The 46,717-nt window shown below is 53.6% G+C and carries 47 protein-coding genes; 20 read left to right on the top strand and 27 right to left on the bottom strand.

The window, feature by feature from the left end; genetic code table 11:
• On the top strand, positions 1-1,428 hold a 1,428-nt coding region (locus OES20_14580), incomplete at its 5' end, for a GMC family oxidoreductase N-terminal domain-containing protein (GenBank protein MDH3635924.1).
• Positions 1,429-1,489: 61 nt separating this feature from the next.
• Here the strand turns inward: OES20_14580 and OES20_14575 are convergent.
• The 3 genes from OES20_14575 to OES20_14565 all read right to left on the bottom strand — a co-directional run bounded on the left by OES20_14575 (position 1,490) and on the right by OES20_14565 (position 4,327).
• Positions 1,490-2,464, bottom strand: a complete 975-nt coding sequence (locus OES20_14575; GenBank protein ID MDH3635923.1) for a TauD/TfdA family dioxygenase — start codon at positions 2,462-2,464, stop codon at positions 1,490-1,492.
• 288 nt (positions 2,465-2,752) lie between these two features.
• A complete protein-coding gene (locus OES20_14570) occupies positions 2,753-3,574 on the bottom strand; it encodes a hypothetical protein (GenBank protein ID MDH3635922.1) in 822 nt (273 codons plus the stop codon).
• A 423-nt stretch (positions 3,575-3,997) separates the two neighbouring features.
• On the bottom strand, positions 3,998-4,327 hold the full coding sequence (locus OES20_14565; protein ID MDH3635921.1) for a hypothetical protein: 330 nt from the start codon (positions 4,325-4,327) through the stop codon (positions 3,998-4,000).
• A 153-nt stretch (positions 4,328-4,480) separates the two neighbouring features.
• Here OES20_14565 and OES20_14560 point away from each other — a divergent pair, with 153 nt between their 5' ends.
• Both OES20_14560 and OES20_14555 read left to right on the top strand, forming a co-directional pair.
• On the top strand, positions 4,481-4,933 hold the full coding sequence (locus OES20_14560; GenBank protein MDH3635920.1) for a hypothetical protein: 453 nt from the start codon (positions 4,481-4,483) through the stop codon (positions 4,931-4,933).
• Between the two features lie 52 nt (positions 4,934-4,985).
• Entirely contained in the window at positions 4,986-5,279 is a 294-nt protein-coding gene (locus tag OES20_14555) for a hypothetical protein (protein ID MDH3635919.1), read from the top strand.
• A 103-nt stretch (positions 5,280-5,382) separates the two neighbouring features.
• Here the strand turns inward: OES20_14555 and OES20_14550 are convergent, their stop codons facing one another.
• Complete coding sequence (locus OES20_14550; GenBank protein MDH3635918.1) at positions 5,383-6,252, bottom strand: phytanoyl-CoA dioxygenase family protein; 870 nt, start codon at positions 6,250-6,252, stop codon at positions 5,383-5,385.
• A gap of 420 nt (positions 6,253-6,672) precedes the next feature.
• Between OES20_14550 and OES20_14545 the strand changes: the two genes are divergently transcribed.
• Both OES20_14545 and OES20_14540 read left to right on the top strand, forming a co-directional pair.
• On the top strand, positions 6,673-7,176 hold the full coding sequence (locus OES20_14545) for a class I SAM-dependent methyltransferase (GenBank protein ID MDH3635917.1): 504 nt from the start codon (positions 6,673-6,675) through the stop codon (positions 7,174-7,176).
• A gap of 112 nt (positions 7,177-7,288) precedes the next feature.
• Positions 7,289-7,795, top strand: coding sequence for a universal stress protein (locus OES20_14540; protein MDH3635916.1), 507 nt, complete (start codon positions 7,289-7,291; stop codon positions 7,793-7,795).
• A 19-nt stretch (positions 7,796-7,814) separates the two neighbouring features.
• Here OES20_14540 and OES20_14535 read toward each other — a convergent pair whose 3' ends face one another.
• Complete coding sequence (locus tag OES20_14535; protein MDH3635915.1) at positions 7,815-8,432, bottom strand: DUF2238 domain-containing protein; 618 nt, start codon at positions 8,430-8,432, stop codon at positions 7,815-7,817.
• A 187-nt stretch (positions 8,433-8,619) separates the two neighbouring features.
• On the opposite strand from OES20_14535, the gene OES20_14530 reads away from it, so the two are divergent.
• Positions 8,620-9,105 carry a hypothetical protein gene (locus tag OES20_14530; GenBank protein ID MDH3635914.1) on the top strand — a complete coding sequence of 162 codons (486 nt, stop codon included), beginning with the start codon at positions 8,620-8,622 and terminating at the stop codon, positions 9,103-9,105.
• 246 nt (positions 9,106-9,351) lie between these two features.
• Here the strand turns inward: OES20_14530 and OES20_14525 are convergent, their stop codons facing one another.
• From OES20_14525 to ltaE, 5 genes are all read right to left on the bottom strand, one after another.
• Positions 9,352-10,392 carry an agmatine deiminase family protein gene (locus OES20_14525; protein MDH3635913.1) on the bottom strand — a complete coding sequence of 347 codons (1,041 nt, stop codon included), beginning with the start codon at positions 10,390-10,392 and terminating at the stop codon, positions 9,352-9,354.
• A 52-nt stretch (positions 10,393-10,444) separates the two neighbouring features.
• Complete coding sequence (locus OES20_14520; GenBank protein ID MDH3635912.1) at positions 10,445-11,845, bottom strand: hypothetical protein; 1,401 nt, start codon at positions 11,843-11,845, stop codon at positions 10,445-10,447.
• A 122-nt stretch (positions 11,846-11,967) separates the two neighbouring features.
• On the bottom strand, positions 11,968-12,498 hold the full coding sequence (locus OES20_14515) for a hypothetical protein (GenBank protein MDH3635911.1): 531 nt from the start codon (positions 12,496-12,498) through the stop codon (positions 11,968-11,970).
• Between the two features lie 32 nt (positions 12,499-12,530).
• The gene (locus OES20_14510) at positions 12,531-13,763 is read right to left on the bottom strand and encodes a Xaa-Pro peptidase family protein (GenBank protein MDH3635910.1); all 1,233 of its coding nucleotides are present in this window, start codon (positions 13,761-13,763) and stop codon (positions 12,531-12,533) included.
• A gap of 4 nt (positions 13,764-13,767) precedes the next feature.
• Entirely contained in the window at positions 13,768-14,793 is a 1,026-nt protein-coding gene (ltaE, locus tag OES20_14505; GenBank protein ID MDH3635909.1) for a low-specificity L-threonine aldolase, read from the bottom strand.
• A gap of 107 nt (positions 14,794-14,900) precedes the next feature.
• On the opposite strand from ltaE, the gene OES20_14500 reads away from it, so the two are divergent.
• Positions 14,901-16,058: an MFS transporter gene (locus tag OES20_14500; GenBank protein ID MDH3635908.1), complete on the top strand. Its 1,158-nt coding sequence runs from the start codon at positions 14,901-14,903 to the stop codon at positions 16,056-16,058.
• Positions 16,055-16,816: a sulfotransferase family protein gene (locus OES20_14495; protein MDH3635907.1), complete on the top strand. Its 762-nt coding sequence runs from the start codon at positions 16,055-16,057 to the stop codon at positions 16,814-16,816. The genes OES20_14500 and OES20_14495 overlap by 4 nt, the downstream gene beginning before the upstream one ends.
• Before the next feature lie 53 nt (positions 16,817-16,869).
• Here the strand turns inward: OES20_14495 and OES20_14490 are convergent, their stop codons facing one another.
• Positions 16,870-17,688, bottom strand: a complete 819-nt coding sequence (locus OES20_14490; GenBank protein MDH3635906.1) for a TauD/TfdA family dioxygenase — start codon at positions 17,686-17,688, stop codon at positions 16,870-16,872.
• Positions 17,689-17,793: 105 nt separating this feature from the next.
• Between OES20_14490 and OES20_14485 the strand changes: the two genes are divergently transcribed.
• Entirely contained in the window at positions 17,794-19,065 is a 1,272-nt protein-coding gene (locus OES20_14485) for an FAD-binding oxidoreductase (protein ID MDH3635905.1), read from the top strand.
• Positions 19,066-19,073: 8 nt separating this feature from the next.
• Here the strand turns inward: OES20_14485 and OES20_14480 are convergent, their stop codons facing one another.
• The 3 genes from OES20_14480 to OES20_14470 are packed head-to-tail and all read right to left on the bottom strand — an operon-like array spanning position 19,074 to position 22,862.
• Positions 19,074-20,462 (bottom strand): amidase family protein, encoded by a 1,389-nt coding sequence (locus OES20_14480; GenBank protein MDH3635904.1) that lies wholly within the window; start codon positions 20,460-20,462, stop codon positions 19,074-19,076.
• The gene (locus OES20_14475) at positions 20,455-21,945 is read right to left on the bottom strand and encodes a malonyl-CoA synthase (protein ID MDH3635903.1); all 1,491 of its coding nucleotides are present in this window, start codon (positions 21,943-21,945) and stop codon (positions 20,455-20,457) included. The genes OES20_14480 and OES20_14475 overlap by 8 nt, the downstream gene beginning before the upstream one ends.
• A complete protein-coding gene (locus tag OES20_14470) occupies positions 21,945-22,862 on the bottom strand; it encodes a DMT family transporter (protein ID MDH3635902.1) in 918 nt (305 codons plus the stop codon). Before OES20_14470 ends, OES20_14475 begins: the two co-directional genes overlap by 1 nt.
• Before the next feature lie 128 nt (positions 22,863-22,990).
• Between OES20_14470 and OES20_14465 the strand changes: the two genes are divergently transcribed.
• Positions 22,991-23,890, top strand: coding sequence for a phytanoyl-CoA dioxygenase family protein (locus OES20_14465; protein MDH3635901.1), 900 nt, complete (start codon positions 22,991-22,993; stop codon positions 23,888-23,890).
• On the opposite strand, the gene OES20_14460 is transcribed toward OES20_14465, so the two are convergent.
• A complete protein-coding gene (locus tag OES20_14460) occupies positions 23,887-25,212 on the bottom strand; it encodes an FAD-binding oxidoreductase (protein ID MDH3635900.1) in 1,326 nt (441 codons plus the stop codon). The genes OES20_14465 and OES20_14460 overlap by 4 nt on opposite strands.
• Positions 25,209-25,565: an ethanolamine utilization protein EutQ gene (locus OES20_14455; protein ID MDH3635899.1), complete on the bottom strand. Its 357-nt coding sequence runs from the start codon at positions 25,563-25,565 to the stop codon at positions 25,209-25,211. The genes OES20_14460 and OES20_14455 overlap by 4 nt, the downstream gene beginning before the upstream one ends.
• A gap of 71 nt (positions 25,566-25,636) precedes the next feature.
• Between OES20_14455 and OES20_14450 the strand changes: the two genes are divergently transcribed.
• Both OES20_14450 and OES20_14445 read left to right on the top strand, forming a co-directional pair.
• Positions 25,637-26,308 carry a TetR/AcrR family transcriptional regulator gene (locus tag OES20_14450; GenBank protein MDH3635898.1) on the top strand — a complete coding sequence of 224 codons (672 nt, stop codon included), beginning with the start codon at positions 25,637-25,639 and terminating at the stop codon, positions 26,306-26,308.
• Positions 26,305-27,834 (top strand): trimethylamine methyltransferase family protein, encoded by a 1,530-nt coding sequence (locus tag OES20_14445; GenBank protein MDH3635897.1) that lies wholly within the window; start codon positions 26,305-26,307, stop codon positions 27,832-27,834. Before OES20_14450 ends, OES20_14445 begins: the two co-directional genes overlap by 4 nt.
• A 2-nt stretch (positions 27,835-27,836) precedes the next feature.
• On the opposite strand, the gene OES20_14440 is transcribed toward OES20_14445, so the two are convergent.
• The 4 genes from OES20_14440 to OES20_14425 all read right to left on the bottom strand — a co-directional run bounded on the left by OES20_14440 (position 27,837) and on the right by OES20_14425 (position 32,869).
• Positions 27,837-29,387, bottom strand: a complete 1,551-nt coding sequence (locus OES20_14440) for a trypsin-like peptidase domain-containing protein (protein ID MDH3635896.1) — start codon at positions 29,385-29,387, stop codon at positions 27,837-27,839.
• A 442-nt stretch (positions 29,388-29,829) separates the two neighbouring features.
• The gene (locus OES20_14435) at positions 29,830-30,690 is read right to left on the bottom strand and encodes an NHL repeat-containing protein (GenBank protein MDH3635895.1); all 861 of its coding nucleotides are present in this window, start codon (positions 30,688-30,690) and stop codon (positions 29,830-29,832) included.
• Positions 30,691-30,895: 205 nt separating this feature from the next.
• The gene (locus OES20_14430) at positions 30,896-31,951 is read right to left on the bottom strand and encodes a glycosyltransferase family 9 protein (GenBank protein MDH3635894.1); all 1,056 of its coding nucleotides are present in this window, start codon (positions 31,949-31,951) and stop codon (positions 30,896-30,898) included.
• Positions 31,952-32,050: 99 nt separating this feature from the next.
• Positions 32,051-32,869 (bottom strand): aspartate/glutamate racemase family protein, encoded by an 819-nt coding sequence (locus OES20_14425; protein ID MDH3635893.1) that lies wholly within the window; start codon positions 32,867-32,869, stop codon positions 32,051-32,053.
• Positions 32,870-32,908: 39 nt separating this feature from the next.
• Between OES20_14425 and OES20_14420 the strand changes: the two genes are divergently transcribed.
• Positions 32,909-33,799 (top strand): DMT family transporter, encoded by an 891-nt coding sequence (locus OES20_14420; protein MDH3635892.1) that lies wholly within the window; start codon positions 32,909-32,911, stop codon positions 33,797-33,799.
• Between the two features lie 107 nt (positions 33,800-33,906).
• Positions 33,907-34,668, top strand: a complete 762-nt coding sequence (locus tag OES20_14415) for a 2OG-Fe(II) oxygenase (GenBank protein ID MDH3635891.1) — start codon at positions 33,907-33,909, stop codon at positions 34,666-34,668.
• Between the two features lie 20 nt (positions 34,669-34,688).
• Here OES20_14415 and serB read toward each other — a convergent pair whose 3' ends face one another.
• From serB to OES20_14400, 3 genes are read right to left on the bottom strand one after another with little or no spacing between them, the layout of a single operon-like run.
• Positions 34,689-35,615: a phosphoserine phosphatase SerB gene (serB, locus tag OES20_14410; GenBank protein ID MDH3635890.1), complete on the bottom strand. Its 927-nt coding sequence runs from the start codon at positions 35,613-35,615 to the stop codon at positions 34,689-34,691.
• Entirely contained in the window at positions 35,612-37,204 is a 1,593-nt protein-coding gene (gene serA, locus OES20_14405; protein MDH3635889.1) for a phosphoglycerate dehydrogenase, read from the bottom strand. The genes serB and serA overlap by 4 nt, the downstream gene beginning before the upstream one ends.
• A 1-nt stretch (position 37,205) precedes the next feature.
• Entirely contained in the window at positions 37,206-38,387 is a 1,182-nt protein-coding gene (locus tag OES20_14400; protein MDH3635888.1) for a phosphoserine transaminase, read from the bottom strand.
• Between the two features lie 376 nt (positions 38,388-38,763).
• Here OES20_14400 and OES20_14395 point away from each other — a divergent pair, with 376 nt between their 5' ends.
• From OES20_14395 to OES20_14385, 3 genes are all read left to right on the top strand, one after another.
• Positions 38,764-39,054: a hypothetical protein gene (locus tag OES20_14395; protein ID MDH3635887.1), complete on the top strand. Its 291-nt coding sequence runs from the start codon at positions 38,764-38,766 to the stop codon at positions 39,052-39,054.
• A 362-nt stretch (positions 39,055-39,416) separates the two neighbouring features.
• On the top strand, positions 39,417-40,457 hold the full coding sequence (locus OES20_14390; protein MDH3635886.1) for an IS110 family transposase: 1,041 nt from the start codon (positions 39,417-39,419) through the stop codon (positions 40,455-40,457).
• Positions 40,458-41,048: 591 nt separating this feature from the next.
• Positions 41,049-41,600: a hypothetical protein gene (locus OES20_14385; protein ID MDH3635885.1), complete on the top strand. Its 552-nt coding sequence runs from the start codon at positions 41,049-41,051 to the stop codon at positions 41,598-41,600.
• Between the two features lie 732 nt (positions 41,601-42,332).
• Here the strand turns inward: OES20_14385 and OES20_14380 are convergent.
• Entirely contained in the window at positions 42,333-42,725 is a 393-nt protein-coding gene (locus OES20_14380; protein MDH3635884.1) for a hypothetical protein, read from the bottom strand.
• 831 nt (positions 42,726-43,556) lie between these two features.
• On the opposite strand from OES20_14380, the gene OES20_14375 reads away from it, so the two are divergent.
• The 3 genes from OES20_14375 to OES20_14365 all read left to right on the top strand — a co-directional run bounded on the left by OES20_14375 (position 43,557) and on the right by OES20_14365 (position 44,971).
• Positions 43,557-43,952: an antibiotic biosynthesis monooxygenase gene (locus tag OES20_14375; GenBank protein MDH3635883.1), complete on the top strand. Its 396-nt coding sequence runs from the start codon at positions 43,557-43,559 to the stop codon at positions 43,950-43,952.
• A 101-nt stretch (positions 43,953-44,053) separates the two neighbouring features.
• Positions 44,054-44,404, top strand: coding sequence for a hypothetical protein (locus tag OES20_14370; protein ID MDH3635882.1), 351 nt, complete (start codon positions 44,054-44,056; stop codon positions 44,402-44,404).
• A 195-nt stretch (positions 44,405-44,599) separates the two neighbouring features.
• A complete protein-coding gene (locus OES20_14365; protein ID MDH3635881.1) occupies positions 44,600-44,971 on the top strand; it encodes a DUF2237 domain-containing protein in 372 nt (123 codons plus the stop codon).
• A gap of 217 nt (positions 44,972-45,188) precedes the next feature.
• Here OES20_14365 and OES20_14360 read toward each other — a convergent pair whose 3' ends face one another.
• From OES20_14360 to OES20_14350, 3 genes are all read right to left on the bottom strand, one after another.
• Positions 45,189-45,536: an ester cyclase gene (locus OES20_14360; protein MDH3635880.1), complete on the bottom strand. Its 348-nt coding sequence runs from the start codon at positions 45,534-45,536 to the stop codon at positions 45,189-45,191.
• A gap of 172 nt (positions 45,537-45,708) precedes the next feature.
• Positions 45,709-46,143 carry a hypothetical protein gene (locus OES20_14355; protein MDH3635879.1) on the bottom strand — a complete coding sequence of 145 codons (435 nt, stop codon included), beginning with the start codon at positions 46,141-46,143 and terminating at the stop codon, positions 45,709-45,711.
• Between the two features lie 20 nt (positions 46,144-46,163).
• Positions 46,164-46,717: hypothetical protein (locus OES20_14350; GenBank protein ID MDH3635878.1), on the bottom strand; the 554-nt coding region annotated here is incomplete at its 5' end.

Here is a 46,717-nt window from a genome sequence, read left to right as displayed (position 1 = left end):
GGTAAGGGTCTCGGTGGCACGTCGTTGATGAACGGATTGATCTACGTGCGCGGTAACCGCCTCGACTTCGATCGCTGGCATGACCTGGGAATCCCCGGCTGGAGATACGCCGACGTGTTGCCGTATTTCAAGAAATCTGAAACCGCTCCGCACCGCAATTCAGAATTCCATGGTCAAACCGGACCCTTGAAAATTTCACCGGCCGAAAATTACTGTCCCGTCAGCCAGATGTTTGTCGAAGCGGCGCAACAGGCAGGTGCCCCGCTCAATCATGATTTCAATGGCGCATCACAGATTGGCGTGGGCCGCTTCGATGCCACGGTCTTCAACGGCCAGCGACAGTCGACCTCCGCCACCTACCTGCAGCAACGACCCGCCAATTTGACCATTCTCACCGGTACCCGCGTGTTGCGCGTCGAATTCTCGGGTAATCGGGCGAGCGGGCTGCTGATCGAAGGTAACGCCGGACCACAAACGATAAACGCCGAGCGAGAAATCGTTTCCTGCCTCGGCGCATTCGAGTCACCGAAACTTTTGATGCTGTCCGGCGTCGGACCCGCCGATCACCTGCGGCGACACGGTATCGAGCCAATCGTTGATCTAAGCGGCGTCGGTGAAGCGCTGCAGGATCATCCCAATATGCCGCTCACCTTCGAAATCAACGACAGCAGCCTGAGCTTTGCCCGCTACCAGCGCCTCGATCGCGCCATCTCGCTGGCGATGCAGTACTGGTTCGGTAAAACCGGTCCCGCGACCGGCCCATTCTGGAGCACCGCGCTGTTTCATGCCTTCGATGGCGGCGAATTACCCGACCTCGAGGTCTACTGTACCCCGATGGTTGTCAGGGAGGGTGCCGGGGGTGCGGGCTGGAGCCTGCAAAATATTCTCAAACCGGGCCGCGCCATCCTGGCACGCGGCAAAACGGCGACCCCGGGCCTACAGTTTGATATCAACCTGCTGCGACCCGAAAGCCGGGGCAGTATCCGTCTTGCCTCGACTAATCCAGCCGAACCTCCGTTAATCGATCCAGGGTATTTCAGCCAGCAGAAAGACGTCGAGACCCTGATCGACGGGGCTGAACATATCCGCGAGCTGACGTCACAGCCCGCCATCAGTAAGATCGTCGGTAATGAAATCGCGTTGGGCCCGCAGGTAAAATCCAGATCGGCGATGGCGGCCGGTTTACGCCGGCACATCACCACCGGGCATCACCCGGTATCGACCTGCCGCATCGGCGCCGATGATGATGCGCAAGCGGTACTCGATGCGGAATATCGTGTTCGCGGAGTAGAGGGCCTGCTTGTAGTCGATGCCTCGGCCTTCCCAGGCCAGCTCAGCGGCAATCCGAACGCCGCGGTTATCATGATGGCCGAGCGCGCCGCCGATATGCTGCTGGCCAGGCCGCAGCTGGAACCCGCACAAATCTGACTAACGGGAGTGATGTTGTCCGCTAACTTCACCACGATATCCCGGGTCTTCGGCAATCCCGTTAATTATCTGAAGGCATTACAATTCGCTGGCGTTGAATCGGTTCGCTGACCAAAACGCCAATCCGTCTTTGCTCTCCGCGCTGCAGCTGGTACGGCGGGCGGGCATGGGGCCAGGTAATATTATCGAGTACCGCGATATCGCCAGGTTGCCATGGAATCGGGATCGAATGCCGGGCGAATATCCGGTCCAGCGTGTCCAGGTCTTCGCTGGAAAACTCGGAACCGTCGGCATAGGTGACATGATAAGGTCGCTGGTCATTGGGCAGGCTGTTGTACGGTGGCCAGTTGTCGAAGGCCCGTCCCAGCCGTGCCATCGACGTAAACAGCAGGTTGGTTCCGGTCCTGGGATCATACTCGAAGCCGACCTCGCTATAGGATACCTGCACCGAGCCATCCTCGCGCCGCAACAGTTGCCAGTCTTTATCCTCGCAGAAATCCTCCAGCTCGCCCCAGTCGGAGATTTCAAAGGCTTCCTGCCAGCTCTTGGTGCTGGGTATACAAGCCGGACTGTTGGCGTCTGCAAAGTTCCTGATATAGCGAATTCCCTTTTCGAATATTCTTTGTCCGGTTTTCATCACCCAAACTTCTTCAGTCACCCGCCGGTTATCGGCGATTACGGTTTCCCCACCAGTAGAAGGGATCTCGACACAACCAAACAGTATGTAGCGCGGATAGTAGGTCCAGAAGGACATTTCACAGTGCGGCTCGATGTTGGTGTAGTGTGGCTCGATACCGACTGACAATACCCCGGCCCCCATCGGTTTACGATGGCCGGTACCGCCGGTGTAATCCATTGGTTGTAAGTCCAGCAGTTCTGCCCAGGTCGCCATTTCGCTAAGCCTGGTCATGCCGGTGTTGCGCAACAGCGCGGCCCTTTCGACGTCCAGCTTACGATGGACTTCCGCAATCGCTTCGGTTCGGCCACTTCCCGAAAAATCTACCACCAGGTCTTCCAGGAACAATGATTTACTCATGGACAACTCGGAATCTTACTTCTCGGTCATTCTAATAACGTAAGGATTGTCGGACAATGACGCAGCACCAATCCCTTTGTATGCCCCTTTTTACTATTGCTGAGTGAACTTCCCAAGATAGTATACCTTTTGACAAGTAGCGAACTGCCGAATCGCCAGATATCCCCGATTTTGGGATAAAAGGGGCCGGACCCCTTTTTGTCCCATTACCTGAAATGACCACACCATAAAAAAGGCACGAAGCGTGTTCGTGCCTTTTTTGATTGCCACCAACCTGGGCAGACAGGGTTAAAAGGAAATTGTGCTGTCGAACACAAAAGTGCCACTGCCGTTATCCAGGTCTACATTTGCTGCGTTGATACCGGTCACCGTGATGCGTAGCCGGGTATTGTCAGCGCCCTCAACAATTAGCTGACCACTGTCAACGGTTAGAGACAAGGCATTACCTACCAAGGGCTGTGTCGTCGTAACCAGGAATCCACCGCCGGGAATGCCGGACAATGAAAAGCTAATGCTACTGGAAAAGTCCCCGCTGCCGAAATTTCCGGATTCACTCAGGTTCATTACGATGAAAATAGTGTCACTACCAATTTGGAAACTGAGCGTACCACCAAAAAGAAAACTGTAGTCTAAAGTGACGTCGTTCCAGCTGGTATCATAAGGAATGCTACCGTTGATCACTATCCCGCTGCCAACATCGCAGTTGGTAAAAGTGATCGTACCCGCTGCGCTATTTGCGGTTTCGTCAAATACTGCGATGGCGGTACCGGTAACGCATAAACCCGCACTGATGTCCTCGGTACGAGCTGCCTCTGAATTTCGATTCCTTTTAACAAACTGATTGATTACCCGATTGATAACCTGGGGTATCGAGGGGGCCTCTTCTGTTTTCAGCTGTGTGACCAGAGAAAAGGTATCCACAAAAGCCATGGTTGTAACGGCGGTGCTATTCGCATTGGTGGCGTCAAATCTTGCCGCATCACCCGGTAGTGTGGGCGTGGGAAAACCATCGTCTCCACCCCCACCGCCACTGCTTCCGCCACAGGAAACAAGGAGCACCATCGAACTGACTACGAGGAGCCTGCGGATAGGCAGGTTAATTCTATTCATTAAATTTTTCATATTGCTATTAATCTCATTCGAGAAATTCTAAAAATCAAAAGCTATTTATAGCATATAGGTGCTTAGCCTATTGAATAATGAGAACAACTTCCAAAGATTGGATTTTTGCTGTCAGCTTAGTGGACATTGGACTTCCCCCAAACCAGTGGAAACTTTTGACTGCTTATTCGGCCGCTCGTTTCCAGGGCCGTCTACACGTAGCTGCTGCAAAAAAAGTCCTTACATACGCACAACTGGGTAAGCGGAAATTTTAACCTCGATTCATAGACCGATTGGCGGTAGTGGTGCCCGATCGCTGTCGACAAATCATGGTTGCTGATGCGGAAATCAGTACACCATTCGTTACGATATATCAAAATTCAGTTGAACTGGCGCTGTAAGAATGAGCTTTGGTTTTATTTGAGACAGTGACTACCGGTTCAATAGATCGACAATATCGATGATCTCCCGGGTCGCCTGAATCAGGCGGATCAACTTCCCTTCCACGCGCACCGTGAGCAGCCCTTCCGAATCGACCGGAATGACGATCTCGCTGTGGCTATAAATGGGTTCCGCCAGGATTTCCCCTCTGACCAGTTTTCGTTGCCAACCCGGTGGCAGCGAACCGCCTCGATCCAGCTTCATCTGCAATCCCTGCGGAAGCTGCTTATCCTTGTTCTTATGTTTCGCGTTGGCGGCAAATGCTGAGCCGGAACACAGGCTTAACACCAGGGCAAACGTCATTAGGCTTTTCAGTTTCATTCCTGAGCTCTCTCACTTTTACGTTGCTTTTCAGTATAGTAGACAAAACAGAAGTTCGTTGCCGTTCGCCAAAATAAGCTTTAGCCTGCACGTTTTTGTTACCGGGACGAATGGTGAAAGTCAGCGCCAAGTCGCAAATAAAATCAGGTACCGATGAAACAAAACCCACACTTTGAGACAGCGCTCTCCTGGGCAGAAGCCGAGGCCATGGTTACTTTCAAACCTTTCAAACCTTCCCGAACTGACGGTTACACGCTGCGGTCTATCGCTATCTTCGTCCGGGATCACAAGCACCGGGAGCTGCCCGCCAGCGAAAGAAGCCTGGAGGCGCACTACGAGGGCTTTGTGTTGACCCAGGTCCTCAAAGGCGAGGACGTAGCCAGGCGCCTGGCGCTGGAGGTACCCTACGGAAAGCTACCGGTGAAGACGAAAATTGCCGGCCACGAAGCACGCAGGTATGAGCTCGGACCGCAACCCGAAGCAGATGATATCGATCCACGCAGTCCTGCCGTGATCGTGTGGCACGATGCGGAGCTGTTGCTGTTAATTGCCAGTGACCGACTGCCAGCCGACACCCTCATCCGCATAGCCGAATCGGTCTATTAGGGTTGCTACCGAACACTACAAGATTGAGTAAAATTATTAACGAGGTCTGTGAATGTCTGCCAGGGAGATAGAAAAATTACGACAGCACCACCATGCGACAATCGGGTTGTTTGTCGCCTTCTGGCTATTTACCCTGGTTGCCATCGGAATCATTGAATTCGTCGAGATTAGCGAGCGCACTCGAGACAGCCTGATCGGCACCATATTCGGCGGGGCTATCGTGCTGTTGCTACTTCAATTTGCAAAACGCTGCCCAAAATGCCGCGCCAACCTGGGTTGGCAATTGCGGCTTGGAATACCCAGGCACTGCCATAAATGCGGTGCCGTGCTGAGACCGGATCCTTGAGTAGAGGATTGAGATAGCGGCGACATTGTCGATCGGACAGAAACCGGCAGCCGTCGGGCATTTCAGGGGACGGCATACCTGTTATGTATTAGACCGGCGGTGTCTATGCTTCGACCGATCCCCTGACCAGTGGGAATTTCCGGCTGATCAACCGATCGCCGCTAACCAGTTCCGCATCCAGGTAGGTTTCGAGCGCGGGCATTTCATCGTAGGTAACGTCATCGCCGAGCCAGTTCACCGAAAAGGCAGCACGCCTGCGATCAAGATTGTTACCGGGTGCGCAGTGGAGAGTATACGAATTCCAGATCAGCATGTCGCCCGGCTCCATCGCCGTGTTCAGAATCTCAATCCCCTTGTCATTATCGATATCCGGTACCTCGGGGCGATCCTTGCGAACGTGCCGGTAATCGTGATCCTGGTTCTCGAAATTCACGGCCCGATACAAAACTCCCGCTTGATGTGAGCCGCGATAAAAGCGCAGTGCCGTCGATCGGGGAATCGGATCGAGCGCTATCCAGCTGTTAATCACCTTGCGACCCCGCGCTGGGTAATAGGCGTGATCCTGGTGCCAGGGTGTCGCCGCATTCTCGCTGTGGGCCTCCTTGATCAGCAGGAAATCATAGTACAGGCACAGGTAGCGCGATTCGAGGAACGGCCAGGCCAGGTCCGCGACGGGGCTGTCAAAAATGAAACGTTCGAATGGCTCTACGTTCTGCCAGGCCTGCGAGCTGACCGAGAACTGGCCCTGGTCGCCCTTTTTTCTGACGACATCGAGATTGGTACTCGCACCCTGTAAAGCCTGCTGAATACCAAGCTCGATAACATCAAGCCAGTCATTCGAGATCGCGTTGCGCAAACACACCACGCCATCTTCTTTATAGGCGCGCACAGCATCCGGACCTATAACATTCTCGACAATCCGAAACTCCGGTACATCCTGCGGTTTCGCTTTTGACCGATGTACTGATTGCATGCCAGAACCCATGTAAGAATTAGCCCAAGGTAACCATAAACGCGCCGAAATCGAAAGCGTAAATCTTGATTTAGTGTCGACTGCATCACATTGTTTCAATAATCAAATCGTTAGGCTTTATCCGTTGTCAGCTTCCACGCTTCCCAAAAATCGATTTGGAACTGGCAACTGCTTAATGACTAACCCCGCTACTTGCAAAAGTGCGGGGTTCTTTTTTGCACACTCCGCGATGTGATAATAAAAGCAAAAGTTGATATATTTCGAGCCACGGTCGAAACTCGTTGAGGAATCAACCTGCCCCCTTCAAATAAAATCGATTCGCGACTTAAAAAAGTCTACGATAACCCCGGCGACAAGCAGGCGCTGTTCGACGACTGGGCATCGAGCTACGATCATGACCTGGTTAATGACCTGGGTTACGTGGCGGACGCCGAAGCCTGCCGGGTATTCGTATCCTTAGTTACCGACCGGCAGGCACGCATTCTCGATGCGGGCTGTGGCACCGGCCTGGTGGGACGCCGCCTCAAGCAGTCTGGTTATACCAATATCCATGGCAACGATTACTCGGCAAAAATGCTGGACGAGGCCCGCGCCACCGACGCTTACCGGTCGCTTGAGCAACACGACCTTACCCTGCCCGTGGAAACCGACGAACCTTACGATGCCGCCATCTCTGTAGGAGTCTTCGCCTTCAGCGTGCCGTCGGCCGAGCATCTCGTCAATATTACCCGCAGCCTCAAGCCGGGCGGGATTGCCATCGTGACCGTCAACGGTAAAGCCTGGAGAGAAGTCGACTGGGAATCAAAGCTGGATGGTTTCGATCAGGACTATCCCGATGCGCGGCTGCTGGGTATTAAAACAATTGATTACCTCACCGCAGACGGTATCGATGGCCGCCTGCTCACCCTCGAACGCAGGAAATAGCATTACCAGGCAATATGAAACGGGAGTCATCTATTGAAGCTGGCGTTCCGATAAGAGTTAGCGTACCCATTGTGCAGGGTTTATACTAAATGACCTCGAGGAGGATTCAGGTATGCCTAAAAATAGAGTCTTGATACCGCTGAACCAGTCGGAACTGAGCCAGCAAATATTACCGCACGTGGAAAAATTCATTCCGGCGCAGGAAAACGACCTGATTCTGTTTTATGTCACGAACCCGCCCAGTAACGTCGGTCTCGGTGAACCCGACCTGTCGGCCGGGTACCTGCCTTTGCCCGGCGAGGAAAATATCACCCCCGCGCTCCACCCGATTTATGCAACCCAGCAGGAAGACAGCATCCGAGCCCACGTCGAGGCCGAATTAATCCCCGTAACCCACCGCCTCAAGGAAGCAGGCTATGAGTTTTCGCTGGTGGTAGGTTTTGGCAAGGACCCGGTCGAGACCATTTTGCGCGAGATCAGTGAGAAGAAAATAAATCTCGTGGCCATGTCGACCCTTGCCCGCGTCGGTGTAACCCGTTTTTTCTTCAGGAACATCGCCGATACGATAGCGAGGGAAGCCAATTTACCGGTGTTGCTCGCTTATCCTGCCAAGCGATAAAGCACTGGTGCAAGGCCGACTAGCTTGTCCCCGCCCTTTTTCGGACAAGCGCCCACGTCACCCCCATCGCAATAATCGAACCCAGCAGCGCCAGAAAAGCGTCCTTTTGGGCGTCCCATTCGTCGCCCTGCGTGCCGAGGTAAGCATTACCCAGTTCGGGGCTGACGATCATCGCCGCAATGACTTCCAGCACTTCATAGACAGCGCTGAACGCCAGGATACAGTTTATTGCAAGAAAATAAGCCCACCCACTGCCGACGCCTGATCGACGTAAAAGTATTTCTCGCATCGGGTAGGCAAGCAGCAGCCCGAATGAAAAATGGACGATGCGGTCGTAGTGGTTGCGTTCCAGATCAAACAGGTCCTGCAACCAGAATCCAAACGGAGTCTCGGCATAGGTGTAGTGCGCACCTACCAGATGCAGGCTTAAAAATACGGTAAACAGGCCATAGGATAAATTGGAAAATTTGAACCAGCGATAGCTAACGACAAGTATGGCACTCCAGATAAACACCAGCAGGTTTTCAAGCAACCAGTCGCTCGGGTAAAGCGGTTTGATCGCGGTGATAATCCACACCAGGATCAACCACATGATAAATCCCTGTAATACACGATTGGATTGGAGCGCTTTGATCATCACGCAGACATCCTAGCACAGCATGTTTATTCAATACGCGGTCAAGCATTTTCGAGTGCAAATTACAACGAATCGGGCCGGATCCGCAGACGTTGCAGAAAATTTTCCACTTTTTCACCGATTTTTCACAGCGACTTCGTATAACTGCACCAAGACCTTTAGAGACACCCTGTGCGAGGAGAGCGAAATGAACAAAAAAATCGGACCTATCATTGTAATACTGACGATTCTATTGTCATTGCTGGGATCACAGCCGGCGCTTGCAGTCGGTCACCCATTCGAGTTTACCGCCGACGCCAGAATGAATAATAACGGCGATGCACCGGTCGAAAAGACTTACGGATACATGACGCTTACCACTGACCAGAGGGGCAAAGGCACCATCGACGTTATGTTCTCGAATGGTAACAGCTCGCATTCAGCCCGGTTCAATGCCCGCGTTAAATTTCTGGATGCCGGCGGCGCGGTGATCGGGGAGGAATACTTCGACCACTGGCTAGTCGCGGCCGAGTTCGATGAGGCTATCGAAGGCAAGGTAACCAAACCGGTTACCCTGTCCGACTTCGAGTCTATCCAGGTTGATTTCTACCTGTCGGATATCTCGAGTTCAAGTACGGTAAACCATAAGGGTAATGCCAAGGTTTCCGATACCACCAGTAATTTCGAATACTAGCGGGCAATCCGGGTTTCAAAATCTGGCTCATTCATTTTCACTGCCGGCTCAGCGATATAGCTCTCGGCAATCGGGTAATGTCTTGCAAATCCCTGGCGACTACTGAGTCTGCTTTCGTCCAGTCCGGATGACAACACATGCCAGGAACAAGGGCGCATCGGCCTTGTGTTCGGCGTTGACGCTAATGCAGCAGGCGGCCATCATAAAGACCAGCCCGCAGTGTTTTCTAATCCCCAAGAAAAATTCCTACATCGCAGGTTGATCATTGGTATGACAGTGCACTCCGCCACCGTCATACCAGGATTCCAGCATTTCAACGATATAGACATCGCGACCGGGAAAGTAACTTTCGATGCGCTGTTTTGCGGCGGTGTCGGTCGTGTCGTCACCAAAACCGACCGCGATAACGAAGCCATTGCCGACCAGCCAGTTAAGATAATTGGTATCGAAAATTTTATCCCGGTACCTGACCTGCCCGAGGATCGGATCGCGAATTACCTTAAAGCCCGCTGCTGCGATCGTTGCCGCGGCACTATCGTAGACGCTGCCGTCGGCACCATCACCAGGTTGACAAAGAGAGTCGGCAGTACAACGCGATACCACCACGGTTTCGGCATCGATAAAGCGCGCAAAACCGTCGATATGTCCACGGGTCAGATCCCCGGCCGGGATGCCTTCTACCATGACCACGCGGGATACCCCGAAGTGATCCTTAAGGTCGCGATCGGCTTGTTCGCGCGTGTATCCCGGATTGCGATCGGGATCGCCGAGGGTGCTCCAGTTCAGGATGACGGCATCGACACCGTTGAATTCCAGGTTACCGCGTTCGTGCACGATATCGATAACATCAACCGGCATATCAAGTTTCTCTCCGAGCAGCGAAGGCACCCGGTTATCCTGGTCGAAGGGTATATGGCTGCCAAAGGCCCCGCCCCAGGCATTGAATTCCCAGTTTTGAATACGCATTGCGCCGTCATCAACGATATAGACCGGGCCGTTGTCTCGCATCCAGGCGCTATTATTGGGGATTTGATGCCAGATGATGTTGGCATGATCCGGATCGACACCCGCAGCTTCGATTGCCTGCCTGGCCTGTTTATGATCCGACATCGAATCGAACAGGATATTCAGTTTCTGGTAGCGACTGATAATGGCGGTCATCTGCGCAAATGCAGGCTGGAACACGCGTTCAAATTCGCTTGGCCACTGCAGCCAGACGGCTTCCTGCGGCTCCCACTCGGCAGGCACACGTTTGCTGTTTGCTGACTGTTTCGCATTAACATCCATAATCGATCCAATTGTCAGCAATAACGCTGCAAAAGCAAACCGTAGCAACCGGTCAGGTATCGCGTTTTCTCGAGACCACAAACGTTTCATCGTTAAACCAGATACCATTGTGCTTGTGCAATACCTCGGCAGTTGCGTCGAGATACTCACCGGAAGATACCACCGGCTCGAGGCGTTCGTCTTCGATCTGCCCGACATAGATAGCCGCGTTCCAGGCCGCAAACAGGGTCGAAGTGCCAATCGCTTCACTAATCTCCGTGGGCAGGGTGTGCATATGATAGCGAATAATTGATTTGGTATCGGACCCGGCATTGAAGTTATAGTTTTGTGCAGCGCGGCCCAGGTATTCCTTGAGCGTTTTAATCAGCTCGTGGCGACCGACTGTAAAAGGATCTTCGTCAGGCCAGATCTTGCGCACCAGCTCGAGGCCGGGATCATTGCCATAGGATTGCGCGGTTAACAACCTGCCCCCGGGCCTCAGGCTCTTAGCCAGCGGCGAAAGTACATGCCTGACCTTGAAATCTGCGCTCATCCGCGCCCGCCACGGCTGCGATGCCAGCACCAGGTCATAATCGCCGCCAGCCGCCTGGCCGCGCCGGGGAATGACGTCATCAAGCAGGAAGCGGTGATCCTCGCGGAACATGACCAGTACCGAGGGCCGCACATACATCGGATTACCGGATTTCTCATTCGCCTTGACCTGCCAACCGTCGACCAGTTCCTTATCGATGCCGCGTAACTGTTCGCCGAACTCATGAGCGGAGTCGCCTTGCAGCGGCATTTCGATCCAGTTAAGCGCCGCCGCCTTGGCAACATCATTGGGCATCAGCCACGGAGCCTCGGCGTAGTAGAGATTGGTGACGACGATGACGCTTGCCGGGTGCTCGATAAATCGATCGGGCAGCTTTTCCAGGGTCAGGCGCACGTCTTCGAGGCTGACTTCCTTGCCAACGATGAAAAACGGAATGGTGGGGAAACGCCGATGCATCGCGCGCATTAAATGGCTCAGTACGGTGCTGTCGCCGACACCGGCATCGAACAGACGCAAGGCCGGAGGTGAGGGTCGAATATGGGTGAGCTCCTGCGTGGCACGTTCGGCAACTTTCCACTTCTCGTTGCAGGTATTCACGAAAGCCAGGTACTTCTGGCGATTATCGTAAAATCGAAACGGTCGATCATCGGTAACGTGTTTCATGGCTTCGTTCCCCTCTTGTTTACGCCCATTGCTACCGGTCTCAGGCACACTCGAAGCGATGCCGGTTTGTGAGACAGACAGATTGATGTAGTCGTGGATTCGCTGCATGGTTTCGAGCGTTACGTTTTTACCGGAGCGAAGTCGAGCACATAACTTGCCATCGTTGACCGCCTGACGACCGAAGGTCGACTCGGCGATGCCGGCGCCTCGGCAGTAAGCCTCGATTTCGCTTAACAATGATTCAATGGCGCTCGCCATAGCCCAATCCACGCAACTGCGTTCGCGCAATACCCTACGCCCGAACCATAACCATGGCAAGTTTTTTGCCCATTAATTCCAAAATTATGGTTTGTGGGCAATTGCCCACAAACCAGAGAATTCTAAGCGGTCAATCGCTTCATGCGATCGTAGTTTTCGTCGGTAAACGGCGTCGCCTCGCCCGTCTCCCAGCCGAACAGTGAACGCTCTATCGTGGTCAATGCGGCCAGGTAGACGTGTATTGCGCAACTTTGCTTACCGTTGGCCGCCTCTACCGAGTGAATGCCATCCGGTTTCAGCGCGATGACATCGCCGGGGCCGACGCGTTTCGTGGATTTATGTACCAGGCGTCCGTCCTCGCGCAGGTAAAAGTGATTATCTTCAGCCCCTTCGTAAACCCCGATGGTTGCGGTTGTCTGATGATCGTGCGGTGGCACGTGCAGGCCCGGCATGAAGCGCACAAACCAGATCGACACGCTGTCGTCTTCAAACAGGACTTCATCGTCGTTTTCGAACTCGGGCATCGCACTGCCGATCGCCTGCGGATTCTGAAATGCCTCGTTCATCAATTGCCGCACTTTCCGCCCCGGTTCCGATTCCCGCGCGGCGGCGCGCAACTGCTGTATGTAATCATCGAGGTTGAAATCTGTCATATTGGTCCCCGTATTCTTGTCAATATTAAAGCTCAATCGAGCAGCGCTTGTTCCCACGGGTACGTGGTGAGCGGCTCGTATCCATCTTCGGTGATCAGCACCTGCTGCTCGATCTTGACACCGTCGCGCTCGCCCTCGGGACCCATGTAACTTTCGACACAGACGACCATACCCGTCTCGAGCGCGCAGTCATACGGATTCTTCTGGCGAAACAGGTGCTTGGCCTGCGGATACTCGTCGCACATCCCGACCGCATGCATGATGCAGGGGTAGGCGTTCTGCTGGCATTCCTCGGGTACCGGATAGGCCCGTTGCTGCATTTCCTTCAGGGTCATGCCGGGGTAGATCAGCGTTAAGTTATGTTCGACTTCATCAACCGCCATGCGGTAGATTTCTTTCTGGCGCCGCGTGGGTTTGTCCGGTCCGCAATGAAAGGTTCGTGATAAATCCACGAAGTAACCAAAGGGACCAATCATGTCGGTGTCGAAACCAACCAGGTCACCCGATTCTATCCTGCGTTCGCTGGCCTCTTGCAGCCACGGATTTATACGGGGCCCAGAGGAGAGCATGCGCCCCTCGTGCCAGTCCCCGTTATTCGCGACATTAGTGTAGTTGAGCAAACCCCAGAGCTGCAGTTCGGTAACCCCGGGCCGCAGCGCTTTCTTGACCATTGCGGCGCCATGCTCGGCAACCGCGATGGCCCAGCGCATGCAGGCAATCTCGTCTTCAGACTTGATCAGGCGCGCCGTTTCGGCGATACGAACCCCGTCGATCACTTCGATTCCACGGGCCTCCAGCGCCTGGGTTACCGACGGATTCACGTATTCGATTGCGACGCGTCGATTGGCGCTGCCGATTTCATCGAGATAGGCGACAACATCCTCGGCGAGACCTCGAGCGGCTTCGTCGATATTAGTGCCACCGTCGAAGAAAGCATGTGGTCGGCCGGGTCGAAAATCATCGACCTGCGGCACATCGTAATAGCAACCGTAAAATACCGTCGGACCATCCTGGGGTATAAACAGGTAAACGGTCGGTATGTGTGACTGGAACAGCATGTAACTGCGATAGTCGACCGCGTAGCGCAGACTGATCGGATTCACCAGGATACACATGGCCGCATCATGCAGTTCGAGCTGCTGTTTGAGCCGACCCATCCGGTAGCGTGCCATGCGCTCAAGATTGATCTGCGGCATTTCGCGAAAAGCGCTTAGATCGCTCCAGTTATCATCAAACACCAGCTTGTCGACAGGATTTGCGCTCATTTTGCTACCCGTAAAAAGAATGGATGGCCGTGATCGCCCGATCGATGCCACCGCTGTCGATGTCAAGATGCGTGACCAGGCGGATAGGTGGTTTCTGCTCACCGATCAGGATTCGCTGTGCCTCGAGGTGTTGTCGTAAAGGCTCGATATCTTTAGCCTCGGGTTCGATAAATACCATGTTGGTATGGTGCCTGACCGGCAGCGTCCCCATGCCGGCAATTCCCTCGGCGAGTTGCCGGGCCGAGTCGTGGTCGTCGGCAAGTCGGGCAATGTTGTGCTCTAGCGCATATAAACCGCAGGCAGCCAGCACGCCGGCCTGACGCATGCCGCCACCCAGCTGTTTACGCAGGCGACGCGCCGTTTTGATAAACGCGGCGGGCCCACAAAGCATCGCTCCGACCGGCGCACCAAGGCCCTTCGACAGGCACAGCATGACGCTATCGAAAGGCTCAACGATATCGGCCGTGGGCATTTCCAACGCAACTGCGGCATTCATAAGCCGCGCGCCGTCGAGGTGTACTTTCAGGCCCTGCGCGCGCACCGCTTCGGCAAGCTGGCGATGGTGCGCGGGATCCTGAACCTGTCCCGACACGGTGTTCTCGAGCGCGAGGGTGCGCGTAATCGGATTATGCGGATCGTCATCCTTTATCGCGTCGAGTACCTGCTGCAGGGAGAGCCCACCGGACTCATCCGTCAACAGTGGATGCAGGACGATACCGCCGAGCGCAGAGGTACCACCAGCCTCGGCAACATAAACATGGTATTGATCACCGAGCAGGATTTCCTCGCCCCTGGCGTTATGTGCGAGCATTGCTGCCAGGTTAGCCTGGGTCGCACTGCTTAAAAACAGACCTGCCTCTTTTCCCAGCATTTGTGCCGCAGTCGCTTCGAGCCGGTTCACGGTCTCGTCTTCACCGTAAACATCATCGCCAACGGCCGCATCCAGGATCGCCTGGTACATGCCTGCGCTGGGCCGGGTTACGGTATCGCTGCGCAGGTCGACTATCGCTTCTTCAGACATTGTATTCATTCACATTAATCCGCTTCTAATATTAGGATGGAATCACCGCCAAGGGAACGTTTTTTGTGATCCAAATGCAGCATGCCTTTGGACTGGTACTGGGTTAACATCCGCGCATGAATACACCCCGATCTGCCAATACCCGAAACCTGGTGGCTGCCTGTGCGGCCATTACCGTGTTTGGTTTTGCGTTTGGTATGACCTACCCGCTGCTGTCTTTGATTCTCGAATCACGCGGTATCGGGAGCGATATGATTGGCATCAATTCAGCCATGATGCCGATCGGAATCCTGCTGTTTTCGTCGATGATTCCGGTCGCGGCAAAACACCTGGGCGCTCGCAAGGTCGCGATTACTGCCGCAATTGTCACCGCGCTGTTGATTCTTTCCTACAAGGTCTTCGACACGCTGGCCGCGTGGTTTTTAATTCGACTGTTGCAGGGCATGAGCATTTCAACGCTATTCGTATTGAGCGAGGCCTGGATTGTTGGCTCGGCAAGCGATCAGAATCGCGGCAAGGTTGTGGCCATTTATGCCAGCGTGTTATCGGGCAGTTTCGGTGCCGGACCGTTACTCATCAGTTTCATCGGCATCGAGGGCTGGACCCCATTCATCCTCGGCGCAGCAGTCGTCGCGGTTGGTGTCATCCCGTTTATTTTTATCCGTGAAGATTACCACGCCGAACCCGAAGAAACCCATGCCTCGGGTATTCTCGGCTTCGCACCGAGAGCACCCATGCTGCTGGCCGCGGTCGGGACGTTTGCGGTATTTGATGCCGCTTCCCTGTCGCTGTTTCCGGTGTACGGCATTCAGAACGGCCTCGACCTTGCCACCTCGGCCAATATCCTGACCGCGTTAATTCTCGGTAATGTGTTGCTGCAGTTCCCGATCGGCTGGTTGTGCGACCGCTTTCCGCATCGCTTTGTCATGGCCGGTTGCGCCCTGATCACGGCAATCAGCCTGGTGTTGCTGCCCGCCACTATTGATTCGTTACTGAAATGGCCGCTGCTGGTCCTGATGGGTACCACCGGCTACGGCGTTTACACCGTGTCGCTGGCGGCACTGGGTAATCGCTTCAGCGGTATCGACCTCGTCAATGGATCCGCCTCGTTTGCACTGGTTTGGGGATTCGGTGCATTGATCGGTTCGGTTTCGGGGGGCTGGGCAATGCTTGGCTTCGGACCGCATGGCCTGCCGATCAGCCTGGCGTTGATCTACCTACTGCTTGCTGGCGGTGTAGGTTGGCGCCAGGTCTCACTGCAGCAGGTTAAATGAACCCGATTTATATCCTCTGGGCGACGCCACGCTCGACCTCGACCGCGTTCGAATGGATGATGCGCATGCGCGGCGACATGGCCTGCTTCCACGAACCCTTTGGTGAAGCCTGGTACCAGGGAGACGATGCGCGCGCACCGAGACTGACAGCCGCCAGTCCGCGTAAACCTGGGCTCAATTTCGATACCGTGCTGAAAAAGATGCAGGCAGCCGCACACGAACATCCGGTGTTTTCCAAGGACATGCCGCAGTTTACCGACCATCTCTGGAGCGATGAATTCTTAAGCTGCTTCGAGCACAGCTTTTTGATACGTGATCCGGCCAAGGTGCTCGCATCGCTACACCGCAGCTGGACCAGGTCGGGTAACCAAGAGGGATTTACCCGTAACGAAATCGGCTTCGATGAACAGCTTCAGCTATTCGATATACTCTGTAATCGGGATGACAAGCCGCCGGTCGTAATCGACAGCGACGACTTGCTGGAAGACCCTGCATCGATGGTCGAGAAATACTGCAAGGCAATCGGGATTCCGTTTATCGCCGAGGCTCTTTACTGGGAGCCCGGAAGCCGCAATGAAGTTCTATGGTATGACGGCGACGATAGTATCTGGCATGAAACCCTGAAAAATTCTGACGGACTCAAGGCCCAGCGGCGCAAATCAATCGAGATCGACGAATTGCCGCAAAATCTTCAGGCACTTTACCGGGATTATTTGCCCCACTACCGGCATCTGTACAGTCACCGCTTAAGGCCCTGATCCTGGCACCGTCGAAGTCAATCACGACCCCGATCGTGGCAGGGGTAACCTTTCTATTGCGGGCGCTCACCCTCGACGATGATGCGATGCATGACCCGGCGATAGCCGTGATAATCGTTCAGCGCGTAATGCTGAGTACAGCGATTGTCCCACATCGCCAGCGTATTCTCTTGCCAGCGCAAGCGAAAGCTATACTCCGGCCGTGTGACCTGCTGGTAAAGGTAATGCAACAGCGGCAGGCTTTCTTCCCGGGTCATGCCATCGAACCGGAGGGTATGAATACTGTTTACGTAAAGCGCCTTTTTGCCGGTTTCGTCATGGCTGCGTATCACCGGGTGAATTGCAAACTGATCCCGCTGGTCACTATTCTTGCTTTTCACCGCCTCGTAAATATCCTCGTCACGGGGTACGACACTGGCGGAGTTGACAGCACTTAACCTGGCCAGTGTTGCTTTTAATCCGGGCGATAAGTCGTCGTATGCAGCATACATATCGGCAAACAGCGTGTCTCCTCCGCGTGGTGGTATCTGTCTCGCATACAGCATGGTAATTTTTGGCGGTAACTCGATATAAGCTGAATCCGAATGCCAGAAACTGCCGAAACTCTCGGTTTCGGTCTCGGTTTTGACAATTTCGGTAATATACGGATAGCCGTCGATACCGTCGGCAAACATATAGTCCTTGAGCACTCCGAAGCGCAACGCAAAATCATTGTATTGCTGCGGCGTCAGGTCCTGGTCGCGAAAGAAAATTACCTGGTGATCGAGAAATGCCTGGTTGACCTGTTCGAACAGCTGGCCGTTCAGCCCGGCCGATAAATCAAGGCCGCAAACTTCGGCGCCGATAGTGCTCGATTGAGGTATGATTTCCACAACGCTTTTTATCCTCGGGTCGGTTCAGAATTTTCACGCAGCTATGATCGAATCATCGTATCATTCGGCAAAATTCGTGTCACTTCGTAAAAATAACCGCAGCTGATGAATCCTGAAACTCCGCAAATACCCGATTCAACCGATGTTGTCGTCGTCGGCGCCGGTATCGCCGGAATTTCGGCGGCCTGGTTTCTTAACAAGGCCGGCCTGCAGGTCGTGGTTTGCGAAAAAGGGGTCGTCGCCGGCGAGCAATCGAGCCGTAACTGGGGCTGGATCCGACAACAGGGGCGTGACCAGTCCGAGCTACCGATTGTCATGGAAAGCATGCGCCTGTGGCAGGAGATCGCCGACGAGCTCGATACCGATATTGGTTACCAGCAACAGGGCAGTCTCTACCTTTGTGAAAATGATCAGGAACTCGCACGCCATGAACGTTTCATGTCGTTCGCGCCGGCCTATGGGCTTGACACCAGTTACGTCAACCGCAAGCAGCTCGAGACGCTCATGCCAGACTGCCCCGAGCGCTGGCAGAGCGGACTTTATACACCCGACGACGGGCGCGCCGAGCCGTCGCTGGCGGTTCCGGCCATGGCTAAAGCGCTGGTCGATCGTGGTGTCAGTATCGTCGAAAATTGCGCGGTCGAAAAAATACTGATCGGAAATCAGAAAGTCACGGGCGTCTTAACTGAACATGGCGAAATAAAAACATCGACCGTGCTCTGTGCCGGCGGCGCCTGGTCGACTTTTCTGCTCAAGGAATGCGGCATCCGTTTACCTCAACTTACCGTCAAGGCCAGCGTCGCGCGCACCGCGGCGGCACCGTTTAAGTTTAACGGCAACGCTTCGGGCAGCAAGGTTACGTTTCGCAGACGCATCGATGGCGGCTTTACCGTGGCCGCCTCCGATTACCTGGAAATCTTTCCCTCGGCCAGCCACGTTAAATTCATCAAGGACTTTCTGCCGCTGATCAAGACCTCTTTCGGAAAGCTCAGGTTACGAATTCCGGAGTTAAAGGTCGACGGCAATTTCAAACGACAGCGTATTTTGAATCCGATCCCGAGTGCAGCCACGGTTGCCCGAATCAAGGCCAGGCTCGCTGACCGGGTTCCTGCTTTCAAGGATGTCGAACTGTTACAGGCATGGTCTGGCATGATCGATGCACTTCCCGACGTGGTGCCGGTACTGGACTGGGCTGATCCGGTCGACGGACTCTATATTTCAACCGGTTTCAGTGGGCACGGTTTTGGAATCGGTCCCGGCGCCGGAAAGATAATGGCGAACCTGATACAGAACAATCCGGTCGAATATAATCTGAGCCGCTTCCGCCTGGCACGCTTCAGCGATGGCAGCAAACTCGAGCTCGGCCCCGCGATTTAATACCGCGCTCAGGGAATTGCCTGCAGCGGGTCCCAGGCGAATACCTGTTCCAGGTAGCTTGCAAATGCAAACAGCTCCAGCTCACCGTGAGCTTTACCAATCAGCTGCAAACCGACGGGCAATCCTGATTCGGTTTTGCCGCAGGGCAGCGTAATCACCGGCAGCGTAGTCGCGGTAATTGCCCAGCAGATCGCCAGCCAACGATAGTACTCTGAGTACTCGAGCCCGTCGGAGTACCCGGGGTAGCGTTCTTCGACCGGATAGGCGGGCAGGATAGTGGCCGGGCAGATCAGTAAATCGTAATCCAGCATGAATTGCGACGCGTTGGCAAACATCTGTCCCTGCGCATCCATTGACTGGCGGATCTCGTCTGCGCCGAGACCAAGACCTTTCTCGATATTCCAGACGACTTCGGGTTTGAGAATAGCACGCGTGTCGTCGAGGTCGGCGCCAAATGACTGCGCGTAGTCCAGCGCGCGCGGCACATCGAACGCGGCATCCATCATGCTGAGATCGGGATGCGCGTTTTCGATACCAACCTGTTCCCGTTCGAGCATCGCAATGGCAGCATCAAAGACCGCGACCACCTCGGGCGAAACCTGTGTAATACCGAGATCCTCACTACAGGCTATTTTTAACGGCGACTGTGGACGCCCCGCGGCACTTCGGAATTCGTCAATGACGTGGGGCTTGGACAAACCCGCGACCGAACTTGGACCGGCCAACGCATCGGCGAAAAGCGCGAGATCAGCGATGTTGCGTGCCATTGGACCTTTTTGTGAGTATACATTGAACGGCTGCAAGCCAGGATTCGTCGTAACTAATCCCGGCGATGGGCGCAAGCTGGTAACACCGCAAAAGGCGGCCGGCGTGCGCAGGGATCCGCCAAGATCAGATCCCTGGGCGAGCCAGGCGCTGCCGCTCGCCAATGCCGCTGCCGCACCACCGGATGAGCCGCCCGCGCTGCGCGTTAAGTCATGGGGATTGAGGGTCGCGCCAAATACATCGTTAAAAGTGTTGCCACCGGTGCCGAACTCGGGTGTGTTCGACTTCGCGTATATGATGCCGCCGTTGGCCTCAATCCGCTCGACCATGATATCGGATTGTTCGGGCACGTGGTTTTCGTAGAGCTTCGAACCATAGGTTGTTCTGACCCCGGCGACGTCCGTCAGATCCTTGATCGCAATCGGGATGCCAGCCAGCACCGAATCTTTACGATCACCCTGCCGGGCAGCTTCCCGGGCGCGTTCGAAGCAAAGCGTCGGCAGCGCGTTGATCTCGGAATCGACCTTTTCGATGTGCGCTTCTAGCGCATCGAGCGTATCGTCGATACTGACTGCTCCAGTTTTAAGCAGCTCCACTATTTTGCAGGCGCTTTTTTTGATCAGTTCATCCATAGTTGGCTCGCAATATATTCTTCTGCACCTTGCCCATCGCGTTACGTGGCAGTTCATCGACTATGAATACCTGGCGCGGTAACTTGAAGCGCGCCAGCGTTGGTTCCAGGGCCTGGATCAAATTCTCGGCGTCCAGCTCCGTGCCTGTAACCGGTACCACAGCAGCCGCGACGGCCTCGCCAAGGTCGGGATGCGCAATGCCGAACACCGCGGATTCGAGCACTCCATCGAGCGCGTCGATCTCGGTTTCGATCTGCTTCGGATAAATGTTGTAGCCGCCGGAAATGACCAGGTCCTTCTCGCGCCCGAGTATATGCACGTAACCATCGGCATCAATCATGCCGAGGTCACCGCTGATGAAGAATCCGTTGTTGCGCAATTCCAGCGCAGTTTTTTCAGGCTTGCGCCAATAGCCCAGAAAAACATTCGGCCCACGCACTTCGATCATGCCGGTTTCACCAGCGGACAGCTCGGCGCCTGTTTCCGGATCGCTAATCCTGATTTCAACCCCGGGTAACGGAAACCCGACACTGCCGACACGACGCTCGCCGTCGTAGGGATTGGAAGTATTCATGTTGGTCTCGGTCATGCCGTAACGTTCCAGGATTCGATGCCCGGTACGTTCCTCGAACTGGATGTGGGTTTCGGCAAGCATCGGGGCACTACCGGAAACGAACAGGCGCATATGCGCGACCAGGTCGCGATCGAAACGATCATCCGCCAGCAGGCGTGTATAAAAGGTCGGTACCCCCATCAGGGTGGTCGCTGCAGGCAACTGCGCGATCATTTGATCGACATCGAAGCGCGGCAGGAGGATCATCGACGCCCCGGCAATGAGGATCACATTGGTAGCAACAAACAGACCGTGGGTGTGAAAAATGGGCAGCGCGTGCAGCAAAACGTCGTCAGCGGTAAAACGCCAGTAATCAACTAACGTCAATGCATTCGACAGCAGGTTATCGTGACTTAACATCGCACCCTTGGATAAACCAGTGGTCCCGGAGGTATACAGAATCGCGGCGAGATCCTGGGATTCTCGCGCAACATTATCAAACGCCGCCGGCATGTCCCAGGCGGCCTGCAGCAGGCTGCCACTAGCGTCGCTGTCAAGCGTCCACACCCTGGCCTCGATTTCGTCGTAGTCTGCCTCGCGCGAACTATCACAAACGAAAACGGCGGGCTCGGCATCTTGCAGAAAGTACCCTACCTCGGCCCGGGTATAAGCAGTGTTCAGCGGCAGGAATACCGCTCCGGCGCGAATGGTTGCAAGGTAAAGTGCGATCGCCTCGGGCGATTTCTGAACCTGCACCATAACGCGATCCCCGGGTTTGACGTTCTGCTCCAGCAGCAGATGAGCGAGTTTGCCGGAGAGTTCCACCAGGTCGGCATAGGACCAGTCTCGCTCACCAGGCACATCGAGCAACCTGCGTGAATCTATCGTGCGACCGGACAGCAAGCCATCGAATAAGTGATTTGCAGCCATCAGATGACCGGAACCGGTTTGCGACGCAGGCCACTGAGCGCATTAGCGGCGATCGCGAGCATCAGGATCAGGCCGCCTCCGAGCGAATAGAGACTTGCGGTTTCACCGAGGAAAATCCACACCCAGAACGGGCCCAACAGCACTTCAGTCATCGACAATAGCGCGAGTTCAGCCGCTGGTACCACCCGCGATCCGAGGGTATAAACGGTCAGGCCGAGGCCCACCTGGAAAACGCCCAACGCCACCGCGATCAATATATCATTGCGCGGCACCGTAAAACCGTGGCCCTGCACTTCGCAAACCACGGCCGCGGTGATCATCGCAAAAATACCCGCCAGGAACACGGCCGGCAGCATGTCCTCGAGCTTGCCCCAGCGCAACGCAATCGTGAACACGGCGAATCCGAGCGCGGACAGCAAGGCAGTCAGGTTGCCGGCCGCCTGTCCGGCGGAGATCCCGTCGATGACCATGACGGCAATACCGAGGGATGCGAAAATCATAGCGAACCAGGTTGCCTTGCGCACCTGTTCGCGCAGTATTATCCAGCCGAGAACGGCTGCCAGAAAAGGCGCCGATGCAAACAGGAACATCGCGTTCGCCACCGTCGTGGTCTGAATCGCGTAGATGCCACCGGCAAAGGCAAACACCAATCCGAGGCCACCGATTATACCGGCAATCCCGGATTTCCTGATCACCGCAAAAGGCTTGTATCCGGACCGGACGCTGATGATACAAAACAGGAATATCGACAGCGCGATCGAACGGAAAAACAGGATCTGCCAGACATTGGCCTGCTCGATCATCCGAACGCCGAGACCCATCGACGACCAGAAAACGCCCGCCATCAGGACCAGTATGACACCCTGAACATAGCTGATGTTGGTCTTCTCGAGCCTGGCCGCAAGCACTTTGGACATTCGTTTCTAACCCTGGAATAAACCCGCCGCCAGAGAGTAATCGAAGCAAACCGTGTTGAAAAGCAAATGTTTAGCAGCAAAATTTACAGCGCCAGCACTTGGGTCTAAACTGACCGCGGGGGGCTGACATGCAAGATACCAAGGGGTTCAACGCAACAACGGTCGACTGGCACAAACCGGGGATAGTGGTTGATACCGGGGGCCAAACCGCCTTCACCGCCGAAGCGGATGATATCGAGCGTTTCCGGCAGGACGGGGTTGTGTTACTGCACGGTGTATTTACCGAATGGGTTGAGACGCTGTGCAAAGGGCTGCAGCGCAACCTCGACAATCCACAGCAGTTTGCCTTTCCCTGCGAAAGCAACCCCGCTGGGGAACCCGGCCGATTTTTTGACAGCTATTGCAACTGGCAACTAATCCCAGAATACCTCGATTACATTGCGCACTCTTGCGCTGCGTCGATCGCGGGCCAGTTCATGGACACCCAATATGCACAGTTCTTTCACGATCATGCGTTCATGAAGGCCGCAGGTACGCAACGCGCCACCCCGTGGCACCAGGATCTGCCCTATTACTGCATCGATGGATGCAAAACGGCGAGTGTTTACGTGTCACTGGACCATGCCGATGCCGACGTGGCGGTGCGGTTCGTCAGGGGATCACATCGATGGAAGCAGCTGTTTTACCCACGCGTATTTGAAGACGGTAGCGCGTTCAACGATGATCAACCCGGTGAAAAGCTTGAGCCGGTGCCGGACATCGATGCGCACCGGGAACAGTATGATATCGCCGCCTGGTCGCTCGCGCCGGGCGATGCCATCGTGTTCGATTTTCGCACCCTGCACGGGACTGGTGATACCGTCGTCAAGGACAGGCGCCGCGCGTTTTCAACGCGCTGGCTGGGTGACGACGTTACCTACTGCGAACGTCCGGGTGAGATTTCGCCACCCTATGTCGATCATGGAATGCAGCACGGCGACAAGATGCGGGCCGACTGGTTTCCCATATTGTGGCGTGAAGATCACTAGACCTCTTTGCGGGCCTTCCACAATTCCCAGGCCAAACGAGCCCTGACCCCGATACCGAGAAAAGGACGTATCGGCAGCAAGTTGGGTTCACCCAGGCTTTGCATGTAACCAATCAGTTCGTTGTCGACCCCGCAGGCCATATCGGCAGCCAGCATGCCGCCCACCGTCCCCTTGGTAACACCGACCGCGTTCTGACACACCGAGGTATAGACGTTATCCGCAAGCTGGCCAAAACCCGGCGAACCATTTTGCGACAGGCAGATAAAACCGGTCCAGGTGTACTCCATGTTGACCTCGGGCAGCATCGGAAAACGTTCATCGAATAGTTTTTTGTGGCGGCGCGCAATTTCAGCCTGGTATGAAGCGGCTTCCCGCATCGACGGGTTATAGTAAATATTATTGCGGATCAGAATGCGGTGATCATTGGTAAAACGCATCGTGATCGACGCAAATGCATTGGCCGGCGTTACGCCCCAGTTATCCTCACAACCGATAGCCTCACGCTCGGCGGCGGTCAGTTGCCGGCTCAAACTGGCATTGGCCGCAAACGGCAGCAGGCGACGCTGGTAAAAACCAAACTTTTCCGCGAATGCATTAACCCCGAGAATTAACTGCTTTGCATCGATCGCGCCTGCAGACGAGGTGACTTTGACATCCGTACCAAGGTCCAGGGACAAGACCGGGGTGTTCTCGTAAACCGTCACATTAGCGGGCATGTTATCGGCGAGGCCGCGCACCAGCGCCGCTGGGTTCAGCAGCCGGCAGCCCGGGGTGTAAACCGCGGCCTTGAAATGCGTGGTGCCAAGCCGCTTATCAAGATCCGCTTTTTCGATCCAGGTGAACGGCTCTTCAAGTGCTTCGAGTTCGCGTGCGAAGGGTTCGAGCATGTCGCGCACGCCCTGGTCTGAGCTCGCGGTCTGGTATTTACCCGGCTGGCTCCAGTCGCAATCGATACCGTAGCGACCGATCTGCGTTTCGTGGTATGTGATTGCGGCACGTGCCAGTGCCATGTAGCGATGCGAACCCTCCAGTTCGTCCATCGAGCTGCCGACCACGTGCGGGAGGTCGATCGCGAAACCTGAATTGCGCCCCGAGGCATTCTCCCCGACTTCGCCGGCGTCCAGCAATGCGATCGAGTCGTCGGGCCGATTTTCGGCGAGTCGTCTCGCCGCGGCCAGGCCTGCGTAACCGGCCCCGACAACAACCCAGTCGAATTTTTGCGGCCCCGCCAGTGCCGGATGAGGAGTGCGCGGCGGCAAGATGTGACTCCATCCGTTCGTATTGTCGTTAACCGGCAGGTGAGAAACCTGTTTGATACTCATTCAACTTCATGCCAGTTGGACGGATGTATCGCAAAATGAATCAACGCCGATTCGGCTTCATAGGTCAATTCGGTGCCTTTTGGCAACCAGATACAGTCCCGCGCTTTGAGCTCATGCACCTCACCGTTCGCATGCAACTTGAGCACGCCATCAAATACGGTCAGCACTTCATCATACTTGATGGTCCACGGAATGCGCGCATGAGTCAGCTTACCCCAACCAGTTCCCAGCTCGGTGCCGTCGTCGGCGCTGCAAATCCCTGCCACCTCCGCCATCTCGCCGTATTCGAAACGCGGCATAAACTCAAGCTCATCGAAACGCTCTAAACGCACCGGCGTTTTTTTACTCGCCATATCGATTTCTCATATTGCAATAAACATACAGTTCTGTATATTAAAACATACATAACTGTATGGAATCAATAATGTCCGACGCCAGCCTGCTCGAAGAAATCGCCAATCGCGGAATCACGAGTCCGGAACGCAAGCAGTTGCAGCGTGTCGACTGGTTGCTGACAGCACTCGATATTTTCGTGGCAGAAGGAATCGATGCGGTTCGCATCACGCGACTGGCCGAGGACCTAGGCGTAACCCGCGGTAGCTTTTACTGGCATTTCGAGAACCGGGAAGATCTGATCGATGCGCTTGTGAGCTACTGGAAGGACAAGAATACCAGGGCCATTACCGAATCGGTAACCCATGCCGCCAGCCTCGCGGAGGGCATCTTTCGTTTCTTTGAAACCTGCATCGATGCCACTCTGTTCGATCCGAGACTCGACCTCGCGTTACGGGAATGGGCCCGGCGTTCAGATACCGTCCGCAGCATGGTGGATATCGAGGATGAAGCTCGAATCGCATCACTACGTGAATTTTTCATCCGCTTTGGTTATGCAATGCCAGAGGCCCTGATTCGCGCACGCGTACTCTACTTTTCCCAGATCGGATTTTACGCACTCGAGGTAAAGGAAACCCTGGCAACAAGGCTGGCTTATACCGAAGCCTATTTCGTTTGTTTTACCGGCCAGCAACTCAAAGCGTCGGATACTGAAAACTTTCGTAACTACATTCTCGAGACCTACGGAGACAAATTACCATGAGCAGAAGACCCAAGGGGCGGCGGCATCATGGCGTGGCCGACACCTCGCATCAGCGCAAGGTTAATTACCGCAATTTAAAAAATCCCCTGCTCAAGCAACCGGCCTTTAGCAACGATCGGCTCGAAGCGATCCACGATACGGCATTGCGTGTTATAGAGGAACTCGGCATCAAGGTACTAAACGACGCAGCACGGCAGTATTTCAAACAGGCCGGTGCCAGCGTCGACGCGGATTCACAAATGGTAAAGATTGACCGCGCGCTGGTCGCCGCGGCCCTGGAATCGGCACCGGGTGAGTTCGTGTTACATGGCAGGACGCCCGAGTTCGACGTCATCATGGGTGGAGATAATATTAGTTTCGTTTCAGTTGGTGGCGCACCACATATTTCCGATCTCGATCGTGGCAAGCGCCCGGCAACCCTCGAGGATACACGTAACATCATCAAGCTAAGCGAGCACTTCGACGTGATGCACCTGCAATCACCCAACGTCGAGTCACAGGATATCCCGGTGCACCTGCGCCATTTCCGGGTCACTGAAAGCCAGCTCAGTCTGAGCCGCAAACCTTTTTTTATTTTTGCAAGGGGCTCGGCCCAGGTTGAAGATGCGTTTGCGATGACCCGTATCGCCTATGGTCTCAACGAGTCGGAATTCGAGGCAAAACCCTGGTGCTACACCGTAATCAACACAAATTCACCTCGGCAACTCGACGTGCCGATGTGCCAGGGCATTATCGATTTTGCAAAGGCCGGCCAGGTATCGGTGATCACGCCGTTCACGCTCGCCGGCGCGATGGCCCCGGTGACCATGCCCGGCGCACTGGTGCTGCAGCATGCCGAGGCACTTGCCGGAATCACGTTGGCCCAGGCTGTAAGTCCCGGCGCGCCGGTGATTTACGGTTCCTTTACCTCGAATGTCGATATGAAATCAGGTTCTCCTGCCTTCGGCACTCCCGAATTCGTGCAGGCGGCTTTCGGTGCCGGCCAGTTGGCGCGGCATATCGGTCTGCCGTGGCGAGGCTCCGCGGCCACCGCGTCCAATGCCCCGGATGAACAGGCTGTGTATGAATACCTGATGTCGGCCTGGGGCAGTGTGCTCGGTGGTGTCAACATGATGGTGCACGCAGCTGGTTGGCTGGAAGGCGGTCTCACCGGCTCGATGGAAAAATTCATCCTCGATATCGAAATGCTGCAAATCTTCGCGGAGATTTTCGAGCCACTTAACAGCGATCCTGAGGAACTCGCCTACGAGGCGATTGCCAGTGTCGAACCTGGCGGTCATTTTTTCGGTTGCCAGCACACCATGGATCGCTATCAAACCGCATTTTACGAGCCACTGGTATCAGACTGGAGCAATTTCGGCCAGTGGACCGATAGCGGTGCCAGGACCGCGACGCAGCGTGCGAACGGTATCTGGAAGCAAATCCTGCAGGAATTTGATGCACCGGCGCTGGACCAGGCACGCCGTGACGAATTGGAAGCCTTTATTGAACGACGCAGCAACGAGGGTGGCGCGCCCGCTACCTAACTTTAAAGCTTGGTAATAATTCTGTCGCGCGCTTCTTTAAGTCGATATTGTTGCTGCGACATTTCGCGTTCGCGAACTTCACTAAACGGGAAATCCGGTAGGTCGGCTAGCGCGCGCTGCGGCTGCAATTTATAAAAGGAGGTACTTGCAAGTTCAAGCGCAGTCTTGTGGTCGCGGGGATTGGTACGTGCCCAAAACTCGATTTCTAGCAATAGTGGATTCCCGGTCTTGTATGCTTCGGTCGCAAACTTCTCGACATCATCCACCGTCTCAACACTATGGAACTCTCCCTTGTAGGCCACGCCGATTACAGTTTTGACATCGAGCAGGTAGGGAATTACATACGGGCCGTTGATAACAATCGATTTCTGCGAGCTCGCGATATGTGCTTTATGGGCCGGTCCCATACTGTGTACCTTGGTGATAACCGGGCGCTTGAACATTGCGCGATCACCTTCTTCGGCATCCCACATCTCGAGCGTCATACCCAGGTACCCCTCGTACTTGTCGGGTTCCGGAGTAGCGTCGGCCTTCCAGCCTTCACCGAGCGTAATAACAACCGTTTTCTGTTCACCACTCCGGATCAATGCCAGTTCGAGCTTCTCGCCTACGCGATGCTGCCCGATCATCCGGACGACCTGTTCGGTATCGGTCACGCTCGAATCACCGACGCGATAAATGACATCATGCGCGAGTATATGACCTGAACTCGGGCCTTCTTCAGGTGTGCTGGTCACGACCAGCGCACCGCCACCACCGGGAACGTCAAAAACCTCTGCTTCATCCGGCGTCAACGCACTGACAATGCCGTTGAAGCCTGCATCTCCCCAACTCGGCGGTCCCAGGCGCAGTTCCGCAACGACCTCTTTCACCAGATTAATCGGTACCGCATAACCAACTCCGAGATTGGTTCCGTAACGTGTGGTTTCGATAGCCGTGCTAATCCCGATCACGTTCCCCTTGCGATCAAACAGGGCACCGCCCGAATTACCGGGATTGATCGCGGCATCGGTCTGCAGGTAAGGGGTTGTGCCTTCGCGGTAACGTTGTGTATGTGAAATGATGCCACGACTGATCGAGTCGGGATTACGGCCCAGCGGATTACCAACCGCGAAAGTTTCATCACCGGGTTGGACGAGTTCAGAATCTCCAAGCCGTGCCGCCGGAACACCAATACAATCATCAAGCTGCAGGATGGCAATGTCCGACCTGGGCGTAGAGTTAATGACGGTGGCGGGGATGCCTTGCGCGCGGTCCCATCCTCTCGGGAAAACCTCGATCAATGCAGCGTCGGCAATAACGTGATGATTGGTCCAGACCTCGCAGGTTCTGGATGAAACCAGGAATCCGGAACCGTTACTGACGTCCCAGACCGAGTCGCCAAACTTGTCGACGGTCACGTGGGACATGGTGCGAATTGACACAGAAACATCGAGCATCTTGTCGGTATCGACTTTGTCGTGCTTCTCGAGTGCGTAGATACCGAGCGGTACCATGCTTATAAATAATCCCAGCACGGCAAATCGCCACAATATCGTGCTCTTCATTTTCATGCGTCACCTCTTTAAAAATTAGGTGATGCCTCGATGGTTACGATATTTATTATGACTTACTTGTTGTTATGTTTCTGCAATATTCAAGCCAATAGCAATCAGTTGGCCAGATTAATATGTATAGCAGAAATCAGGTAACTTTCAATTTCAGTAAGCTGTGCGTCTGGTATCGGCCGGGCATGGACAATTCTTTAATTTCAGGCTTGTCAAACTTGCCATTAATGTCAAAAACTGTACAAAATTGTCAAATTACGGTGGCGTTTTGCAGTCCCCGCTATCGCCATGAAATACGCGCAGCGGTACTTTTGATACCGGTATTTTCACAACCCCGTGCCTAGACCAGTTTTCCGGAGAATTGGGGCATGGTCCATCTCGCGGCAGGCACAGCTCTTAATCTAGACAGGCGCGAGCACGCCGATGGCAGTTTTGAGCCACATTGGGCCTACTCCAGGTCGAGCTTGTACTTGACGACACGGTCATTGCCCGAATCGGATAGCCACAATTCAGAGCCACGTACCTCGACTCCTTCGGGCGTCGTAAAACGACCTGCGCCTTTTCCTGGCCGACCGTCACCAAGCACCAGTAGCAACTTACCATCCGCGGCAATAAACTTGACGACATGATTGTTCTTGTCTGCGGCGATGATGGTGCCGTCCGCAGTCAGGTCCAGGTAACGCACCCCGTTAAAATCATACTCGTTGCGAGCAAGTTCGGTCTTGATCTCGAGGTCGGGAGTTAGCAATAACATGCGGCTTTTACCGGCTTCGGCCAGCCAGATATCGCCGCCCTTGCCGAGTTCCAGGTCATGCGGCGACGAGAGGCCCGTGAGTTCACCGATAACTTTCCCATCAAGATAAGCGACAACATTTCCCGACCAGGCCCCGGCCACGTAAACACGACCGTTCGGATGGACCAGCACGCCCTCCGGTCCCCGCACGCGCTCGCCGAGTTCGCCGACGAGTTTCGCGCTGGTACCTTCGATTTCGTATATCGTGACCCGATTGTTGTGTGTATCGGCGACAAAAGCTCTTCCCAGGTGGTCGAAATCGATGTCATGTGTACCCGACTGGTGGTCAGAGCCGAACTCACCGAGTAGTTCGAGCGACTCCGGATCTAGCATCGCGACTCGATCGTTGCCGACATCGGAGACATATAAATATCTGCCATCGGGTGTCAACTTGAGATCATGGGGATTTTCGAGTTGCGCTGTACTGGCGCCGACGAATGTCAACCTGACCTCCGCGGCGAACGCCACGGTTGTCCAGAGCGCAAGCAAAGTTGTGGAAATTAGTCGTGTCAGCATAGGTCGTAAACTAACTCCTCGACGAGAATCGTGCAAGGGACGATATTGAATTGTACGGGTAGTAAAGTAACGATTCATATCCTGAAATCTCAATATTTTTCTCGGCCTGGGTTTACCAGAAAGATGCTCGATACTTTTGATACTGATCGCCCGAAAAACCTGCAACCCGATGACGTCTCTGACAACGGAACGGGAGTCCCGCTAATCAATTGCCAAGACGCCCGACTGCGAGGTCCAGGCGATCGATAACCGCGTCAGTTTCAACCAGGTCCATGACACCTTCGGCCTCGATCCGTGTGCCCCAGCGCAATTCCTCTGGACTTTTCCCCCTGAATTTTTGCGCCGCCTCCACAAACTTATCGACGCAGAGATCGAGCGAGTTGTAGGGCCCACTGCGTCGCGACCAGGTGCAGGCGTGCAAACCGATGACCGCAGTCCCCAGCGCATTGGCAAGGTGAACTGGCCCGGCGTCGGGGCTTAAAACAATATCGGCGCGCTGCAGCAGGGCAGCCAGCTGCGGCAGTGTGTCCTTGCCGATCAAGTTGGTCACCCGGTTCGTCATTGCCTGCTCAATGGCCTTACCGGTCGAGCGTTCGAGATCGGACGGTCCGCCGGACAGTACGACAGTCATACCATGATACTCGATTGCGTAATCGGCCACGGCTGCATAGCGATCGGCACGCCAGTTACGATAGGGATGACTCGAACAGGGTGAAATCACGAGGATGCGATTATCCGCGGGCAACATCGAATCGGCGAACGCCCTGGCGTCTTCACCGATCGGAAAGTCCCAGACCGGTTCGTGCACATCCAGCCCAATCGTTCGAGCAAAGGATAAATGTCCCTGAACCTGGTGTTCCTGCCTCGTTTCCGGTACCGAATGGGTCATAAACAGCCGATGAAGATCCCGCGCCCGATACTTATCCCAACCCAGTTTGATATCGGCTTTGACACAGGCGCCGGTGACATTTGCACGTGCCGATGTTTGCATCTGCAGCATGACGTCAAACTTTTCACCGCCCAGGTCTTGCTTTAGTTTCCAGTAAGCACTCCAGCCGCCGCGCTTGGCGAGCACGATAAAACGCACGCCTGCGAGGCATGACAGCAGTTTGTGTTCAAGCGCCGCGCAGATCCACGTAATCCGTGTTTGCGGCCAGTTGTGCTGAATGGCGCGCAACACCGGGATCGCATGCGTAACGTCACCCAGTGCCGATAGGCGTACCAGGCAGATACTTTGAGGGGGCGTGATTAAGGGCAGCATCAGGCAACCGGCATGACGGCAATCCGAATTTTTAAACGTCGGGAAATCTGCAAATTCAAATCGAAAGCGTATGCCTCGGCTGGCTCGATGAAAGCCGGGCTATTTACGGGTCGATTCTGCAGGCAACGGCAATTCATAAAGTCGCCCATAGAGACCGAGCTTGTCGTCGATCCCCGCCAGTCGCAAGGCATGCCAGGCCATCGCATGGTTTGAAGATGTCAGCGGAATATCGAGGTTTTTTTCGAGATCGGCACAGACCTGCATGAGTCGCACCGAGGTGCAGGAAACAAAGATTGCATCGACTTCGCCATGCTTGATGATTTCGCGCACGCCCTGCTCTATCGACTGCGGCGTGATTCGGGCGACGACGGTATCGCGATCCGAGTTGAAGGAGCCGAATACCGGGACCTCGAATCCGCGCGCGGTAATGTAGTCAGCAACGATCCGGTTGACATCGGCCGGGTATGGGGTCAGGACACCGATACGACTCGCCCCGAACGCATCGAAAGCGGCAAAAGCGGCAGTAATCGGCGTGGTGCATTTGACGTCGGGCCTGGCCTGCCTGATGTTGGCAAAAACCCCCTCCTCGCCGATCGCCATCGACGCCGAGGTACAGCCGTAGGCAATCACGTCTAGCGGTGTATCGGGCGTTATGATGCGCGCGCATTCGACAATACGAGGCCCCATCGCGCGCAGCGATTCGGGTGTTATCAGGTCTTCGTTGTGAATCCTGGTCTGGTAGAGCGCAATCCCGTCAAGCCCGGCAAAAACCTGGCGCCACTCGTGCTCGATGGTGTAGTCGGTGGCCAATACGATCAGCCCGATCGAAGCGCGGCTGGCGATCCCGCCATCAACCTCGTAAGGCAGGTTTTCAAACAGCAGCGTTTCCGCCATTGCTTTGTTGGCTGGCTGACTCATAATTCACCCTCTCGGATTTTTGGCTGTGCATACTCTAACATGAATAGAAACCAGATTGTCGGTCGTGCAATCGCATTGGGCGCAGCAATTTTCTATGGTTTCAACACTACGCTGTCGCGGCTGGCCTACGACACCGGTACTACCCCCGTATCGCTGACACTGTTCCGTTTCCTGATGTCGGCCGCAGTGATGGTAATGCTGGTTCTGATCCTGCGCAAATCCTGGAAACTGGAAGTCACGCCCAAATTGTTTGCAATTTGCGTGGTCGGTATGTTTGCCACTTCGATCGGGCATCTCGGAGCGGTCAATTACATCCCGGTGAGCCTCGCGGCAATTATTTTCTATACCTTTCCGCTACTGGTTGTCGCCTACAAACGCATCGCACACCGCGAACCGGTCACCCGCAACGAACTGCTGGCCTTTGTGCTCGCCTTCATCGGCATCGGTATCGCACTCGGACCCGATTTTCATGAATACGACCCGACCGGGGTCTCGCTGGCTTTCATTGGCGCGATCGGGACCACCGTATTCATTCTCAGCTATGAGAGGTTTCCACCGCAGACCGACAGTTACGTCGGCGCCACCTGGATCATGCTTACGTCGATACTCTTTACGCTGCTGCTTATACCATTCGGATTCGACCTGGTGCCGCCGCGCGAATCCGTCGGCTGGGTATACCTGGGCCTGATTGCCGTGGCATCGGTGACCTCCTTCGTCATGTCGCTGCAGGCGATCAGCCGTATCGGCGGCGCCATCTTCGCGCTGCTGCTTAACTTCGAACCGGTCGTTATTCTATTACTGGCGTGGACCATCATCGGCGAAACCCTGTCACCGGAGCGCATCGCGGGGATGGCATTAATCGTGTTTGCGCTGTTTTTAAGCCACTGGAAGCTTCCGCGTAAAAAGCCGCAATCCGCCGGGCCTCCCTGAATGCGGCTTCTCATGCACCGGAACTAGCGCAGTTTCCAAAGGCAGGGCTTTACTGGACCTCGCGAAAATCAAACGTATATACTTTTCACCAATTGCCGGGGCCTCCTGTGTCAAACTTTTATATCATCGCGCACGAAGCAGGTGCAGAAAAATTCGAAATTCCAGCCTGGGCCAACCGGGATGCCAATCCGGCCGCCCTGCATCGACACCGAACTGCCACGGTTTCACGTCACGATTTCGAAAATGTCCCGGGGGCGTTCCAGCTGCTGAACGTCCTGTCCAAAACCGAATGCGAGCGCCTTGTCGACCTGTCCGAGAAAATGGGTTATCTCGAAGACGCGGCTGTTTCCCTGCCGCGTGCAATCCGCCACAACGACAGTTTCACCTGGATTGTCGATGACGAAACCAATGACATCATCTGGCAGCGCTGTCGCGAGCAGCTCAAAGATACCCATGAATATAACGCCGGTAAGCGTGCCTGCGGGATTAACTCACGCTTTCGCTTTTATCGTTATGGGCCCGGAGACTATTTCGCGCCCCATACCGATGGCTCCTGGCCGGGTTCGCGCGTTATCGATGGCGAACTGATTGACAACGCCTATAGCGATCGCTGGAGCCAGCTCAGTTTCCTGCTATTCCTGAGCGAGAACTACGAGGGCGGTGCAACTCGCTTCTTCGTTAGCCCGGATAATCCAGCGCACCCGGCCAGTAATCCCGATGATGCCATCGTCATCGATATTCGCACCCCCATCGGCGGCGCACTGTGTTTTCCACATGGCGTGCATCCGCTGCACTGCATGCACGCCTCGCAGGAAATCACTGAAGGGGTAAAGTACATCATCCGTTCTGATATTCTTTTCGACCTGTAATCGCAATCGACTCAGCCCTGTCAGTCGCTAGCGTGATTCAAACCCATGAAATAAATTGCGCTTTCGAGATCGGTAACATCGATATGGCAGCTGATCGCCGCGCGCAGCACCGGCTTGGCATGGTAAGCGATGCCGAGTCCGGCAGCGCTCAGCATCGGCAGGTCGTTGGCACCATCGCCGATCGCGCAGCAATCGCGTAACGCAAAGCCCAGTGCCTGAGCGCGTTGCTGCAGGATGCGGCATTTATAGTCAGCATTTACGATCGGGTCCAGCAGACCCCCGGTCAGTATCTCACCGTCAAGCTCAAGCTGGCTACAATGGACTTCATCAAACCCGAGTTTTTGCGCAACAGGTTCGGCCACCTGTGAAAACCCCCCGCTGATCAGAATCGTATGCACACCGGCCGCTTTCGCGGCAGCGAGCAATTGCTCAGCACCAGGATTAAACGACAGCGACTGCGCGATATCGTGGAATACCTGCACCGACTGTCCTGCAAGCATCGCGATTCGTTCACGCAGCGCGGCATTGAAATCAATTTCGCCATGCATCGCGCGCGTGGTAATGCTCGCAATTCGTTCGCCCAGGCCGAGTATCGTGGCAACTTCATCGAGGGTTTCGGCAGCGACGATGGTCATATCCATGTCGCAGATCAACAAGCGTTTACCCAACTCGCTGCGTGGTTGTATATAAACATCGGTGTGTGCCAGGTTTTCTCGTAATGACTGCAACAGCGACCATGCCTGCGCGGGTTTACAGAATACGGTTACATTACCGGCCTGTGACGAATGTGTTTGCTGCGCGTCGATTTGCAGGTCTCCGAGCATGCCGCTGAGCTGCTGCAATGCATTATCTACCGCTTCATTGGCACAAAGCGTAATGACAAAAGGTTCATCCCTGTCGCCGCGCATCATCCATCGGGGGATATCATCGTGAGCGCTTTCTGTCATTGCAAGGCGGGGAAATGCAGATATTGAACATCGTTAATATTCGGCAGTGAACGCAAATGATCGAGATCGTCATTACCCAGTTTCTCGTCGATTTCAAGTAACACGATAGCATTACCATTCGGGCCATCCCGTCCGAGATGCATGTTCGCAATGTTAATGCCGCGCTGCGCCGTGGTACTGCCGATATCGCCGATGACACCGGGTTTATCATCGTTAGTAATGTAGAGCATGTGTTCACCGAGTTTGGACTCCAGTGGAATCCCCTTAACGTCAATCACGCGTGGCCGATTTTGAATCAGCGTGCCGCAAATACTGCGCGATTGCGATTCGGTTTCAACCCCGACCGTGATACGGCAGGGATATTCGTCACGTCCCTCATTGTGTGCTTCGATAACATTGATGTTGCGATCACGCGCGACTTCGCGGGCATTCACCGAGTTAACGTAACTGCTGTGATATTCCAGTATCGACTGCACCACCTGCACCGTTAACGGCGAAACGTTCAAATCGTTGGCCTCGCCACCATAGGTAACCGTCAAGGTTTTAATAGGATCATGGGTAAGCTGACCCACGAACGAACCCAGGCACTGCGCCAGTTGCAGGTAAGGTCGCAATACCTGAGCTTCCTCGGCACTGATGCTGGGTGCGTTGATGGCGTTATTGATCGCACCGCCTAACAAATAGTCACTGATCTGCTCGGCAATCTGGATCGCGACCTTCTCCTGTGCTTCGATCGTCGAGGCACCGAGATGCGGGGTACAGATTACGCTATCCAGTTCAAACAGCGGATTTTCGCGGGCGGGTTCAACCTCGTAGACATCGAGCGCGGCGCCTTTCAAGTGCCCACTATTGAGGGCCGCAAGCAGGGCCAGTTCATCGACCAGGCCGCCACGTGCGCAATTGATCAGCATACTGCCCTGTTTCATCTTGTTGATCGCGCTGGCGCTGATGATGTTGGCGGTCTCGGGCGTCTTCGGCACGTGCAGTGAAACAATATCGGAATTGGCAAGCAGGGTGTCGAGATCAACCTTTTTGACACCCAGCTTCGCGGCTCGCTCCTCGGTCAGGTAGGGATCGTAGGCCTGTACATGCAGTCCGTACCCGATCGCTTTACTGGCGACGATCGAACCGATGTTACCGGCACCAATGAGCCCGAGCAGTTTGCCAGTCAGTTCTATCCCCATGAAACGGGACTTTTCCCACTTGCCATCGTGGGTAGAGCTGTTCGCCTGCGGTATATGACGTGCCAGCGCCAGCATCATCGCCATTGCATGCTCCGCGGTCGTGATTGCGTTACCCAATGGCGTATTCATAACCACGATTCCACGCCGGGTACAGGCGGGGACATCGACGTTATCAACCCCGATCCCGGCACGCCCGACGACCTTCAGTTTCCCGGCATGCTCGAGCAGCTCCGCGGTCACCTTTGTTGAAGATCGAATCGCGAGTCCATCGAATTCTCCGATCATTTCGCTTAGTTCTGCCTCACTTAACTTGCTCGACTGCACTACCTCGACACCACGGTCTTCAAATACGGACACCGCCTGGCTCGACATCGAATCAGAAATTAAAACTCTGGGATTAGTCATGTTATTTCTCCTGCAAGGAATGCTTGAAATCTGCAAACACCCAGTCCAGCCAGGGCGTCAAGGCTTCCAAGTTGCTGGTGTCAACGGTGGCCCCGCCCCAGATTCGAAACCCGGGCGGTGCACTGCGATAGTTACCAATATCGAGCGCCACGTTCTCCTGCTCGAGCCTGGCCAGCATCGAGTTAATCGACTGTTGCTGTTCCTCGGCTGACAAACTTGTAAAGTCAGGATCGACAACCTGTAAGCACATCGAGGTCGGCGAACGGGTCTCCGGATCACGGGCCAGCCAGTCGATCCAGTTCGATTCCCCAACCCAGTTGTCAATGCATTCGAAATTGCTGCGCGTACGTTGCCACAATGCCTCAATGCCACCCAGGGACTCGGCCCAGGCGAGCGCAGCATGCAAGTCTTCGAGTGCCAGCATGCTGGGGGTGTTGATCGTGGCACCTTTAAAAATACCGTCGATCAGCTTACCGCCCTTGGCCAGTTGAAATAGTTTGGGTAATGGATAACAGGGTACGGCAGATTCGAGTCGCGCCACGGCTCTCGGGCTAAGCGCGAGCATGCCGTGGGCGCCCTCGCTGCCGAGGACCTTTTGCCAGGACCAGGTGACGACATCGAGCTTGTCGAAATCAATCGGCATGGCGAATGCCGCGGAGGTCGCATCGCACAATACCAGCCCATCACGCTCAGCATTTAGCCATTCCAGGTTGGGCAGGCAAACACCACTGGTGGTACCGTTATAGACCATGACGAGATCGTGCTCCGGATTTACCTGGTTCAAGTCGGGAAGTTCGCCGTAATCGGCCTGGTACAGGTTCAACTCGAAATCCAGTGCTTGCAGATCGTTTGCCCAGTCACTGGAAAAGCTCTCCCAGACCAGTGCGTCCACGGGACGGGATCCGAGCAACGACCATATCGCCATTTCGAAAGCACCGGTGTCAGAACCGGGAACGATACCGAGTTTCCAGTCCGCGGGCAGACCGAGCAGGCGATGCGAGATTTCAATGGCGTCGGCAAGACGTTGCTTCGGGAGTTTGGCGCGATGGCTGCGCCCGAGAAATTCGGTCTTTAAATGGGTGATGTCCCAGCCGGGATACTTTTTGCACGGCCCTGAAGAAAAGCGTGGATCCGCGGGTCGAATACGCGGTTGCTCGGGAAGGCCGCTGGCTTCCTCGTTCATGGTATAACCTCTAGTTACGGGTGGTTTGCTCCACCAAGCACGGCAAGATTAGCATGACTCTGAGGATTTTGAATACCCAGTGTTAATTCCAATGCAGAATATTGTGCAGGTCGATAGTAATTTATTGGCTGAGTGCCGTTTCCCAGGCTAGCATTTCCCGCTAGCGGACACTCAAATTCGGAACACCGGCGCCTTACTACGGCCATAAGCTGTCGCCCAGATTTCTCGAAAACTTAAAATATCTCCATTTTCTGGAACTAAAGTCGGAGAGAACTTCTGGCTACCGATTGACTCACATCAATCCCGTAGACATTGTGAGGAATAATATGAATCAAATGGTGTTGTAAAACTGCCAAGTTGATAAGAGAGGTGAAAGATGTCTCACGATAAAGGCAAGACAGTAGAAGAACTAGGAGGTGGGCTCGATTCTGCCGAAGCACAATTGGCCAGGTTGCGTGATGAGATTAGGATCTCTGAGAGCGACGCGACGCGAAAGGCTCATGAGCAGATCGTGGAAGCGGAGGTTCATTTAGAGGCGGCTCGTGCCCGTTATACCGACATTCAACACGCAGGCCGCGTCGGTGACGATGAGACCGAGCGCGATCTGCGCAAGGCTTATAATGATATGTCGGAAGCCATTAGATCCGCGCTTCGATATATCGGTTAAGAATAAGTCTTACCAACAAGAAATATACATCGGGCGCTGTTTGCTATCGCGGTGTCGGCAAAGTCCGTCGGGATAATATCTTCTCCCGAAATTTCAGGCGGTCAAGGGTAACGGGTAGGGTTCTTCTGACCAAGCATCTTTCAATAATTGCTTATCAATGCCAAACGACTGCTGCGGGTCGGCTATCATCGCTGAATAATCGAGTTTGAGGTTCAGTTTTCTCGGAAGCAGACTCTCATAAAGTCATAGTAGGAGGCAATCTTCGGCCAGGAACAATGGGATGGACTCCTCCTCACTCTACCGGCATCGATGTGCCAAACTGAGATTGTGACATTTCAGTTAACGAGAAAGAGGAGTCCACGATGAAGATTAATCGAGTTGGTGTTGATTTGGCAAAAAATGTTTTTCAGTTACACGGCGCCGATTACAAAGGTAAAACCGTGTGGAAGCGACAGTTATCCCGGTCCAAATGGTTACCGGTTTTATGCGATACGGTTGAACCCGGGACCGAGATCGGCATGGAAGCCTGTGCCGGTGCTCATCACTGGGCCAGACAATTGATGCAGCAAGGTTACCCGGTGAAAATCATCCCGCCACAGTTCGTCAAGCCCTATATCAAGAGTAACAAGAACGATGCCAATGATGCCCAGGCCATCTGCGAGGCGATGGGCAGACCCGATATGTATCCGATCAAGGTAAAAACGGTCGAACAACAGGATCTGCAAGCGATGCATCGTATCCGGGATGAGATCAAGAGCCACCGTATCGGCAAGGCGAATCAGATCCGCGGTCTGGTCACCGAGTATGGTCTGGTAGCCCCGCTACAGTTACATGCTCTACGTAGAGCCATCCCTCAGTGGTTGGAAGATGCTGACAATGGTTTAACTTTCTTGTTCAGGCAGCTCCTTCAGGGGTTATGGGGAGACTTGTATGCCCTGGATCAGCGGATGGCTGAACTGGATAAACAGATCGCGGTGGTTGCACAAGAAGATCCCACGGCCAGACGTTTGCAGCAGTTGCGCGGTGTGGGTCCGTTGATTGCGACGGCCCTGGTAGCCACCATCGGGGATGGAAAACAATACCGTAAAAGTCGAGACATGGCAGCAGCCCTGGGTTTAACTCCCAGGCAGCACAGTTCCGGTGGCAAGGATCGGTTACTCGGGATCAGTAAGCGCGGTGATGCCTATCTACGCTGTTTACTGGTTCACGGTGCCCGTTCTGCGATGCGCACGGCTAAAGATAAAGATGATCGACTGAGTCGCTGGATCATCGATCTTCAGTCCCGGCGACATGCCAATGTGGTGGCCGTGGCGCTAGCCAACAAGATGGCACGAATGGCCTGGGCGATGATGACCAGTGGTGTTGATTATGATCCGGATTTAGCGGCAGCATCAGTAAATTAAATACCGGTAACGAGGAAAGTTTATTCAATTGACGATTGCGAAGTAAGCGGTTAATGGCAAACAGGTCGAACCGGCGCCGGTAAAACCCGGGAGTGTCCGTGTGTGTAATAACACGAAGGAACAGTAGGGAATCGGCGCGCGAAAACCCCATTATGGCCCGGCATCAACGTATGCCTCCTGAAGAGGCCGGATATACGTATGCAGTCGAGCCAGCTGCCACAAACCGATTACTTGCAAACGAGGAGGAGTCCATATACGGACACTCTCAATTTACTCCCTTACCTCTGCTTCCAGCACAGTGCAGGCCTTCAGTAGATATAAAACCACAGCTTAGAACTCCTTGGTTCAGCCGGTGCAATTGATATCTGCGTGCCACCTAATGTAATCCCGCTTTTTTTAATCTTTAATCCAAATTAGCCATAATTTGCTTCATTTATGAAAAGTTTTTATCGTGCTCAGCTAATCGGTATTTGATATTTGGGACACGCTTTACAAAGCATTTGCAATATTATTTTTAAGTCATATTTACTTTCGTTTATTGAGCTATATTTACTAATAGCGATAACTGCTTAGAATTCGGGTGCAATTTCAATGATTGAAGATTTCCAGGATATTTCAAAATACTATGCGGCCAACATTGTTGAAAATGTCCTGACCGTCGGTAAGATTATTTTCAAAGACGGTGGGCACAGTTTTGCGCCCGACGATGCCCTGAGTACGTACAATCTGGTTGACCAAAGTATTAATACCTCCCGAATGGTGCACTTGATCGGTGAAATTCATCCTCGTAACGCACTACAAAATCAACTCGAAGTGGAAATTAGCTCCTGTCTCTACCTTAATGAAAATCATGAGTCTGGTGAAATTGAAGTTCGATCTATCCATAAGGGAATTGGCAGCTCGATTCATATCAGGGAGGAATGCCCATTAATCCAATGGAATGAAAATTATGAAGATAACAAATATTTTGATGTTATCGATGTTCAACACGTGTTTACTGAAGACCGATTAAAAAAAAGTTTTATCGCGATGCTTGCGGAGAGTCTGCGCGAATCCGAGTTGTTCCCTCCACTACTGAATTTAAACGTAAGTGGAGCTTATGATACTGATGAACTATTATATAATCCCCGCTTACGGGGATGACGTTCAGACATCTAATTATTAAAACTGCTCCATTATCTGCACATCGACGTGGTAGCCGATGTATTTTGGATTTCGTGGCGCTCAAGTTTCATTCCACTACGACAAGTCGGGCGGTCCTATCGGTTAACATTTTTGGTTCGTTGTTCCTCGAAAGCCTGTTTCAGGCAGGAAGCGACTCCTGGCGTTTCAAATCTGAGTGAAGGATCGGTTTTCGTAGCTGATCGATCGAGTTCGAGTGCCTGTTTTCTCGAAAGCAGACGCTGAAAACCTCTCTAACAGTGGCAATCTTCGGCCAGAAGCGGACATTAGCATTTGGGACTGGGCTATAATTTGAAAATTAAAGTTGCGGTTTCATGTTTAACATGGAATATGCCGATATAAATGCCCATCCTCTAATAATTATTAAGAGGCCTGTTCCCCGTCAGCCCAATGTGGACCGCTAGCCTGATTTACTAAGAGACAGTTTTAGTTCATCGTTAACCTTGATGAGGAAACGATGATGAGCAAAAAAAGAAGTGCAGAGAAAACGATTCGGGATAATTGATGGCTATTTGCCAGCCGATGATGAGTGTCGTTGCTGACAGTAGGCAAAGAGGTGTCCACCTAAATCTAGGTGGACACCATGGTCAGCAACTGGGGCCAACAAAAACAGATGGGTTTGCCGGAGGGCTACATCTATTTCAACACATAGGAGGTCCCTACGTTGCATTCACGTACATTGACTCGGAAGGCTTATTCCTGTAATCCACATACTTCACCCGCCCCAGGTATTACAATATCACAAGAAAGGAAGCCTAGCCTTCCCTCTGGCTCAACGATACAGTCCGGGGCCACTCGAGAGAAGTTGTTGGTGGCGGTTACATTGCCATCTTCGTCTATAACATCACAGGACTCCACGGAACTGGTAGAGTGATTTTGGTGGCCCAAGCTTTTTGAGGATACCGAGATTTCCTTCATCACCAAAGCGTCGCCCGAATCACTGCAGCCACAATGCAGTATCGTAATTTTGGTGGGCTTGGCGGGTTTTTCTGGCTTGTCAACAGGTGGTGCAGCAACCGCCCAACTAGTTGATAAAGCCAAAATCGCAACGGTAAGTATCCGGGTTTTTAAATTTTCTCTACGCATTATAATTCCCTCTTGGTTAATTAATCGTTAATAAATGCACCTAGCGCTTTTAGTGGAAATTTGCGCTATGAACTTTACACACGAGGAAAAGAGAAGAATAAACTTCGGGTTGACTCGTCCCAGAATCTTTAGCAACTCACTTTTTCGATCCTGAAATTGACGGTACGACTATCCCTGTATGTGTGATGAGGTTCACATTTAAGTAAGTGCACACTAAGCATAGGTGTTAATCGGCAGCGAATTGGACCGTTAGTCGTCAAAATTCTACCTTTAATCCGGCGAGGTGAATCGCCATTTGATACCCATTCCAGCGGTACTAAAGGATCGGTTAGGGCGCCATGAAGTCCTTGATATTGCATATCTGAGTGACGGCTTCGGGTCGAAAATCGCCTCTGGCCTCAGTATTTTAAGCGTCGGCTTACAGTGAGCAGCAATAATCTTAACCCGGGTGTAGAATCAGGCTGTCAATCGAATGGGGACTACTGAAATGGTAAAGCTACCACCCCTACTAGGCCAAATTCTTTGCTGGTTGGGGTTCCATGATTATCGTGTAGCTAACGTCACTTTTGAATTTGGCACTGACGCTGTTGAAAAGGATGTATGTCGGCGCTGTGGTGCCACCAGGACTCGCCTGGCATAAAAATATAATTTAACCCTGGCTCCATTCTCCAAGACAGACACTGACGAAACCTAATTCAACTTCTGAGAACGGCCATAATCAGACACCCAATGATAAAGTAATAATATGTTATCAAGGCGAAAGCCTTATAAAAACGAGGTTAGATTTTCAGATATAGCGATAATTTAATCTCGCAAAGAGGAGAAAAAATTGTGATTGCTGTGATTTTTGAAGTGTTTCCGGCTGAAGGGAAAGTACAAGAATATTTAGATATTGCTGCCAAATTGAAACCGAAATTAGAGAATATTGATGGTTTTATTTCAATAGAAAGGTTTTCAAGCTTTTCGGTCGAAGGAAAATTATTATCACTCTCATTTTGGAGAGATGAAAAAGCGATAGAAGAATGGAGAAACATTGAATCACACCGTCTCGCACAAGAAAAAGGTCGTGATGGGGTATTTTCGGATTACCGGTTGAGAGTAGCAAATGTTAGCAGAGACTATGGAATGCTTAATCGAGAACAAGCGCCATCTGATAGCAGGACAATACATGACAATTCTAACAAGGACATGCAGTCGGACCTGGCTAACGCAAGGCCGCTGGTGTGAGCGTTAGGCAGACTATTTTAGTCGCAAATCGAGATCCATAGATGCCCAAGTTGCAGCCCCTACCCGCTTCTGTAAGCAACGACAAGAATCAAGACATATTGATGTTCCTCCAAGGTAAGAATGCCCACTCCGACGTTGCAGACGTCCTTATTGAAGCTTCTGCACCGCTTGGCGATGTACAACTGTACAGTTCCGAGCCGGCAAACTATGGTTATATTGTTCTCACAACACAGGACGTGGTATTCGCTGTTGCGTACGGAATGTCCCAGATTGGTTTTCGCCTCGACGAAACATTCAAGGGGCGTGCCCTGGAGACCGGGGGCTTGAATGCCACCGAAGTTGGCCCCGACTGGGTCGCATTCGATTTGTTCCGGACCAATTATCCCGTGGTCGATCTTCTATTCTGGGCGCGCAAGGCGTATTTGATCGCACGCGGAGCCGACCCGTCCTAGGGAACCAGCCAAATACAGCTGTGAACTATTTGTCAGACCCCGGATTTATGTAATCTTAGAGTCTGTATTCTCCATAGCAGACGCTGAAATGGGCTGCCTGGGCTTCTGAGAACGGCCATAAGCGGAAGCTCAAAATACCTGCCAGTTTTTCTTGTCTTACATGCAGTGGTTGACGGTCGAGTGTAAAATTCGGCTATGAATGATTCAAAGAATGTTTTCGGCGAGGCCCTCGAGCCTTATGGACAGGACCCGGCAACGGGCTTTTATCGTGATGGATGTTGCAACACGGGGGCGCAGGACCATGGTTCGCATACTGTCTGCGCCAGCCTGTCTGATGAGTTTCTGGAGTATTCCCTTGGTCGGGGAAACGACCTGATAACGGAAAGACCCGAGTTCGGTTTTCCAGGACTGAAGGCAGGCGATTGCTGGTGTCTTTGTGCAGGGCGCTGGCTTGAGGCGCATCAGGATGGGAAAGCGCCACGGGTCTATCTTAAACGCACGCATGAAGCCGCGCTTGATACAGTGCCTCTAAATGTTCTACGGGAATATGCGCTTGATCTGACCTGAGGGGGTCCATCAACCGGTGTTGCGCATAGCAGCACATTTTCGAACGCTGCGCTTGGCCTCGGAAAGCGCCTGCATTCCCCAGAGCTGCCCTAAAAAACAGCTACCAGGCTGCGGAAATAGGCCAGTTTCGGACATTCGCCGCAACGAAATTGATAGACGCCTTATCGGGTCCGACTCAATCCGAGGCTGTCCAGCTGGCAAACATGGAACAAGAGCCCTAACCCTTCTCGACAGGCCGAATCGTATTGACTGCGGGAATATCCCACGCTTCGGCAACTTTACCATTGACGATTCGCCAAACAACGACAGCATCGAACTCTATTGAGCTGCCTTCCAAGTTCATGCAATTGCACACCTGAGTGGCAACTAGTTCATCGCCAGCCGCCCGACCATCGATTACATTCACTCGAAAACTACTGTCACTTCTTTCACCCAGCTTGGCAAAGAAGCTCTTCAACCCGTCAACACCGCGATAGTCGCCTTCCAACTCAGGTAAATGTCGATTGAAGTAGTGCCAAACAAAATCGTCAGCAATAATACTTTTACACGCATCCAGGTCTTGCAGATTGATTTTTTCAGAAGAGACAAGTTTGGGTGTATAGCTTCCATCATCGTTTCTCCTCAGTCGCAGCTGGAGTGCCAGCTGCGATTAGCCCACACTGTCGTGCAAAGTATTTTAGCCATCCATTCTCCCCATATCATCGTGGCTGCTACACCATATTTAACAAGCGCTTGCATTATTTCGTGTCCAAAACACGCGGGGACCAAGGCGCGTCTATAACCAAAGCGAGCAACGCAAATCCAATCACCGCTAAAGACTGCCCCCAGGGCGTTGGCGCTCCCGTTTCTTGGTATACCCCCCAGGTAGCTGCAAAACTCGCCAAATAAAAAATGAGCGTCCCCATCGGTAACGTCCACCTCGCAACGGCGCTACCCGTTTTAAACGCCGCTAATGCCAGAATAATGGTGAAAAAACCCAAGATAAACCACCCCGCGCCAGCGACTTTCATGAGCGCCAATATCAACGTCTGGGCGCCCAAATCAACCTCTTGCCAAGGAGCGCCGACCGCCTGGGAATGATAAGACATAAACTCTTTTGAAGAGAAATACCTCACCCCAAGTATGATATCTATCGCACCAATAAATAAGTAAATGGCGAGTGCTGCTTTCATTCGCATAGGTGCGTTTATCATTATGCGGAACCCTCTACCTTGCGACTCTCGCCAGCGTTCAGCTTCTCGCTTACGAGCAATTCGGATCCAATAAGACAGCGGTCTCCTGCTTCGGTCAGTAAGGCGAACTTCATTCCAGCATTTTCAATGAGCCGTGGAATGATTTTTTCTGCTATGGCGGCGCCAGGCGTCCAAAAGCCACCAGGCAAATCACTTTTCGACAGGTCCTGCGCTAAGCAGACCGCCACTTCTCCAATCATGCGACTTGACGAGCCATACCCGGGATCGCGATCGCCGCTAACCATGAGCATCAGTCGATGACCTAATCGCGTTCGAGCAATTAATTGAAACTCAAATTTGCCTTTTTCACGCGCTTTTCTTGATGGCCCCTCGCCAGGCTTGGGTAACAGGACAGCATTCATCAATGCGCGCATCGGGCCCGATCTGTATGCCCGATAAAACAGCTGGGAAACTAATGCCAGAAAGCGAGCAGCAGGCCTGCTGCCCAGGTCCCAGCCTTCGTCGTAAGTGAAATCGGTTCCATACGGATAGTCCAAATGCGCATTCGTGGCAT

It is taken from the genome of Gammaproteobacteria bacterium, from assembly GCA_029862005.1.
GTDB lineage: Bacteria > Pseudomonadota > Gammaproteobacteria.
Note: the sequence above shows the minus strand (reverse complement) of the source record. Positions and strands in the feature narration are given on the sequence as shown.

Excerpts from the sequence above, each read along its gene's own strand:
- OES20_14475 (MDH3635903.1), bottom strand. The coding sequence starts at position 21,945 with ATGGCTGCAAATCACTTATTCGATGGCTTGCTGTCCGGTCGCACGATA.
- OES20_14500 (MDH3635908.1), top strand. The coding sequence starts at position 14,901 with ATGAATACACCCCGATCTGCCAATACCCGAAACCTGGTGGCTGCCTGT.
- OES20_14435 (MDH3635895.1), bottom strand. The coding sequence starts at position 30,690 with ATGCTGACACGACTAATTTCCACAACTTTGCTTGCGCTCTGGACAACC.
- OES20_14555 (MDH3635919.1), top strand. The coding sequence starts at position 4,986 with ATGTCTGCCAGGGAGATAGAAAAATTACGACAGCACCACCATGCGACA.
- OES20_14530 (MDH3635914.1), top strand. The coding sequence starts at position 8,620 with ATGAACAAAAAAATCGGACCTATCATTGTAATACTGACGATTCTATTG.
- OES20_14525 (MDH3635913.1), bottom strand. The coding sequence starts at position 10,392 with ATGGATGTTAATGCGAAACAGTCAGCAAACAGCAAACGTGTGCCTGCC.
- OES20_14395 (MDH3635887.1), top strand. The coding sequence starts at position 38,764 with ATGTCTCACGATAAAGGCAAGACAGTAGAAGAACTAGGAGGTGGGCTC.
- OES20_14365 (MDH3635881.1), top strand. The coding sequence starts at position 44,600 with ATGAATGATTCAAAGAATGTTTTCGGCGAGGCCCTCGAGCCTTATGGA.
- OES20_14510 (MDH3635910.1), bottom strand. The coding sequence starts at position 13,763 with ATGAGCGCAAATCCTGTCGACAAGCTGGTGTTTGATGATAACTGGAGC.
- OES20_14390 (MDH3635886.1), top strand. The coding sequence starts at position 39,417 with ATGAAGATTAATCGAGTTGGTGTTGATTTGGCAAAAAATGTTTTTCAG.
- OES20_14540 (MDH3635916.1), top strand. The coding sequence starts at position 7,289 with ATGCCTAAAAATAGAGTCTTGATACCGCTGAACCAGTCGGAACTGAGC.
- OES20_14570 (MDH3635922.1), bottom strand. The coding sequence starts at position 3,574 with ATGAATAGAATTAACCTGCCTATCCGCAGGCTCCTCGTAGTCAGTTCG.
- OES20_14445 (MDH3635897.1), top strand. The coding sequence starts at position 26,305 with ATGAGCAGAAGACCCAAGGGGCGGCGGCATCATGGCGTGGCCGACACC.
- OES20_14355 (MDH3635879.1), bottom strand. The coding sequence starts at position 46,143 with ATGAAAGCAGCACTCGCCATTTACTTATTTATTGGTGCGATAGATATC.
- OES20_14400 (MDH3635888.1), bottom strand. The coding sequence starts at position 38,387 with ATGAACGAGGAAGCCAGCGGCCTTCCCGAGCAACCGCGTATTCGACCC.
- OES20_14455 (MDH3635899.1), bottom strand. The coding sequence starts at position 25,565 with ATGGCGAGTAAAAAAACGCCGGTGCGTTTAGAGCGTTTCGATGAGCTT.
- ltaE (MDH3635909.1), bottom strand. The coding sequence starts at position 14,793 with ATGAATACAATGTCTGAAGAAGCGATAGTCGACCTGCGCAGCGATACC.
- OES20_14535 (MDH3635915.1), bottom strand. The coding sequence starts at position 8,432 with ATGATCAAAGCGCTCCAATCCAATCGTGTATTACAGGGATTTATCATG.
- OES20_14430 (MDH3635894.1), bottom strand. The coding sequence starts at position 31,951 with ATGCTGCCCTTAATCACGCCCCCTCAAAGTATCTGCCTGGTACGCCTA.
- serA (MDH3635889.1), bottom strand. The coding sequence starts at position 37,204 with ATGACTAATCCCAGAGTTTTAATTTCTGATTCGATGTCGAGCCAGGCG.
- OES20_14440 (MDH3635896.1), bottom strand. The coding sequence starts at position 29,387 with ATGAAAATGAAGAGCACGATATTGTGGCGATTTGCCGTGCTGGGATTA.
- OES20_14565 (MDH3635921.1), bottom strand. The coding sequence starts at position 4,327 with ATGAAACTGAAAAGCCTAATGACGTTTGCCCTGGTGTTAAGCCTGTGT.
- OES20_14520 (MDH3635912.1), bottom strand. The coding sequence starts at position 11,845 with ATGGCGAGCGCCATTGAATCATTGTTAAGCGAAATCGAGGCTTACTGC.
- OES20_14460 (MDH3635900.1), bottom strand. The coding sequence starts at position 25,212 with ATGAGTATCAAACAGGTTTCTCACCTGCCGGTTAACGACAATACGAAC.
- OES20_14465 (MDH3635901.1), top strand. The coding sequence starts at position 22,991 with ATGCAAGATACCAAGGGGTTCAACGCAACAACGGTCGACTGGCACAAA.
- OES20_14575 (MDH3635923.1), bottom strand. The coding sequence starts at position 2,464 with ATGAGTAAATCATTGTTCCTGGAAGACCTGGTGGTAGATTTTTCGGGA.
- OES20_14550 (MDH3635918.1), bottom strand. The coding sequence starts at position 6,252 with ATGCAATCAGTACATCGGTCAAAAGCGAAACCGCAGGATGTACCGGAG.
- OES20_14485 (MDH3635905.1), top strand. The coding sequence starts at position 17,794 with ATGAATCCTGAAACTCCGCAAATACCCGATTCAACCGATGTTGTCGTC.
- OES20_14470 (MDH3635902.1), bottom strand. The coding sequence starts at position 22,862 with ATGTCCAAAGTGCTTGCGGCCAGGCTCGAGAAGACCAACATCAGCTAT.
- OES20_14495 (MDH3635907.1), top strand. The coding sequence starts at position 16,055 with ATGAACCCGATTTATATCCTCTGGGCGACGCCACGCTCGACCTCGACC.
- OES20_14425 (MDH3635893.1), bottom strand. The coding sequence starts at position 32,869 with ATGAGTCAGCCAGCCAACAAAGCAATGGCGGAAACGCTGCTGTTTGAA.
- OES20_14560 (MDH3635920.1), top strand. The coding sequence starts at position 4,481 with ATGAAACAAAACCCACACTTTGAGACAGCGCTCTCCTGGGCAGAAGCC.
- serB (MDH3635890.1), bottom strand. The coding sequence starts at position 35,615 with ATGACAGAAAGCGCTCACGATGATATCCCCCGATGGATGATGCGCGGC.
- OES20_14515 (MDH3635911.1), bottom strand. The coding sequence starts at position 12,498 with ATGACAGATTTCAACCTCGATGATTACATACAGCAGTTGCGCGCCGCC.
- OES20_14370 (MDH3635882.1), top strand. The coding sequence starts at position 44,054 with ATGTTCCTCCAAGGTAAGAATGCCCACTCCGACGTTGCAGACGTCCTT.
- OES20_14450 (MDH3635898.1), top strand. The coding sequence starts at position 25,637 with ATGTCCGACGCCAGCCTGCTCGAAGAAATCGCCAATCGCGGAATCACG.
- OES20_14380 (MDH3635884.1), bottom strand. The coding sequence starts at position 42,725 with ATGCGTAGAGAAAATTTAAAAACCCGGATACTTACCGTTGCGATTTTG.
- OES20_14385 (MDH3635885.1), top strand. The coding sequence starts at position 41,049 with ATGATTGAAGATTTCCAGGATATTTCAAAATACTATGCGGCCAACATT.
- OES20_14420 (MDH3635892.1), top strand. The coding sequence starts at position 32,909 with ATGAATAGAAACCAGATTGTCGGTCGTGCAATCGCATTGGGCGCAGCA.
- OES20_14480 (MDH3635904.1), bottom strand. The coding sequence starts at position 20,462 with ATGGATGAACTGATCAAAAAAAGCGCCTGCAAAATAGTGGAGCTGCTT.